Annotated in this window: 55 protein-coding genes (1 of these 55 running past the window's edge); 20 read left to right on the top strand and 35 right to left on the bottom strand. The window is 64.3% G+C overall.

Features of this window, described 5'->3' with window-relative positions; all coding sequences use genetic code 11:
• A protein-coding gene (gatA, locus tag QYQ98_RS00275) for an Asp-tRNA(Asn)/Glu-tRNA(Gln) amidotransferase subunit GatA (RefSeq protein WP_302006787.1) crosses the window boundary here: on the bottom strand, positions 1-509 show its 5' portion. Its footprint begins 973 nt before the window's first position; 509 of the gene's 1,482 nt are visible here — the first part of the coding sequence; its start codon is at positions 507-509; the stop codon falls past the left edge of the window.
• Positions 509-817 carry an Asp-tRNA(Asn)/Glu-tRNA(Gln) amidotransferase subunit GatC gene (gene gatC / locus QYQ98_RS00270; RefSeq protein WP_302006786.1) on the bottom strand — a complete coding sequence of 103 codons (309 nt, stop codon included), beginning with the start codon at positions 815-817 and terminating at the stop codon, positions 509-511. Before gatC ends, gatA begins: the two co-directional genes overlap by 1 nt.
• Positions 818-910: 93 nt before the next feature.
• Here gatC and QYQ98_RS00265 point away from each other — a divergent pair, with 93 nt between their 5' ends.
• Positions 911-1,585, top strand: coding sequence for an amino acid-binding ACT domain protein (locus QYQ98_RS00265; protein ID WP_302006785.1), 675 nt, complete (start codon positions 911-913; stop codon positions 1,583-1,585).
• A 9-nt stretch (positions 1,586-1,594) separates the two neighbouring features.
• Here QYQ98_RS00265 and ligA read toward each other — a convergent pair whose 3' ends face one another.
• Both ligA and QYQ98_RS00255 read right to left on the bottom strand, forming a co-directional pair.
• Positions 1,595-3,604, bottom strand: coding sequence for an NAD-dependent DNA ligase LigA (gene ligA, locus QYQ98_RS00260; RefSeq protein WP_302007773.1), 2,010 nt, complete (start codon positions 3,602-3,604; stop codon positions 1,595-1,597).
• A gap of 61 nt (positions 3,605-3,665) precedes the next feature.
• Complete coding sequence (locus QYQ98_RS00255) at positions 3,666-4,445, bottom strand: MerR family transcriptional regulator (protein WP_302006784.1); 780 nt, start codon at positions 4,443-4,445, stop codon at positions 3,666-3,668.
• An 82-nt stretch (positions 4,446-4,527) separates the two neighbouring features.
• On the opposite strand from QYQ98_RS00255, the gene QYQ98_RS00250 reads away from it, so the two are divergent.
• The gene (locus tag QYQ98_RS00250) at positions 4,528-5,205 is read left to right on the top strand and encodes a 3'-5' exonuclease (RefSeq protein ID WP_302006783.1); all 678 of its coding nucleotides are present in this window, start codon (positions 4,528-4,530) and stop codon (positions 5,203-5,205) included.
• On the opposite strand, the gene QYQ98_RS00245 is transcribed toward QYQ98_RS00250, so the two are convergent.
• From QYQ98_RS00245 to mnmA, 3 genes are all read right to left on the bottom strand, one after another.
• A complete protein-coding gene (locus QYQ98_RS00245) occupies positions 5,198-5,596 on the bottom strand; it encodes a hypothetical protein (RefSeq protein ID WP_302006782.1) in 399 nt (132 codons plus the stop codon). The genes QYQ98_RS00250 and QYQ98_RS00245 overlap by 8 nt on opposite strands.
• Before the next feature lie 70 nt (positions 5,597-5,666).
• Positions 5,667-6,545 (bottom strand): methionine synthase, encoded by an 879-nt coding sequence (locus QYQ98_RS00240; protein ID WP_302006781.1) that lies wholly within the window; start codon positions 6,543-6,545, stop codon positions 5,667-5,669.
• The gene (mnmA, locus tag QYQ98_RS00235; protein ID WP_302006780.1) at positions 6,542-7,702 is read right to left on the bottom strand and encodes a tRNA 2-thiouridine(34) synthase MnmA; all 1,161 of its coding nucleotides are present in this window, start codon (positions 7,700-7,702) and stop codon (positions 6,542-6,544) included. Before mnmA ends, QYQ98_RS00240 begins: the two co-directional genes overlap by 4 nt.
• A 38-nt stretch (positions 7,703-7,740) precedes the next feature.
• Between mnmA and QYQ98_RS00230 the strand changes: the two genes are divergently transcribed.
• Entirely contained in the window at positions 7,741-7,881 is a 141-nt protein-coding gene (locus QYQ98_RS00230) for a hypothetical protein (RefSeq protein WP_302006779.1), read from the top strand.
• Between the two features lie 56 nt (positions 7,882-7,937).
• Positions 7,938-8,735, top strand: coding sequence for a spermidine synthase (locus QYQ98_RS00225; protein ID WP_302006778.1), 798 nt, complete (start codon positions 7,938-7,940; stop codon positions 8,733-8,735).
• A gap of 22 nt (positions 8,736-8,757) precedes the next feature.
• Here the strand turns inward: QYQ98_RS00225 and QYQ98_RS00220 are convergent, their stop codons facing one another.
• The 7 genes from QYQ98_RS00220 to QYQ98_RS00190 form a co-directional block, all read right to left on the bottom strand.
• A complete protein-coding gene (locus QYQ98_RS00220; protein WP_302006777.1) occupies positions 8,758-9,843 on the bottom strand; it encodes a glycoside hydrolase family 25 protein in 1,086 nt (361 codons plus the stop codon).
• Between the two features lie 147 nt (positions 9,844-9,990).
• The gene (locus QYQ98_RS00215) at positions 9,991-11,223 is read right to left on the bottom strand and encodes a cysteine desulfurase family protein (protein ID WP_302006776.1); all 1,233 of its coding nucleotides are present in this window, start codon (positions 11,221-11,223) and stop codon (positions 9,991-9,993) included.
• A gap of 19 nt (positions 11,224-11,242) precedes the next feature.
• Entirely contained in the window at positions 11,243-12,205 is a 963-nt protein-coding gene (locus QYQ98_RS00210) for an electron transfer flavoprotein subunit alpha/FixB family protein (RefSeq protein WP_302006775.1), read from the bottom strand.
• Positions 12,206-12,223: 18 nt separating this feature from the next.
• Positions 12,224-13,015, bottom strand: coding sequence for an electron transfer flavoprotein subunit beta/FixA family protein (locus QYQ98_RS00205; RefSeq protein WP_302006774.1), 792 nt, complete (start codon positions 13,013-13,015; stop codon positions 12,224-12,226).
• Between the two features lie 41 nt (positions 13,016-13,056).
• The gene (locus QYQ98_RS00200) at positions 13,057-14,403 is read right to left on the bottom strand and encodes an SAM-dependent methyltransferase (RefSeq protein ID WP_302006773.1); all 1,347 of its coding nucleotides are present in this window, start codon (positions 14,401-14,403) and stop codon (positions 13,057-13,059) included.
• Positions 14,393-15,220 (bottom strand): NUDIX hydrolase, encoded by an 828-nt coding sequence (locus tag QYQ98_RS00195; RefSeq protein WP_302006772.1) that lies wholly within the window; start codon positions 15,218-15,220, stop codon positions 14,393-14,395. The genes QYQ98_RS00200 and QYQ98_RS00195 overlap by 11 nt, the downstream gene beginning before the upstream one ends.
• 37 nt (positions 15,221-15,257) lie before the next feature.
• Positions 15,258-16,109 carry an ABC transporter ATP-binding protein gene (locus tag QYQ98_RS00190; RefSeq protein ID WP_302006771.1) on the bottom strand — a complete coding sequence of 284 codons (852 nt, stop codon included), beginning with the start codon at positions 16,107-16,109 and terminating at the stop codon, positions 15,258-15,260.
• A 167-nt stretch (positions 16,110-16,276) separates the two neighbouring features.
• Between QYQ98_RS00190 and QYQ98_RS00185 the strand changes: the two genes are divergently transcribed.
• The 3 genes from QYQ98_RS00185 (at position 16,277) to QYQ98_RS00175 (ending at position 22,146) form a co-directional block, all read left to right on the top strand.
• Positions 16,277-18,304: a maltotransferase domain-containing protein gene (locus QYQ98_RS00185; RefSeq protein ID WP_302007772.1), complete on the top strand. Its 2,028-nt coding sequence runs from the start codon at positions 16,277-16,279 to the stop codon at positions 18,302-18,304.
• A gap of 166 nt (positions 18,305-18,470) precedes the next feature.
• On the top strand, positions 18,471-20,687 hold the full coding sequence (gene glgB, locus QYQ98_RS00180) for a 1,4-alpha-glucan branching protein GlgB (protein WP_302006770.1): 2,217 nt from the start codon (positions 18,471-18,473) through the stop codon (positions 20,685-20,687).
• 310 nt (positions 20,688-20,997) lie between these two features.
• Entirely contained in the window at positions 20,998-22,146 is a 1,149-nt protein-coding gene (locus tag QYQ98_RS00175; RefSeq protein WP_302006769.1) for an HNH endonuclease signature motif containing protein, read from the top strand.
• Here QYQ98_RS00175 and QYQ98_RS00170 read toward each other — a convergent pair.
• From QYQ98_RS00170 to rho, 17 genes are all read right to left on the bottom strand, one after another.
• Positions 22,143-22,418: a hypothetical protein gene (locus tag QYQ98_RS00170; protein ID WP_302006768.1), complete on the bottom strand. Its 276-nt coding sequence runs from the start codon at positions 22,416-22,418 to the stop codon at positions 22,143-22,145. The genes QYQ98_RS00175 and QYQ98_RS00170 overlap by 4 nt on opposite strands.
• Positions 22,419-22,436: 18 nt before the next feature.
• Complete coding sequence (nucS, locus tag QYQ98_RS00165; RefSeq protein ID WP_302006767.1) at positions 22,437-23,129, bottom strand: endonuclease NucS; 693 nt, start codon at positions 23,127-23,129, stop codon at positions 22,437-22,439.
• A gap of 185 nt (positions 23,130-23,314) precedes the next feature.
• On the bottom strand, positions 23,315-23,773 hold the full coding sequence (locus QYQ98_RS00160) for a DUF2550 domain-containing protein (protein WP_302006766.1): 459 nt from the start codon (positions 23,771-23,773) through the stop codon (positions 23,315-23,317).
• A gap of 190 nt (positions 23,774-23,963) precedes the next feature.
• Positions 23,964-24,326, bottom strand: coding sequence for a F0F1 ATP synthase subunit epsilon (locus QYQ98_RS00155; protein WP_302006765.1), 363 nt, complete (start codon positions 24,324-24,326; stop codon positions 23,964-23,966).
• A 9-nt stretch (positions 24,327-24,335) separates the two neighbouring features.
• Positions 24,336-25,886, bottom strand: a complete 1,551-nt coding sequence (gene atpD, locus QYQ98_RS00150; protein ID WP_302006764.1) for a F0F1 ATP synthase subunit beta — start codon at positions 25,884-25,886, stop codon at positions 24,336-24,338.
• Between the two features lie 3 nt (positions 25,887-25,889).
• Positions 25,890-26,864 carry a F0F1 ATP synthase subunit gamma gene (locus QYQ98_RS00145; RefSeq protein WP_302006763.1) on the bottom strand — a complete coding sequence of 325 codons (975 nt, stop codon included), beginning with the start codon at positions 26,862-26,864 and terminating at the stop codon, positions 25,890-25,892.
• A gap of 73 nt (positions 26,865-26,937) precedes the next feature.
• On the bottom strand, positions 26,938-28,617 hold the full coding sequence (gene atpA / locus QYQ98_RS00140; protein WP_302006762.1) for a F0F1 ATP synthase subunit alpha: 1,680 nt from the start codon (positions 28,615-28,617) through the stop codon (positions 26,938-26,940).
• 8 nt (positions 28,618-28,625) lie between these two features.
• Entirely contained in the window at positions 28,626-29,459 is an 834-nt protein-coding gene (locus QYQ98_RS00135; protein WP_302006761.1) for a F0F1 ATP synthase subunit delta, read from the bottom strand.
• 8 nt (positions 29,460-29,467) lie between these two features.
• Entirely contained in the window at positions 29,468-30,049 is a 582-nt protein-coding gene (locus tag QYQ98_RS00130; RefSeq protein WP_302006760.1) for a F0F1 ATP synthase subunit B, read from the bottom strand.
• Positions 30,050-30,096: 47 nt separating this feature from the next.
• On the bottom strand, positions 30,097-30,339 hold the full coding sequence (locus tag QYQ98_RS00125) for an ATP synthase F0 subunit C (RefSeq protein ID WP_302006758.1): 243 nt from the start codon (positions 30,337-30,339) through the stop codon (positions 30,097-30,099).
• A gap of 100 nt (positions 30,340-30,439) precedes the next feature.
• Positions 30,440-31,237: a F0F1 ATP synthase subunit A gene (atpB, locus tag QYQ98_RS00120; protein ID WP_302006757.1), complete on the bottom strand. Its 798-nt coding sequence runs from the start codon at positions 31,235-31,237 to the stop codon at positions 30,440-30,442.
• A 351-nt stretch (positions 31,238-31,588) separates the two neighbouring features.
• Positions 31,589-32,014, bottom strand: coding sequence for a hypothetical protein (locus QYQ98_RS00115; protein ID WP_302007770.1), 426 nt, complete (start codon positions 32,012-32,014; stop codon positions 31,589-31,591).
• Positions 32,015-32,103: 89 nt separating this feature from the next.
• Complete coding sequence (locus tag QYQ98_RS00110; RefSeq protein ID WP_302006756.1) at positions 32,104-33,243, bottom strand: MraY family glycosyltransferase; 1,140 nt, start codon at positions 33,241-33,243, stop codon at positions 32,104-32,106.
• Positions 33,244-33,246: 3 nt separating this feature from the next.
• On the bottom strand, positions 33,247-33,912 hold the full coding sequence (locus QYQ98_RS00105) for an L-threonylcarbamoyladenylate synthase (RefSeq protein ID WP_302006755.1): 666 nt from the start codon (positions 33,910-33,912) through the stop codon (positions 33,247-33,249).
• A gap of 37 nt (positions 33,913-33,949) precedes the next feature.
• A complete protein-coding gene (locus tag QYQ98_RS00100) occupies positions 33,950-34,849 on the bottom strand; it encodes a HemK/PrmC family methyltransferase (protein ID WP_302006754.1) in 900 nt (299 codons plus the stop codon).
• On the bottom strand, positions 34,836-35,915 hold the full coding sequence (prfA, locus tag QYQ98_RS00095; RefSeq protein ID WP_302006753.1) for a peptide chain release factor 1: 1,080 nt from the start codon (positions 35,913-35,915) through the stop codon (positions 34,836-34,838). Before prfA ends, QYQ98_RS00100 begins: the two co-directional genes overlap by 14 nt.
• Positions 35,915-37,930 carry a transcription termination factor Rho gene (rho, locus tag QYQ98_RS00090; RefSeq protein WP_302006752.1) on the bottom strand — a complete coding sequence of 672 codons (2,016 nt, stop codon included), beginning with the start codon at positions 37,928-37,930 and terminating at the stop codon, positions 35,915-35,917. The genes prfA and rho overlap by 1 nt, the downstream gene beginning before the upstream one ends.
• A gap of 275 nt (positions 37,931-38,205) precedes the next feature.
• Between rho and QYQ98_RS00085 the strand changes: the two genes are divergently transcribed.
• Together QYQ98_RS00085 and QYQ98_RS00080 are read left to right on the top strand one after the other, a co-directional pair.
• Positions 38,206-39,960 carry a long-chain fatty-acid--CoA ligase gene (locus QYQ98_RS00085; RefSeq protein ID WP_302006751.1) on the top strand — a complete coding sequence of 585 codons (1,755 nt, stop codon included), beginning with the start codon at positions 38,206-38,208 and terminating at the stop codon, positions 39,958-39,960.
• A gap of 48 nt (positions 39,961-40,008) precedes the next feature.
• Positions 40,009-41,151 carry a glycerol dehydrogenase gene (locus tag QYQ98_RS00080; RefSeq protein WP_302006750.1) on the top strand — a complete coding sequence of 381 codons (1,143 nt, stop codon included), beginning with the start codon at positions 40,009-40,011 and terminating at the stop codon, positions 41,149-41,151.
• Between the two features lie 105 nt (positions 41,152-41,256).
• Here QYQ98_RS00080 and thrB read toward each other — a convergent pair whose 3' ends face one another.
• From thrB to argS, 4 genes are all read right to left on the bottom strand, one after another.
• On the bottom strand, positions 41,257-42,186 hold the full coding sequence (thrB, locus tag QYQ98_RS00075) for a homoserine kinase (RefSeq protein WP_302006749.1): 930 nt from the start codon (positions 42,184-42,186) through the stop codon (positions 41,257-41,259).
• Positions 42,187-42,210: 24 nt separating this feature from the next.
• Positions 42,211-43,563, bottom strand: coding sequence for a homoserine dehydrogenase (locus tag QYQ98_RS00070; RefSeq protein ID WP_302006748.1), 1,353 nt, complete (start codon positions 43,561-43,563; stop codon positions 42,211-42,213).
• Positions 43,564-43,644: 81 nt separating this feature from the next.
• Positions 43,645-45,000 carry a diaminopimelate decarboxylase gene (gene lysA, locus QYQ98_RS00065; protein WP_302007768.1) on the bottom strand — a complete coding sequence of 452 codons (1,356 nt, stop codon included), beginning with the start codon at positions 44,998-45,000 and terminating at the stop codon, positions 43,645-43,647.
• A gap of 57 nt (positions 45,001-45,057) precedes the next feature.
• Entirely contained in the window at positions 45,058-46,725 is a 1,668-nt protein-coding gene (gene argS / locus QYQ98_RS00060) for an arginine--tRNA ligase (protein WP_302006747.1), read from the bottom strand.
• Positions 46,726-46,948: 223 nt separating this feature from the next.
• On the opposite strand from argS, the gene QYQ98_RS00055 reads away from it, so the two are divergent.
• From QYQ98_RS00055 to QYQ98_RS00005, 11 genes are all read left to right on the top strand, one after another.
• The gene (locus QYQ98_RS00055) at positions 46,949-48,625 is read left to right on the top strand and encodes an L-lactate permease (RefSeq protein WP_302006746.1); all 1,677 of its coding nucleotides are present in this window, start codon (positions 46,949-46,951) and stop codon (positions 48,623-48,625) included.
• A 109-nt stretch (positions 48,626-48,734) separates the two neighbouring features.
• A complete protein-coding gene (locus QYQ98_RS00050) occupies positions 48,735-49,520 on the top strand; it encodes a (Fe-S)-binding protein (RefSeq protein WP_302006745.1) in 786 nt (261 codons plus the stop codon).
• Positions 49,517-51,118 (top strand): LutB/LldF family L-lactate oxidation iron-sulfur protein, encoded by a 1,602-nt coding sequence (locus QYQ98_RS00045; RefSeq protein WP_302006744.1) that lies wholly within the window; start codon positions 49,517-49,519, stop codon positions 51,116-51,118. The genes QYQ98_RS00050 and QYQ98_RS00045 overlap by 4 nt, the downstream gene beginning before the upstream one ends.
• Positions 51,118-51,756, top strand: coding sequence for a lactate utilization protein C (locus tag QYQ98_RS00040; RefSeq protein WP_302006743.1), 639 nt, complete (start codon positions 51,118-51,120; stop codon positions 51,754-51,756). Before QYQ98_RS00045 ends, QYQ98_RS00040 begins: the two co-directional genes overlap by 1 nt.
• Before the next feature lie 210 nt (positions 51,757-51,966).
• Complete coding sequence (locus tag QYQ98_RS00035) at positions 51,967-53,583, top strand: alpha/beta fold hydrolase (RefSeq protein WP_302006742.1); 1,617 nt, start codon at positions 51,967-51,969, stop codon at positions 53,581-53,583.
• A 116-nt stretch (positions 53,584-53,699) separates the two neighbouring features.
• On the top strand, positions 53,700-54,380 hold the full coding sequence (locus QYQ98_RS00030) for a CPBP family intramembrane glutamic endopeptidase (protein WP_302006741.1): 681 nt from the start codon (positions 53,700-53,702) through the stop codon (positions 54,378-54,380).
• A gap of 117 nt (positions 54,381-54,497) precedes the next feature.
• Positions 54,498-55,388, top strand: a complete 891-nt coding sequence (locus QYQ98_RS00025) for a DMT family transporter (RefSeq protein WP_302006739.1) — start codon at positions 54,498-54,500, stop codon at positions 55,386-55,388.
• 79 nt (positions 55,389-55,467) lie between these two features.
• Complete coding sequence (locus QYQ98_RS00020) at positions 55,468-55,827, top strand: VOC family protein (protein WP_302006737.1); 360 nt, start codon at positions 55,468-55,470, stop codon at positions 55,825-55,827.
• 207 nt (positions 55,828-56,034) lie between these two features.
• Complete coding sequence (locus QYQ98_RS00015; RefSeq protein ID WP_302006736.1) at positions 56,035-56,241, top strand: hypothetical protein; 207 nt, start codon at positions 56,035-56,037, stop codon at positions 56,239-56,241.
• 240 nt (positions 56,242-56,481) lie between these two features.
• Positions 56,482-56,841 carry a helix-turn-helix transcriptional regulator gene (locus tag QYQ98_RS00010; protein WP_071345784.1) on the top strand — a complete coding sequence of 120 codons (360 nt, stop codon included), beginning with the start codon at positions 56,482-56,484 and terminating at the stop codon, positions 56,839-56,841.
• Positions 56,838-57,440: a cadmium resistance transporter gene (locus QYQ98_RS00005; protein WP_302006735.1), complete on the top strand. Its 603-nt coding sequence runs from the start codon at positions 56,838-56,840 to the stop codon at positions 57,438-57,440. The genes QYQ98_RS00010 and QYQ98_RS00005 overlap by 4 nt, the downstream gene beginning before the upstream one ends.
• Positions 57,441-57,671: the final 231 nt, after the last annotated feature.

Raw genomic sequence — 57,671 nt, 5'->3', positions numbered from 1 at the left:
GCTGCGGCCGTGCCACCGCCGGAACCGCCCGGGGTGCGGTCCACATCGTGCGGGTTGCGGGTGACCTTGTAGGCGGAGTTCTCGGTCGAGGAACCCATGGCGAACTCATCCAAGTTCGTCTTGCCCAAGATCGGGATGCCTGCCTCGCGGATCTTGGTCACGATCGTCGCGTCGTAGGGGCTCATGTAGCCCTCGAGCATCTTCGACGCAGCGGTCGTCGGTGCGTCGGTGGTGACAAAGAGATCTTTCAGCGCCAGCGGCACACCGGCCAGCGGCGACGCAGGCTCTCGGCCCTCCGCTACCTGCTTGTCCACCTCATCGGCGGTCTTCAACGCTTCTTCGGCGCCGACGTGCAGGAAAGCGCCGATGGTCTCGTCAGTCTCCGCTATGCGGTCCAGGAATGCCTGTGTGACCTCGCGGGAGGTCACCTCGCCGGCCTGGATCTTCTTCGCCAGCACGTGCGCCGGCAGGCTGGTCAGTCCTTCGGCGGGAATGGTGTAATCGGTCATTAGTCCTCCTCCCCCAGGATTTGCGGAACCATGAAGCGGTTCTCCTCGACCTCGGGCGCCTGGTCGAGTGCCTGCGCCTGGGTGAGGGTGGTGCGCTGGACATCCTCACGCATGGCCGCCTCTACACTGTGCGGGTGGCTCATGGGCTCGACGCCGTCGGTGTCCACTGCCTGCACCGCGGAGACGGCCTCCACAATGGTGTCCAGTTGACCTGCGAGCTGGTCCAGTTCCTCGTCGCTCACGGCTATGCGCGCCAACCGCGCAATGCGTGCGACCTCCTCGCGGGAGATTCCTGGGGCTTCAGCCACGTTGTCCCACCTTCTTAAAATCCTTGGGTTACAGTCTTCAACGCCCTTATACTACGGCAGCACACCGAACGACTTTCAACGAGATGAGACGAGATGTCCTACCTGATCCGTGTGGTCCTTCCCGACACCCCCGGCAGCCTCGGTGAGCTCGCCGAGGCGTTCGGGATGGTCGACGCGAATATTCAGTCCGTTGACATCGTGGAGACCACGTTCACCGACAGGGGCGCGATGGTCACCGACGACATCGTGGTGGAGTTGCCCACCGGCACGATGGTCGATTCGCTCATCACCGCCGCAGCGTCCGTCGACGGCGTGGAGGTCGATTCGATCCGCCCGTTCACCGGCCGGGTCGACCGCCGCGAGCAAGTCCAAATGCTCACCCACGTTGCCAATCAGGTCCGCGACCTCCCGGCCGCGATGCAGGAGCTCGTTTCTGTCATGCCGTTAGCCTTGACATCTTCCTGGGCGGTTGTCCTGCGCGACACTGGCGACGGCAGCGAGCGCGTCGCAGCGTCCCAGGCAGCTCCGGGAGACGACGGTTCCGCACCCAAGCTTATCGACGTCTCCGATGCCCGCATCCTCCGCGACGACACCGACACGTGGGTGCCCGAGGCGTGGTGGCTGCTCGATTCCACCTTGGCCGTCACTCCCCTGGGCACGACCGGGCTCTACATGGTTGTCGGCCGCACCGGCGGGCCCGACTTCCTCGCTTCCGAGGTCGCCCACATCGGCGATCTGGGTACCATCGTCGGCGCCCTGGTCCGCTAGCTCCGCGCGCTAGACCTCGCCGATTTCCAGCAGACGCTCGAACTGGGCTTCGTCCAAAATCGTGATACCCAGGTCGCGGGCCTTCTGCTCCTTTGAGCCCGCATTCTCACCGACGACGACATAGTCGGTCTTTTTCGACACCGAACCCGATGCCTTGCCACCGCGCGACAGGATCGCCTCTTTCGCGCTGTCGCGGGAGAAGTTCTCCAGGGTACCGGTGACCACGACAGTCAGGCCTTCGAGGGTCTGCGGGGCAGCATCCTCGGCAGAGTCCTCCATGGTCACACCGGCAGCCGCCCACCTATCGACGATCTCCCGATGCCAGTCCACCTCGAACCAGTCCTTGAAGGACTCCGCGATGATGGTGCCCACGCCGTCGGTCTCAGCGAGCTCTTCTGTCGATGCGGCCCGCAGCGCCTCCATCGACTTGTAGCGCGCGGCTAGGGCACGAGCCGCAGTCGGCCCGACATGCCGGATGGACAACGCGACGAGCACCCGCCACAGGTCCGTGGACTTTTTCTCCTGCAGGTTGTTCAGGAGCTTTGTGCCGGAGGCATTGATCTGCCCGTCTTTTCTCGTGTACGTAGACGACTTTTCTAAATCGTCGGAGGACAGCGAGAAAAGGGTGGACTCGTCGATAAGCACGCCCGAAGCGATGAGGTCGCGTGCGCCCTTCTCTCCGAGTGCCTCGATGTCGAACGCCCCGCGCGAGGCGATGTACTCCAAGCGCGCGCCGAGCTGCGCCGGGCACGAGCGGGTATTCGGGCAACGCCAGTCCGCGTCGCCCTCCTTCGCGGGCGCGAGCTTCGTGCCGCAGGCCGGGCAGTTCTCGGGGAAGACGAACTCGCGCTCCGTGCCGTCGCGCAGATCTGCGACTGGGCCGAGCACCTCCGGAATGATCTCGCCTGCTTTGCGCACCACCACGGTGTCGCCGATGAGCACGCCCTTGCGCTTGACCTCTGTCTGGTTGTGCAGCGTGGCCATAGACACCGTCGAACCGGAGACGAACACCGGCTCCATGACCGCGAACGGCGTGGCGCGGCCCGTGCGGCCGATGGAGACCTCGATGTCGAGCAGCTTCGTGGTCACTTCCTCCGGCGGGTATTTGTACGCGATCGCCCAGCGCGGCGCGCGGGAGGTGAAGCCGAGCTGGCGCTGCTGAGCCAAATCGTCAACCTTGACCACCACTCCGTCCATCTCGTGGATGGCATCGTGGCGGTGGTCCGCCCAGTAAGTTACGGCTTCTTGGACTTCCTCTGCTGTCTCTGCCCGCTTGGTGTACTCGCTGACGGGCAGCCCCCAGGACGCGAGCTTCTCGTAGGCGTCGTGCTGCGAAATGAACTCCACGCCCTCTCGCGCGCCGATGCCGTGGCAGATCATGTGCAGCTTGCGCTTGCGCACCGCCTCAGGGTCTTTCTGGCGGAGGCCACCTGCGGCCGTGTTACGCGGATTAGCGAACGGCTTGCCGCCCTCCTTCTGGCGCAGCTCGTTGAGCTCCGGGAAGTCCTCCGGGCGGATGAACACCTCGCCGCGGACCTCGAGCAATGCGGGGGTGTCGCCGGTCAGTTCGTGCGGGATGTCCTCGATCACCTTCGCGTTGGCGGTGATGTCTTCGCCCACGCGACCGTCGCCACGCGTCGCAGCGCGCACGAGCGCGCCGTTCTCGTAGACCAAATCGATCGACAGCCCGTCGATCTTCAGCTCCGTCAAGTACGGTCCCGGTGTTTTGGCCAGCCAGTCCGCCAGCTCCTCGGCCGAGAACACGTTGTCCAGACTGGTCATCGGCTGGAGGTGCTCCACATCCGCGAACGCCGTATCCGTCGTCGGCGCGCCGACCTCCTTGGTCGGCGAATCCGGCACCGCGAGCTCCGGATGCTCCTCCTCGAGCTTCTGCAGCCGGCGGAACATCTCGTCGAACTCCGCGTCCGTGATCACCGGGTCGCCGTTGTAGTACAGGTCCCGGTGGTGGCGGACCTCCTTGGCCAGATCCGTCCACTCGCGAAGCAGATCCTTGTCCACTGTTCCTTCAGTGCCGCCCGGTGCGTTGTTCTCAGTCACGGGCACCAAGTCTAGAGATCTCTCACCACTGCGGGTTATCCAGATCCACGCCCTCAGCCGCGGCCTGAGCCTCGACGAGTTCAACCAAGTAGTCCTGCGTGCCCTCGTACATCTCGTGAAAGCGCTCGTCGCAGACGTACATACGCGCGAGAATCAGCTGACGCGGCGGTGTGACCTCGTACCACTGCTCGATCATTTCGCGGTGCTTATCCACGAGGCCCTTCGCCTCATCTGACCCCGCCTCGACCCCGTCCTTCTGGGCCTGCTTCAGCTTGGCGACGAACTCTTCGTGATCCCGCTGCAGTGCGATGAAATCATTCTCGCCCATCTGGCCCAGCTTCTCCTGGGACTGCGCCCATTCGGCGGTGTCTCCCCAGCGCTGCTCGGCTTCCACCTGGTATTCGGGCATCTTCTCTCCGAGGTATTTCTTCATTGCGTCCATGTCGATATCTCCTTCTTTCGCGTTTTCAGATTCTTCAATGAGCGCGTCTACTGCCTCCAGCTGGCTGGAAACAGCAGCCAGCTGGTCGGACAACAATGCGCGGTGACGGGTGAGGGCGGTGCGGAGGGTGTGGGATGGGGCGTCGATAAGCTCTGCAATGGAGTCGAGCGACATGCCCACGCCGCGGTAGAGCGCGATCGCCGCGCCCCGCTCGACGTCATCGTCCGTGTAGACGCGGTAGTCTGCCGCGGTCCGCCACGGATCGAGCAGGCCGCGCGCCTCCCAGTGCCGAAGAGTCTTCGTTGTCACGCCGAGCATCCCGGCGACTTCTCCGATCGTGTACTCCGTGTACTCACCCATGACAACAGTGTGAACATTGACGTTGGGGCAAGGTCAAGAGCTGCGGCCGAAACGTGCCGCGGTGCTCATTAGAATGAGGTGCATGCCAACTTTCGATGCCTCGCGGATGCTCTCCTTCGACCTGGAGACGACGTCGGCGAACCCGCGGGAGGCGCGGATCGTGACCTCGGCGCTCGTGCGTATCGACGGCTCGTCCGTCTCCGCCGCCGAGCACCTCGCCGACCCGGGCGTGGAGATCCCGGCGCAGGCAGCAGCGATCCACGGCATCTCCACTGAAAAGGCGCGCGCTGAGGGCCGCCCGCACGACGACGTTCTGCGCGAGACCGTCGACACCATCAAGCAAGCGTGGGACGAGGGCTTCACCCTGATCGTGTTCAACGCCCCCTACGATCTGACAGTGCTGCGCACGCTGACCGGCGATTTCACCGTGACCGGGCCGGTGTATGACCCTTTGCTGATCGACCGTGCCATGGATCGCTACCGCAAAGGCGGCAAGCGGAACTTGGGCGCGCTGTCTGATTTCTATGGCGTCCAGCTAGACAATGCCCACGAGGCCACCGCCGACGCGATGGCAGCCGCGCGCATCGCCTGGAAGCAGGTCAAGCAGAGGTGGCCCGAGCTCGCTGCCAAAGAGCTCGACGAGCTCATGGAGTTCCAGGCTGTGAAGCATTTCGAGATTCAGACGGACTTCCGCGCGTACTGCGAGTCCCGCGGGCGCGACACCTCCGGCATCGCCACCGGCTGGCCGATGATCAGCTGATGTGACTGAGCTCGGGCGTGTCGTGCACCCGCTCAATGAATTCGGCGACACCGGCGTCGTCGCCGCAGGTGTCGATCGCTATCTTCTTCCCGTCGGCGAAGTCGAGCACGAGCACATCGCCCTTGGGCTCCTGGCGGAGCGCGGCGAGCTCGGAAACGGGAACGCTGTCTTCTCCGTCCCCGTTGTCGAAGGTCACCTTACCGTCACTGATGGCAACGGAGTGCTTACCGGAGAAGGGAATCACCACGATGCCCAGGGCGAGACCGAAGGCCAAGGCGAGGAAGAGATCGTCGAAAAGCAACGAAGACGCGATCATGAATCCGACGGCGGTCCCGATGCTTAGGACCCAGTTGCTTTCTTTCCTCTCCCATTTCAACCCGTTGATTGCCATGCCTCCATTCTAAGACTCATCGCTGAATCTAGCTCGGTTTATAGGCGCTGTATGGCCAATCTCATAGCTATTATCGGGGAGGTGTGATCGCGTCCGCCATCTCGGCTGCCGCGCGGTAGTTCTCCGCGGTCTTCACCAGCGTCGGCCCGGGTTGGGCGTACACGTCGATGGCCGTTTCCGCCGGGTCGATCTGGAGCCGGTCGAAGATATTGAAGACCTCGCGCGGCTCCATCACAGGCACGGCGATCCGCGCGCCGCGGTCGAGCGCGCCCGCCAACGCATCCAGGTCGACCCTGCCTGCGAGATCGACGGTGAACCAGTCCGCTCCGTACAGCGGGCGCTGGCTGTTGATCAGGTGCTCGCCAAACGCTCCCAGCACATCGAGCACACGCTCCTCCGGCACCGCGGGAATCTCCTCGTAGTCGGTCGCGCCCTTCACCGTCCCCGCCAGCACGGCCCCCAGGTACGGTTCATCGAGCTGCAGCAGCGTGCGTGCGCCGAACCGTTTTGCGACGTCCCCCCGATGCTCCCCCACCGCGTGCGCGAGCGCATCGGCGATGTCCCGGGTCGCGCCCCGATCAGTGATGACCCGGTGGCCGTTCGCCATCTCGATCTGGGCGGCGAGGGTCCAGGGACCGGCAAGCTGCACCTTTATCACGGAATCCGCCGCCAGCCTGCCGGCCCAGAGCTGCTCGAGCAGGTCGAGGTCGCGTTCGAACTGATCACGCGCACGAATGGTGGCCAACTGCGGGCGGCGGGTCACCCGCCAGGAACGCGGCCCGATGTCGAGGTTGAGAGGCATCAACGCCGCTGTCCGGCCGATCAGATCCGATCCGACACCGCGGGCGGGCAGCTGCGGTAGGTGCGGTGTCGGGGTCTCCGACAGCACCACGTCCGCCGCCTGCACGAGGTCGGTGCCGGGCATCGGCCCGAGCCCGAATGCCGTCACGCCGCCCCCGAACCAGCCGACTCAGTGCTGGCAGACTCGGTGCTGGCAGACTCGGTGCCGCAGATGGTGCCCGAGCCGAGCACGATATCGCCCTGCCCGTCCGGGTCCGGCAGGTAGAGCACGGCGGCTTGGCCGCGCGCGACACCGGACAGTGGCTCGGAAAGCTCCAGCCGCATCGTGCCGCCGTTGCCGGCCTCGGAGTCGACATACGCGCGACACGCCACGACACCGCCGTGGGCGCGGATCTGCACATTCGCCTCGAAGCCCTCGACGCTTCCGGCCTCAGTCATGGCTGGGTGCAGGACTTTGAGGCGATCGGCGTGAATCGTCGTCACGTCCAGTGCTGCGCGGGGGCCGACGGTCACTGTGCCCGTGGCGGCATCGATGTCCGTGACGTACCGGGGCTTGCCGTCGGCGGCCGGCACGCGGATATTCAGTCCCTTGCGCTGCCCGATCGTGTACTGGAACGCACCGTCGTGCTCCTTGAGCTCAGCGCCGTCCTGGTCGACGATCATGCCGGGGCGCATCCCGATCGATGCCCCCAGGAACGCCTGGGTATTGCCGTCCGGAATAAAGCAGATGTCGTAGGAGTCCGGCTTCGATGCGGTGGAGAAACCGCATTCGGCGGCCTCCTCCCGGATCTGGGGCTTCTCGGTGTCGCCGACCGGGAAAATGCAGCGGTCCAGCTCGTCGCGGGTCATCACACCGAGGACATACGACTGGTCCTTATTTGCGTCGGTGGAGCGGCGGAGGTTGCCGGCATCGTCGATAAGCGCGTAATGCCCTGTCGCGATGGCGTCGAAACCGAGCGTGACCGCGCGCTCGAGCAGCGCCGCGAACTTGATCTTCTCGTTGCAGCGCAGGCACGGGTTCGGGGTCTCCCCGCGCGCGTAGCTGTCCACGAAATCGTCGATGACTTCTTCTTTGAAGCGGTCCGAGAAATCCCACACGTAGAACGGAATGCCCAGCTTGTCGCACACGCGGCGCGCGTCGGCGGAATCCTCCAGCGAGCAGCAGCCGCGCGCGGATTCGCGGGTCTGCTGCGCGTCTTTGCTCAGGGCGAGGTGGACGCCAACGACGTCGTGGCCGGCACGCACAAGCCGCGCCGCCGCCACAGAGGAATCGACGCCGCCACTCATTGCTGCCAGAACTCGCACGTGGCTGGAGTGTACTCGCGGTCAACCGCGGACGGAAAATGAGCAGCAGCGCGGTGGCCGTCGCGAACTCCCTCGATCCCGCCGCCCTCGCGCAAGTAGTTCTCGCCTCAGTGGTACTCACCGGTCTCGAGTGGATCGCCACTTCCGCATACGTCCAGAGAACAGACATTGCTCTGTAGCCGCGGAACTCAACAGGCTGAGTCGATGCGGAAAGCTTCGGTAGGCTAAGGCTCCTATGGCCAATGAGAGCGAAATTCATGAGATCGACACCGGGATCGCCGAGATTATTCACGAACCCGACGGGTCGATGCTCCTCATGGTGAACGGGGTGCCCAGCTCGCATATCGTGCCGGGTGACCCGGGGCGGCTCGACTTCGAGTACATGCGCTGGATCGCGGCGGCGGTTGAGGAGACCCGCGCGTGGGAGAAGCCGCGGCTGACGCACCTCGGCGGCGCGGGGTGTTCGCTGCCGCGCTATTTCGCGCACGTGTGGCCGCATTCACGCAACACGGTCGTCGAATGGGACATGGAGTTGGCGCATCTTGCCCGCGGGAAATTCGACATTCCGCGCAAGCCGACGGTGAAGGTCCGCGTGGGTGACGCGCGCGAGGTCACCGACAGCTTCGTCGACGCGTCGCGCGACGTGATCATCCGCGACGTCTTCGAATCAGCGACAACACCGCGCAGCTTGACGACTCTCCCCTTCTACCACTCCTGCCTCCGCTCCCTCTCGTCGGACGGCCTCTACGTCGCCAACTGCGGTTCCCGGGGCGATCTGCAGGAAGCGCGCGAGGAGCTCGCGGGCATGGCCGAGGTCTTCCCTCACATCGCCGCCATCGCCGACCCGCCGATGCTCAAGGGCCGACGCTACGGCAACATCATCCTCCTCGGGTCTGCCGCCGAAATCCACGAAACCCCCGAGCTAACCAGACGGTTGTTCGGGGGCGGGGTGCCCGCGCACTTCAAGGGGGACGCGTGGGCCCGGGAGATGGCGGCCTCAGCCGCGCCGAGGCACGATGACTCGACTGATTAGGCGGCGTCCATAGCGGCGGGAATTACTGGCTGGAACCGGCGCCTGCACCGCCGCCGGCTTTATTCGCATTGTCGAGCAGAATGAGCAGGTCGCCGACGGAGTAGTTGTCGCCGAGCATCATGTTGTTGAGGTCGTCGATAGGCAGCGTGCCGTTTTCGATCTGGATGCGTGCGGTGTCTGCGATATTGTGCGCGTCGCCGGCATCGAAGCCGAATGTCTGCGCGGCAGCTTCCACCTGCTGCGGTGCCAGAACGCCGGATGCGAGACCCAGGATCGCGGCGGCCAGCGCGCTGTTGTTCTTCTCCAAGACAGCGAGCGAGTCGGCGATGCCGCTTTCAATCTCGTTGTCCTGGAACTGTTCGAGCAAGCCGCCGGGTGCGTTGTGATCGCCGGCGACGAAGCTCGCCCACTGGCCCTGGTTGCCGTTGAAGAGGTTCAGGTCCACGGGTGTGTTGATGCCGGCCACGCGCCCCGATTCAGACCGCTGCCAGATATCCACCGTGTCCCATCCGCCGACGGGGGCCGGAGCCTTGTTCTGGTAAGCGGCGAGCCACAGCGGGTAGTCGGAGAACTCGTCGGTGTCGCCCATCTGCTCGAGCCAGAAGTAGCGGTAGGTGTACACCATCGGGCGGCGGCCGGTCTGCTTCTCCAGCTCGGTGAGGAATGTGCGCGTCCAGTCCCGCAGCTCCTGCGGGCTCAGGCCTTCGTCCACCTCGAGGTCGAGCACGGGCGGCAGTGTGGTTGCCGGGCCGGTCTTGAGCACGTTAGCGAAGTTGGTCGCCTGCGCCACCGGGTCGTTCGCGGGGCGCGCGTAGTGGTAGGCGCCGACGGTCAGGCCCGAATCGAGAGCTCCCTGCGCGAATTTCGCGTAGGCGTCATCGGTGTAGTCCGCGCCTTCCGTGGCCTTGATGATGGCGAAGCGGTTGTTGTCGTCACGCACCGAATTCCAGGCGATGGCGTCACCGCCGGTGTCTTGGTGGTGGGAGACGTCGACGCCGTTGACCCAGTCGGCACGGCTGTCGGCGCCTACGGTGCCAGCTGCCATGATGCCGGAGAATGCAATGGCCGCGGATGCGATGAGGGCTGCGGGGCGCAAAGAACGAGTCATGGTACGCACCGTAACTCACATCAGTCACACAAACCACAATCGACACGCGCGCAACATGACCGGCAGTGTCGCAGGCCGTAACTTCCCGGAGCTACAGTTCACGGCCTCCCGGCGCCGCAACTCTGAGCTTTACAACTTTGCTGAGCATCACAGCTTTGCGACGTCCCGCGCCTTCCCAATCACCTCTGGCAGCCTTTCGAGGAGAAACTGCACGTCCTCATCCATAGTCGTGCGCCCGAGAGTGAACCGGAGCGCGCCGTCAACCTGGTCGTCCGGCAATCCCATCGCCTCGAGCACGTGGCTGCGTTGGTTCACACCGTTGTTGCACGCCGAACCCGTCGACGCCTCAATCCCCATGCTGTCCAGCAGCATGATCATCGCGTCCCCGTTCGCCCCGGGGAAAGTCAGGTGCGCGTGCCCCGGCAGAACGCGGCTCCCTTCTGGCAGCACCGTCGCGCGAGCGCCCGGAATGGTGCGCAGAGCCTCGGCGACGAGCGCGTCGCGAAGCGCCTCGAGGCGGGCGCACTCCCGATCCATTTCTTCGACGGTTTCCTTCAGAGCTGCCGCTGTCGCCACAGCTGCAGCGACATCGACGGTTCCGGGGCGGATGCCCCGCTGTTGTCCCCCACCGGTCAAAACGGGGGCAGGCACCGGGGAACGTTTCGCCAGCAGGATTCCAGCACCGCGCGGGCCACCGAATTTGTGGGCGGAGGCAGCTAGCGTCGTCGCCCCGAGAGCGTGGAAATCCACAGGCAGGTGGCCAACCACTTGCACCGCGTCAACGTGGACGGGCGTGCCGGCCGCATTCGCCCGCTGCACGATTTCCTCGACAGGCTGGATCGCTCCAGTCTCGTTGTTCGCCCACATACACGTGGCTACGGCGGCGGGTGAGTCCAGAACTGACGTAAACGCCGCTTTTGAAGCCGCAGCGTCGGTTCTCGCAGCGTCGGCTGCCGCAGCTGCCGAATCCAAAGCGCGACCCCGGACGACACCGTCCGTGCCGACGGGGAGTATCTCGACGTCCGCCCCCAGCTTCGCCAGATCCGCTACCGTCTCGCGCACCGCCGGGTGCTCAATCGAAGTGGAAATGATCCGGTTTGAGCCAGACGCGCCGGCATCCCGCGCCGCGCGGAACAGCCCACGGATGGCCAAGTTGTCGGCCTCGGTACCGGAGGCGGTGAAGATCACCTCGACAGGGTCGGCACCGAGGATCTCCGCGACGGTTTCGCGGGCCTGCGCAAGGGCGGCGTTCGCGGCGCGGCCCGATGCGTACTGTCCTCCGGGGTTGAGCAGGTGGGCGTGTTCGGCCCACGCGTCGATAGCCACCCGCCGCATCGGTGTGGTGGCGGCGTGGTCGAAGTACCGCACAGAGTCCGTCATGCGAACCTCTCCGCGCTCGTTATTGCGCGTTGTTACTCTGCGCTTCGAGCGCCTTGATCAGCTCGGGTACGAACTCCTCGATGTCGGCGACAACACCAATGTCGGCGATGGAGAAGATCGGCTCGTCGCGGTCCTGGTTGACCGCGACGATGGTGCCGGAGGTCTGCATACCTGAGGTGTGCTGGATTGCGCCGGAAATACCGAGCGCGATGTACAGGTCCGGCGCCACGGTCGCGCCGGTCTGGCCCACCTGAGTTTCGGGGTCGGCGTAGCCCAGGTCGACGATGTCGCGGGTGGAGCCTGTGGCGGCGCCGAGGACATCGGCAAGCTGCTCGACGTACTCCTTGTAGCCCTCGGCCGACCCGACCCCACGTCCGCCGGAAACGACGGTGGATGCCTGGGTGAGCTCGGGGCGGTCGGCGCGCACCTTCGGGGTGAAGGAGATGACGCGCACGTCGCGCTCCGTGGCGGCAGGCAGCGGCATCGGCGCGACTTCCCCGGCCGCCTCCTGCGGCTCGGCCTTCACGGAGCCCGGGCGGAGGGTGTAGATCGGGCACTCGCCGCCGGCGACAGCGGTCGTCGTGTAGCTGCCGCCGAAGATCTCGTGGTGGGCAGTCCGGTTGTCCTCGATGCCCACCACATTCGCGAGCACACCGGAACCGAGGCGCGCGGCGAGGCGGCCGGCGATCTCGTTGCCGGTCACCGTTGCGGCGATGACGATCGGGGCCGGGTTCGCGGCGCCAAGCGCCTGCAGCGCATCGACCTCAGGGAGAATCAGACGCTCGGCGTAATCCTCTGCGGACGCGTCGATCACCTGGGCGGCGCCGAGAGCAGCCAGCTCGGGTGCGAGAGCATCGGCATCGCCAGGCTTGCCGACGACAACCGCCGACACCACCCCCAGCCCCCGCGCCGCCGTGATCAGCTCGCCGGTGATCGGGCTCAACTGAGAGCCTGCGTGTTCTGCCAGTACATAGACGTGCATTGGGTTTCGGCTCCTTTATTAACGGGACAGAAGATTACGGGCTGCCAGCTTTTCGACGACCTGCGCAGCGACATCATCCGCCGGGCCTTCCAGCAGTTCACCGCCGGCGCGCGGTGGCACCTCGGACGCGCTGGTCACGTTCGTCGCGGCGTTGGTCAGACCGACCTGGCCGGCCTCGACGCCGATCTGGTCGATGGTCAGGCGCGTGATCTCGTGCTTCTTCGCGGCCTTCATGCCCTTGAAGTTGGGGAAGCGCGGTTTGTCGGACTGCTCCGTCACGGTCACCACGGCCGGCAGCGGCGCAGCGATCTCCCACGTGCCGCGCTCGTCTTCGCGGGTGGCCAGAACCTCGCCGCCTTCGATCCGTAGGTTGTGCGCCTGCGTCACCGCGGGGACCTGACGGTACTCCCCCAACAGCCCCGCCAGCGTGCCGGTGCCGCCGTCGGAGGACTGGTTACCGGCAATCACTAGAGCTAGGTCGTCGATGGTGTTCAGGGCGTTATGCAGCGCCCATGCGGTGGAGATGGCGTCGGAGCCGGCGAGGGCGTCGTCGATAAGCGAAATTGCGTCGTCCGCACCCATTGCCAGGGCTTTGCGGAGCGCTTCCTCGCTGCCTTCCGGCCCCATGGTCACGGCGACAACGCGGTAATCGCCCGCGTCGCGCAGACGCAGGGCCGCTTCGACGGCGTACTCGTTGATCTCGTCGATGACGTTGTCGGCGCCTGCGCGGTCGAGCGTGTTGTCCGCCTCGAGCGACTTCGTCGACCACGTGTCCGGCACGTTTTTCACCAAAACAGCAATGGTGGGCATAAAAGTTTCACCTTCCATCTGTCAGATTCGCTCACACGAGCCTAGCGCACGCGGGCACCGCAAATGAACGCCGTGGCGCTGTCCCCGACCCGCGCTATGGCGACGCCCATCGGCCGGTCGCCTTTCAGTTTCAGCTTGCGGCGCAGCTGGTCAGGGTCCACATTCACGCCGCGCACGAGAATCTCCACCGCACCCGCGCCGTGCGCCTGCAGCGCAGGCCGCAGCTTCTTCAGCGGCACCGCTTCGATGAATGGAAATCCCGAGTAGCCGGGCGGCACTGCGTCGCCGGTGAGGAACGCGATGTGCGGGTCCAGCATGGACAGGTCGTGCCGCGCCGCCCATTGCTGCACGAGCCCGGCGCGGATCACAGCGCCGTCCGGCTCGACGATGAAGCTTTTCGGCTTATCGACGCCCACCTCACCCCCACCATCCCTCACCCTCTCCGTGAACTGTTCCCGGATGATCACTGCTTCCCGGGTGTGCCCCGGCTCCGCCAGATCCGGGGTGTACAGGCACGCTTCTTTGACTCCCCCGTTGACACTGACGACGCTGACGAGACCCTGCCAGTCCGAGTAGTCGATTCCCGGAGCGCACTTCACAGCCATCGCCGCACCCGGGTATGCGGCGAGTAGGTCTGGCAACGGCGGGATGAGTTTCGCCGGGTCCGTGATACGTCGCCCGTCCGCCCGGCGCGCCGGGTCCGCCACGATGACACGCCCCGGCCGCGAGCCCGTTCCCGAGCACGCCCGGATCCGGGGCCCCGGGCTGCTGGCAGCCGTGGTCACGGGAGCGAGCGCGTCGGCTTGCGCAACCCACGCCCGCGCCCGACCCCGCACCTTGCCAGTTCCGACGTTGCCGACGTTGCCGACGTTGCCGACGTTTTCGCGCGCCATGAGCAGGCGCGCGTAGTCCACGTCGGTGCCCAACCAGTCCATCCCGGCGTCAATCATCGCGGGGCCCTCCGTGCCGATCGAGCAGGTGACATCGTGCACCAGCGCTGCCCCCGCAGCAGCGATCCTCTCCGCACGCACCTGGGAAACGGCGAGCGGGGTCGCCTGCTGCGCGGAATCACTGTCGGCGAGCCACGCCGCGGCCACGTCGCCGCCGCTGGCAGCCTGGGCAGCCCGGTCAGCTTGTGTATCCGCTCCGGGCGGTTCAGGAGCGCCGGGGACAAGGTGGGCGGGCGAAACGAGTTTCGGTGCAAGCGTCCGCCGCGCGCGGAGGAGCTCCATGACTGCGCGGGCTTTATCCCCGAAGAGCGCGGAGAGTTTGTCGCGGTCCGAAATCGCGGACGCAGCGGTGAGCTGGATGCCGGCATCGGTAGCGGTGTGTGCGATCTCGTCGGTGTGGTCGGCGAGGAAGCGGACCTCCTCAAGGCTAAAGCTCAAACTTCTTCCCCATCCGGTTTACGGGTTGGCGGTCAAAAAGCTCCGCGTATCGGGGAATGTCGACGGGATCACCCACAACGGCTTCGATCGGCATTCCTTTCACGTGCTCCATAACCTCGGCGACGGACGAGAATTCGGAGATGTCGTACAGCTGCGCCCACGTGGAGGGGGCGAAGCGGACGAGGCCTTGACGCCAGCCGTCGATAAGCAAGCTCGGCGGGAACCAGTTGGCGTCGCTCGCCTCGCCGGTGGCCACGTCGGGCTCCTGGCCGGCGGGCAATTCTGCAACGAACGTGAAGGTGTCGAACCAGGTGCCTTTTTCGGATTTACCCACCCAGCGGCCGGACGGTCGCAGCAGAGTCGCATCGACATCGAGGCCTGTCTCCTCGAGCAGCTCTGTGAACGAGAGCTCGTGGCTTTCCAGCCGTTTGCGCTCGACGTGGAAGGGGCGGGCGTCGCTGAGGAGGGCGCCGGTGTCGTCGACAAGCAGGAGCGTGCCTGTCTCCTCGAAGAGCTCGCGCACGGCCGCGAACACGAGCGCGTGCGCCTGGCGCGGCTTGACGTCCAGCTGTTTCGCCAGGTCCGTCGCCGAACGCCCCGACCACAATTCTTTCGCCTCGTCCTTGTTCGACGGGAAATCGCGGATGTCCACGCCACCGCCCGGGAACACCGTCATGCCCGGGTAATTGCGCATCGTGAGCACGCGCTCCTGCATCCACACCTCAAGGCCCGCCACACCGTCGCGCACGAGAATAACGGTCGCCGCGAGACGGCCGTAATTGATTCCCAGCATGTCCTCTTCGTTGCGCGTGGGCATGAGCTACCTCCGCAAGTTCCGCTTACCGCACTTTCGCTTATCGACGGTGCGTACCACCCCTCCGCTCCCTCCGCGCGAAGAAACGCCCGTCTTCCTTGGACAACTTGATCGGCTGGTGGTACGCCTTAGTCAGGTTCTCGCTGGTGAGCACGTCATCGATGAGGCCTTGGCCGACGACCTCGCCTTCGTCGAGAAGCAGCGCATGCGTGAAACCGTGCGGGATCTCCTCCACGTGGTGGGTGATCATCACGATCGCCGGGGCATCCGGATCGAGCGCTAGATCCCCGAGGTACGCCACGAGGTCCTCCCGACCGCCGAGGTCCAGACCCGCGCCGGGTTCGTCCATGATGAGCAGCTCCGGGTTGACCATGATCGCACGCGCGATGAGCACACGCTTCTTCTCGCCGTCCGACAGCGTGCCCCAGCGGCGCCCGAGCAAGTGGTACGCGCCGACCTGGTCGAGCGCGTCGTGCACCTGCTCGTAATCCTGTTCCTCGTACTCCTCGCGCCACCGGCCGATGACCGCGTAGCCGCCGGAGAGCACTAGGTCCTCGACCCGCTCATCCACCGGAACCCGGTCCGCCAGCGCCGAGGTGGTCATGCCGATCACGGCGCGCAAATCGCGCATGTCTGTCTTGCCGATCTGCTCCCCGAGCACGAACGCGGTGCCCGTCGACGGGAATTCCTGCGCCGCTGCCATCCGGATCAGAGAGGTCTTGCCGGCGCCGTTTGGGCCGATGACCACCCAGCGCTCGTCCAGCTCCACCTGCCAGTCAACGGGCCCCACCAGCGTTTTACCGCCGCGGCGGAATTCCACGCCACGGAAGTCGAGCAGCAAGTCGGGGTCGGTCGGTTCAATTTCGGGAGTTCGGTCAGTCACGCCTCCCATTGTGGCGCATTTTGCTTGCCGACGGCTCACTGACGCGACCATTCCCTCCCCCTTTCCTCCGCTACTCTGGGTTTGGTGGGGCGTTCTCGCAGCCCCGGACCGACTTCTAACCGACGAGGTGAATTGACGTGAACCCAGTGATCGGCAACCCAGCAACCGGTAAGCCAGTGTTCGGCCGTCTTGGAATCGACGACGTCCGCCCCCGCACCACCGACGGCGCACTGCCGACGAAGGCGGTCGTAGGAGAGGTCGTTCCGATCTCCGCCCTGGTGTGGCGCGAAGGCCACGACGCGATCGCAGCGACCGTCGTGGTGACCGACCCGGAGGGCCACGAGTACACGGTGCCCATGACGCCGGAAACGGACCGGCCTGACTACTGCAACGCTGTCATCACCCCCGACGTCACTGGGCTCTGGCACTTCCGTGTGGAAGCGTGGTCCGACCCGGTGTCGACGTGGCGCAACGCCGTGACCAAGAAATCCGCGGCCGGCCAGTCGAGCTCGGAAATGGCCAACGACTTGGCACACGGTGCGGAACTGCTGCGCCGCGCCGCGACCGAAGCCGGAGCACACGCCGCGGGCACCGCTGCGCTGAAACAGGCCGCCGACGCACTCGAATCCGACGCGCCCCTGCGCGAGCGCCTCGAACCGGCACTATCGCCCGAGATCGCCGAGATTCTCGCCGTGCACCCCGTGCGCGACCTCGTCACCGCCGGACCCGACTGTCAGATCCTCGTCGATCGCAGGAAAGCTCTGTTTAGTTCCTGGTACGAGCTGTTCCCCCGCTCCACCGGTGGATGGGACGAAGAGGGCCGACCCGTGCACGGCACCTTCAAGACCACCGCCGAGGCGCTGCCCCGAATCGCCGCCATGGGCTTCGACACCGTCTACTTCCCGCCCATCCACCCGATCGGCGAAAAGAACCGCAAGGGGCCGAACAACACCCTCGTCGCCGAAGACGGCGATGTGGGCTCCCCCTGGGCCATCGGCTCAGCCGACGGCGGCCACGACTCCATCCACCCCGAGCTGGGCACCGAAGAAGACCTGCGCGCGCTTCTCGGCCGCGCACAGGAACTCGACCTGGAAGTCGCCCTCGACTTTGCTCTCCAAGCGGCCCCCGACCACCCGTGGGCGAAAGAGCACCCCGAGTTCTTCACCGTCCTCGCCGACGGCACCATCGCCTACGCCGAGAACCCGCCGAAGAAGTACCAGGACATCTACCCCATCAACTTCGATAACAACGCTGACGGGATCTACCAGGAGATCTACCGCGCGCTCATGGTGTGGGTCGAGCTGGGCATCACTACCTTCCGCGTGGATAACCCCCACACCAAGCCGGTGGATTTCTGGCACTGGCTCATCGCCAAAGTCCACGAGACGCACCCCGACATCATCTTCCTCGCCGAGGCCTTCACCCGCCCGCCCCGCCTGCTGGGCCTGGCCAAGGCCGGCTTCACGCAGTCCTACACCTATTTCCCGTGGAAGACCACCAAGAAGGAGCTCACCGGATTCACCGAGCAGACAGTCCGGTTCGCTGATATCTCCCGCCCGTCGTTCTGGGTGAACACCCCGGACATCCTCCAGGCGTTCATCCAGACCGGGAACCGGGCGGCATTCGCGATCCGCGCAACACTCGCCGCGACACTTAGCCCGCTGTGGGGCATGTACTCCGGCTTCGAGCTCTACGAGCACGAGCCTGTCGCCCCCGGCAGCGAGGAGTACATGAACTCCGAGAAGTACGAACTGCGCCCACGCGATTTTCAGGGCGCGCTCGAGCGTGGGGATTCGCTGGAGCCGTACATCACGCTTCTCAACAGCATCCGCAAGGAGCACCCCGCGTTCCAGCAGCTGCGCAACCTGCACTTCCACGACGCGGACAATGACAGCATCCTCGTCTACTCCAAATTCGACGCGGCCACCGGCGACAGCGTTCTCATCGTGGTCAACCTCGATCCGACGTACACACAAGAAGCCACCGTCACGCTCAACATGGAAGCGCTCGGCCTCGCACCCGGCGCGACATTCCCCGTCCACGACGAGGTCTCAGGCGCGGATTACGACTGGACGATGCGCAATTACGTCCGTCTAAGCCCCATGGACAACGTCGCGCACATCTTCCGCCTTCCGCTTATCGACGAACCCGCCCGCACCCACCTCGCCTTCCGACACATCCCAGACGAGGATTATCGCCCGTAAGATGGCCCCACAAGCGGGGTGTGCCGGCGGCCACGTCACTGTGACACCGTGACACCGTGCAGCCACCAGAGTGCATCGACCGCCGTGCGCCACCCCAGCCGACATACACAGCGCAAATAGACCCAACTCAGACAGACACACCACACCGATCAGGCAAAGGAACATCATGACCTCCGGCTTCGACGACACCCCCGCACAGCTGGAACCGGCGCACTTTATTCCCGACGAGGACCGGCGCCGACTCCTCGAGTGCAAGCACCATGCCCCGCACGACTTTTACGGATGGCACGCGACGTCGACAGGCTCTGTGATCCGCACACGCCTCCTCGGTGCAACCCACGTGGAAGTGCTCATCCACAACGAAGGCGTGCCCATGACCCCGATCGGCGACGACATCTGGGTGCTGCCGCTTAGCGACGACCTAGCGCCCGACTACCGCCTCCAGGTCACCTACCCGGAGGGCGACCCCGTCATCATCGCCGATCCGTACCACTTTCTGCCGACTCTGACCTCCTTCGACCTCCACCTCATCGGCGAAGGCCGCCATGAGCGTCTCTGGGAAGTGCTCGGCGCCAACCAGCACACGTACAACACCTCGATGGGCGAGGTGAAAGGCACCTCCTTCGCGGTGTGGGCCCCCAACGCCCAGGGTGTCGCCGTCATCGGAGAGTTCTGCAACTGGAACCCCAACCAGTACCCGATGCGCACCCTCGGCTCCACCGGCATCTGGGAGATCTTCATCCCCGGCATTGAACCCGGCGCCGAATACAAGTTCACGGTGCAGGGGGCGGACGGACGTGCCGTCGATAAAGCGGATCCGTTGGCGAAGCAGACAAAGACCCCGCCGGAGACCGTCTCCGTGGTCGCGGACGTCGACAAATACGCGTGGACCGACCACGAATGGATGGCCGCACGCCCCGGCACCGACGCAGCCAACGCCCCGATGAGCGTCTACGAGGTTCACATCGGCTCATGGCGCGTCGGCTACGGCTACCGCGAACTCGCCAACGAGCTCGTCCCCTACCTGCAGGAGAACGGCTTCACGCACGTCGAATTCCTCCCCGTCGCCGAGCACCCCTTCGGCGGGTCATGGGGCTACCAGGTCACCGGCTACTACGCCCCCACCGCGCGCTGGGGAACGCCGGATGATTTCCGGTACCTCGTCAACAAGCTGCACAATGCGGGCATCGGCGTCATCGTCGACTGGGTTCCCGCGCACTTCCCCAAAGATGAATGGGCGCTCGCGCGTTTCGACGGCACCCCCCTCTACGAACACCCCGACTGGCGCCGCGGCGAACAGAAAGACTGGGGCACCTACGTCTTCGACTTCGGCCGCAACGAAGTACGCAACTTCCTCGTCGCCAACGCCCTGTACTGGTTCGAGGAATTCCACCTCGACGGCATCCGCGTCGACGCCGTCGCCTCAATGCTCTACCTCGACTACTCCCGCAACCCGGGCGAATGGCTGCCGAACCAGTTCGGCGGCCGCGAAAACCTTGACGCCGTCCAATTCCTGCAGGAAGTCAACGCCACCGTCCAACGCACCCACCCCGGCGTTCTCACCATCGCCGAGGAATCCACCGCGTGGCCCGGCGTGACCGCCCAGACCTCCGCCGACGGCCTCGGCTTTTCGCTGAAATGGAACATGGGCTGGATGAACGACACCCTCGAGTACTTCTCCCTCGACCCCGTTCACCGCTCTTACCACCACCACGAGATCACCTTCTCCCTCGTCTACGCATTCTCCGAGCGCTACGTCCTGCCGTTCAGCCACGACGAAGTCGTCCACGGCAAGGGATCCCTGTGGGAGCGCATGCCCGGCGATTCCTGGAACAAGGCCGCTGGCGTGCGCAACCTCTTCGCGTACATGTACTCCCACCCCGGCAAGCAGCTGATGTTCATGGGCTGCGAGTTCGGTCAGACCACCGAATGGGCCGAAGCCGGGTCCGTCAACTGGGACGACCTCGAGGGCTGGGACAGCGAATACCACGACGGCATCCGCACCCTCGTCCGCGACCTGAACCACCTGTACCGCGACACCCCCGCCCTGTACAGCCAGGACAACACCCCCATGGGCTTCCAGTGGATCAAGGGTGACGACTCCGAGCACAACATCCTGGCCTACATCCGCTGGGGTGTGGATGCCACACCGGTGCTTGCCGTCATCAACCTCTCTGGCGCATCCCAGCCCAACTACCGCCTGGGTCTGCCCCGCGCCGGCGAATGGGAGCTCATCCTCAACACCGACGAAGCCCGCTACCACGGTGCAGGCAACGCGCTGGAGGCCGCCGTCCCCACCGAGCCCCAGCCGTGGGACAGCTTCGAGCAGTCGGCGTCCTTCCACGTCCCGGCGATGAGCACGCAGTTCTACCGGTTGCGGTAGCAGTTGCAGCGCGGGCTCAGCGCCGGCACCGCGGGCTCATCACCCGCACTGCCCTCCGGCGCGCCCGAAATGCGCGCACTCCCGGTGCACGCCCTAGTGACAGCGCGCCAGACCCTCGGCCTCGACATGCCCACACCCCGCGCCGATGCGATGTGGGGCCGGATTCGCGCATCACGAGTCTTCCTCTAGCGCGGGTGATTACCCAGTGCACTCCGTTCACATTCGGCACGTGGCGGTTCCGTGAAAATGTCCATTATGGTGGACTTCTAGGCCTTTACACCTGGTTTGACCGAGCGCTAGCGTTCCACGTATGACAGCATTCGAGAACCTGATCAAGACGATGACGGCCTCGGCGATGGAGGTGCTGGAGGGCTTCGACAAGCAGGCCGCACTCGACGCGGGCCTCGACCCCAATCGGGCGAATGCGTGGGGCAAACTCCACGGGACGTATTTCGGCCCCACGACATCGCCGCAGAAGCAGCGCCTCGCACGCGAGAAGGCGCACCGAAGCTCACTTTCCTTAGACCAGCTTGCCCTCATCGAGCGGAAAATCAGGAAGATCGCTTCGAACCGCGCGAAAGCGAAACTGCGCCTTTCGCTTCTCGACGCCGACGGCGACTACAAAGCCCTCGCACGCCTAGCCAAACGCCTCGTGCCCGGTGAGGACTCTCCTCCCCCGCCCCGCAAGCAGGTCACATTCTCTCGGTCGAGGGCAAGACGCCGCACCATGACAGTCACCGCCGACGAGCGCGACATGGCCGACCTTGAGCGCGCACTGACCATAGGTGCCGACACCTCCAAGCCAGTCGCACCACAAATGCTCGAGAGTTTCCTGCGGCTCATGCGCGGTTACAACCCGCCAGGCAGCCAGAGCGACGGGAACAGCGGCGAGGACGGCGGCAGCGAGCCACCCAGCACCGCCACCGCAGGCGTTCCTTACGCGGTGCCGCGTCCTCTTCTGCTCATTCCGCTCCACGAATGGGTGAAGATCCACAAAGGTGAAGGCGACGAAACGATACTGCAACTCACCGACGGCACCACCATGACCGGCGCAGAATTTCTCAACCAGTACTACGCCACAGCGGAGAATTACCTCGAAGCCGCCACATTCCACCCGGAGGAAGGGGCTGTGAACCTGTACCGCGGACGTCGATTAGCGAATGCGAAGCAGCGCACCCTCGCCCGCGCAACAAGCCCCACGTGCCCAGTGCCCGGCTGCCGGCACGGCGCCGACGCTTGCGAAATCCACCACATCACGGCGTGGAAGCGCGGTGGGGAGACGAATCTTGCCAACCTCGCGCCGTTGTGCCGTTACCACAACCGCGTCAACGACGACGACCCGCAGCGCGCGCGACGCGGACGGATCGTCAATGTCGCGGGCACGCCCGTATGGCGCTCCCCGCGCGGCTACCTCGTGCGCAACACGACACGGGGAGCGATGAACACCCTTTTCGCCTAACGACGCTCCCAGCAGTGCCGATGCCAATGCCTCCTGTCATCCCCGCGCCCGCCAGTGTCCCGCGGCCACGCCACAATGTGCGCAACCCCCGGCGGAATGTTTTGGTTGCAGCGGGGGCACACGTAGAACTTCGTCGCTGACGCCGATCCGATCTGCCGGACCAGGTAGATATCGCCGTGCGGACCTTCCTCCTCGCGCGTGCCCCAGTACGTGCCCCCGTCACGGGGAAGAGGACGCAATTGCTGCGCGTATCGACGATTCCTCCGCGGCACCCTAACCCCCTCCCCTCCCTAAAACAGACGCAACTCGTTGGATTCGATGCCGCGCAACTCGTCGTAATCGAGGGTGACGCACGTGATCCCGCGGTCCTCGGCGAGCGTGCGCGCCTGCGGCTTGATCTCCTGCGCTGCAAAGACACCTTTCACCGGACCAATCAGCGCATCCCGGCTCAGCATCTCGACGTATCGGGTCAGCTGCTCGACACCGTCGATATTGCCCCGGCGCTTAACCTCCACGGCCACGGCCCCACCATCGGCGTCTTTAGCCATGATGTCGACGGGGCCCAATGGCGTCGGATATTCGCGGCGCACGAGGGTGAAGCCTTCGCCGAGCGTCGTGATGTGCTCCGCGAGCAACTCCTGCAAGTGCGCCTCAACACCGTCCTTGATCAACCCGGGATCCACACCAAGGTCGTACGTCACGTCCGAATGAATCTCCTCAATGGTCACGCGCAACTGTTCACCCCTCGGGTTCTCCACCACCCAGAGCTGTGCACCGGTCTCGTCACCGTCCAGGTCCAGAATCGGTTCCTCGACAATCGTGCACGGCGGTGTCATCCAGTTCAACGGTTTGTAGGCGCGGTCATCAGCGTGGACCGACAGGGAGCCATCCGCCTTCACCATGATCAACCTGTCCGCGAGTGGCAAATGCGCATCCAAGCGGCCGACGTAATCCACCGAGCAGTGGGCGATAACTAGACGCATAGCTTCCTACCCTAGCGTCGCCGTCGTGTGTAACTCCCGGCGACCCTGCCCGTGATGGCCACTCAGGGTCCGAACGACCGCCAGGCCCGCTACCGCCGGCCTATCACCGGCCGGGCCCAAGAACCGCTGCCGCTATTGACTCAGGCAGCGAGGAAAGATCAGAGAGGACAGACAGTTCAAACAAGTTAGACGCCGCCGCGGAAGGCCCGCTGGTGCAAACAATTCATGTCCGTGCGCACCTGCCTGCTGTCCGGAGCGGACTCGACCCATGAGATCAGAGCCATGGCAGCGCGGTGGTTAGCCGCAAATTCATACTCCTCAGCCTGCGAGGAAAACAGAACAACCACCTCAACCCCGGGCATGAAATCCCGTTCGGTCTCGGTGGCTTGACGGTTACCGGTGATAGCGAGCGTCGAGCGATCAAGCTCCAGATCAGCGGAAAAAGACAACGAACGCAGCTTGAAGAACCGCATCGTTTCTCCGGTGTACACAGCAATGCCGTGGCGCCAACCATGGCTACCCGACGCTGGAAGCTGCCGAAGCAGCGCAGGAGTGCCGTTATTCCGCACTGTCAGGAACCTCCACAACGCACCGGCCAGCAGCACGATCGCTACTGCAACGCAGAGGAACCCCATAAGCTTCATAAAGGATCAGTCTAATAACTCAAGTTGCGAGAATTTAACCGCCAAAAGTTGGACTCCCCCCATCGAAGCACGGTATCGCTGCAATGGATTGCGCAGCGCGGGCGGGATGGATTAAGCGGCGAGTAACAATACGGCGCAAAAGAAACCGCCCGGACCAGCCAGTGGCAGGGTTCGGGCGGGGAGGGAGAGCTTAGGCGTTGCCGCTACGTCGCAAAGCTGCTTGCTCCGCTTCGTGGCGTGCCTTCGACATGGGGTCGTCCTCGTCGAAAGCCTCGTTGGAGTCGACCTCGTCGGCGAAGATCGCGTAGTCCGCCAGGATGGTGACCTTGTCTCCAGTCACCGAGACGAACCCACCCTGGACGGCCGCGACGATCTTGTCGCCGTCGACCGGGGTGATGGTCACAACGCCATTCTCCTTGAGCTGACCCAAGAAGGGTTGGTGGCCAGGCAACACGCCGATCTCACCTTCAGTGGTCTGAGCGGTAACAACCGTCGCCTCTCCGGACCACAGCTTGCGCTCAACCGAAACGAGGTGCGCGGTGATTTCAGCCATGAGCTACTCCTACTTCTCTTGCAGCTTCTTGTACGCAGCCTCAACGTCGTCCAGACCGCCGAGGTTGTTGAAGGCCTGCTCCGGGTAGTGGTCGAACTCGCCGGACGCGAGACGGTCGAACGCGTCGATCGTCTCTTCGAGCGGCACGTAGGAACCCTCGTCACCCGTGAACTTCTTAGCGACAAAGAAGTTCTGGCCCAAGAAGCGCTGGATCTTGCGGGCGCGCATAACGGTGATCTTGTCCTCTTCGGACAGCTCGTCCATACCGAGGATGGCGATGATGTCCTGCAGTTCCTTGTTCTTCTGCAGGATGTTGATCACCTTCTGGGCGACCTCGTAGTGGCGCTCGCCGACAATGCCCGGCTCCAGGATGCGGGACGTCGAGGTCAGCGGGTCCACAGCCGGGTAAATACCCTTCGAGGCGATGGAACGGGAGAGCTCGGTGGTCGCATCCAGGTGGGCGAAGGTCGTCGCCGGGGCCGGGTCGGTGTAGTCGTCCGCCGGCACGTACACGGCCTGCAGCGACGTAATCGAACGGCCCTTGGTGGAGGTAATGCGCTCCTGCAGAACACCCATCTCGTCAGCCAGGGTCGGCTGGTAACCCACAGCAGACGGCATACGGCCGAGCAACGTGGACACCTCAGAACCTGCCTGGGTGAAACGGAAGATGTTGTCGATGAACAGAAGCACGTCCTGGTTCTGCACATCGCGGAAGTACTCCGCCATGGTCAGGCCGGACAGGGCCACGCGCATACGGACCCCGGGCGGCTCATCCATCTGACCGAAGACAAGGGCGGTGTCGGGAAGGACGCCCATGTCGTCCATCTCGAGGAAGAGGTCCGTACCCTCACGGGTGCGCTCGCCGACGCCGGCGAAGACCGACGTACCGGAGAACTCGCGGGCAATACGGGTAATCATCTCCTGGATGAGAACGGTCTTACCCACACCAGCACCGCCGAACAGGCCGATCTTCCCGCCCTTGACGTACGGGGTGAGCAGGTCGATGACCTTAATACCGGTCTCGAGGATCTCGGTCTTGCCCTCGAGGTCCTTGAATGCCGGGGGCTCGCGGTGGATACCCCAGCGCTCGCCGTCCTGGCCGACCGACGGATCGTCGAGGCAGTCGCCGAGTGCGTTGAAGACGTGGCCCTTGACCTGGTCGCCGACCGGCACCGAAATCGGGTTGCCGGTGTCGACGACCTTGGCGCCGCGGACGAGGCCGTCGGTCGGGGCCATGGCGATGGTACGGACGAGACCGTCGCTCAGGAACTGGGCGACCTCGAGGGTAATGGTCTTTGCCACTGCCTCGAGCTCGATGTCGGTGTGCAGAGCGTTGTAGAGCTCCGGCAGCTCGCCGCGCGGGAACTCCACGTCGACGACCGCACCGATGACGCGCACGACGCGGCCGTTTTCGGAACCCTGCGGGTTCTGGGTGCTCTCAGCGCTACGAGCCTGGGTGGCATTATCAGCGGCGTTCTCGACGGCACCGGAGGCTGCGACGTTGTCATCGGCCCCGGTCGGCTCGTCGTTACGCCCATCAAAAGATTGAGCTGTAGTCATGTTCTAGTCACTTTCTCCGCTACCGGACAACGCGCCAGCGCCGCCGATAATCTCGGTGATTTCCTGGGTGATCTTCGCCTGGCGAAGCTGGTTCGCTTCACGCGAGAGCTCGCCGGCAAGTTCGGTTGCGTTGTCCGTCGCGTTCTTCATCGCGGTGCGTCGCGACGCGGACTCGGCTGCCGACGCTTCCAGGAAGATCGAGTAGAGCGACCTGGAAACGTAAGCGGGAAGCAGCTGCTCCATGAGCGAATCTGCGTCCGGCTCGAAATCCATGTCCGGCAAGACATTGCCGGACGTGTGCAACAGGTCTTCCTGCTCGAACTCCACGTCCTGGAACACGGGCTCGATGGGAAGCAGCTGGTGGACAGTGGCTTCCTGCGACAGCATGGACACGAACTTCGTGTACACAACGTGCACTTGGTCGAAACCGCGCACAGCCTGCCCCTCGGCGCCGCGAATGCCTTCACGCCACTTCGCTTCACCTTCGGAGCTTGCCTCGAAGCCTTGGATCATGTGCTGCCGCACATCGTGGGTGGCGTCCCACGACGGGTCCTGGGACCAGCCGGTCCACTCTCCCGCGATCTCCTGATCGCGGAAGTCGTAGTGGCTGACGCCCTTGCCGCCGGTCACGTAACGGACCACCTCGTAGCCGTTGTCCTGGAGCATGCGCTCCAGCTCGCCGGCTTTCTTGAGCACGTTGTGGTTGTAGCCACCGGCCATGCCGCGGTCGGATGTGACCACGAGCATTGCCGCCACCTTGCCGTTTTCGCGTTCACGAAGCATCGGGTGGTCCAGGGATGTCGCCGACACGAGGCGCTCCATCATGTCCTGCATCTCGTTGGCGTACGGCTGGGCCGCTTCAACGCGCTGCTGGGCTTTGGTGATCCGCGATGTCGCGATCAGCTCCTGGGCCTTGGTGATCTTCTTCGTGGAATTGACTGACCGGATTCGGTCACGCAGTTCGCGAAGTGTAGCCATGGTGTGTGCTCCTCCTTTCTCTTAAGTCGTAGTGAGTCGTATTCGCTTACCTAGTTCGGATTTAGTGGACGAACTAGCCGCGCTTCTGCGACTTACGAGAAACGTTGAGCTGGTTCTTCGACACATCCGCCTCGTCGAGGGGCTTTGCCTCCGGCTCGCGGACGACGTGCTCCTCGTTGGTGGGCTGGAAGTTGCGTGCGAAGCGCTCGTTGACGGACTTCAGAGTCGACTTGGACTCGTCGGACAGTGCGACACCACCGTCGATCTGGTCGTACACCTCAGGGGCCTCGGCACGGATCGTCTCGTGCAGCTCTGCCTCGTAACGACGGACATCTTCGACGGGAACGGAGTCGAATGCGCCCTCGTTGGCGAGGTAGATGGAGATGATCTGGAACTCGACCGGCTGCGGCGAGTTCTCGGCCTGCTTCAGCAGCTCGACGAGGCGCTGCCCGCGCTCGAGCTGACGCTTGGAGGCGTCGTCCAGGTCGGAGGCGAAGGCTGCGAAGGACTCCAGGTCGCGGTAGGCGGCCAAGTCAAGACGCAGGTTACCGGCGACCTTCTTCATGCCCTTGGTCTGTGCGGCACCACCGACACGGGAGACGGAGATACCGACGTCGATAGCCGGGCGCACACCCTGGTTGAAGAGGTCGGACTGCAGGAAGCACTGACCGTCCGTGATCGAGATGACGTTGGTCGGAATGAAGGCACCGACGTCGTTCGCCTTGGTCTCGATGATCGGGAGGGCGGTCAGGGAGCCGGCACCGAGCTCGTCGTTAAGCTTGGCGGCGCGCTCGAGCAGACGGGAGTGCAGGTAGAACACGTCGCCCGGGTATGCCTCGCGGCCCGGAGGGCGGCGGAGCAGCAGCGAAATCGCACGGTAGGCCTCAGCCTGCTTGGTCAAGTCATCGTAGATGACCAGGACGTGGTTGCCCTGGTACATCCAGTGCTGACCCAGCGCTGCACCGGCGAACGGTGCGAGCCACTTGAAACCTGCGGAGTCGGATGCCGGAGCTGCCACGATGGTGGTGTACTCCAGTGCACCATTCTCCTCGAGGGTGCGGCGCACACCAGCGATGGTCGAGCCCTTCTGGCCGATGGCGACGTAGATGCAACGGACCTGCTTGGTCTTGTCGCCCGTCTCCCAGTAGGCCTTCTGGTTGAGGATGGTGTCGATGCAGACCGCGGTCTTACCGGTCTTGCGGTCGCCGATGATCAGCTGACGCTGTCCACGGCCGATCGGGGTCATGGCGTCGATCGCCTTGATGCCCGTCTGCATCGGCTCCTCGACCGGCTGGCGGTCGAGAACGCCTGCGGCCTGAAGTTCAAGCGCGCGCTCTTCTTCGGCCTCGATCGGGCCGAGGCCGTCGATCGGCTGGCCCAGGGGGTTGATCACGCGGCCAAGGAAGTTCTCCCCGACCGGGATGGACAGGACTTCACCTGTCCGCACAACTTTGTCGCCCTCAGTGAGGGTCTCGAAATTACCCAGGACCACAACACCGATGGAGTCGGTGTCGAGGTTCTGTGCGACGCCGATGACGCCGTTCGGGAACTCAAGCAGCTCGTTGGTCATGCAGCCCGGCAGCCCGGAAACCTGGGCAATACCATCTGCAGCCGACGTCACCACGCCGACCTCCTCACGGGAGGCCTCCGCGGAGTAGCTCGAGGTGTAGTTCGCTATCGCGCTACGGATCTCATCGGAGGAGATCGTCAGCTCCGCCATGTTCTTCCTGCTCTCGGTAGATTGTTCCAGCATTTTCGTCATTAGAAAGCCGTGTTGGCGGCCATGTCGGCACGCAGGCGCGACAGTTTGCCGCGCGTGGAGCCGTCGATAAGCTCGTCGCCAACGCGGATGGTCACACCGCCGAGGAGGCTGGGGTCAACCTCGGAGTGGATGGCCATCTCGCGGCCGTATATTTTGCCTAGCTTGTCTGCCAGCGCGTCGCGCTGCGCATCCGTCAGCTCTGTCGCCGACGTGACCTCCGCAACGGTCTTTCCTGTCAACTCGGCGGACTCGCGCGAGATCGCTGCGATGTCGTCGACCGGGTTGTGCTCGGGGCGGCCGATCACCTGGAGCGCAAGCGCTTCGGTGTACATGCTCACCTTGCCGTACAGGACGCTCGCCAGAAGCTGGCGCTTCTGGTCCGCGGTTGCGCGGCGGTCGGACAGCAGCTGGGTCAGCTCGCCTTCGCGCTCGAGGAGGCGGGACAGTGCAAAGAGCTCATTTTCAACGTGCTCGAGCTTGCCCTCGCTCTCGGCTCCGCGCAGGAGGGCGCGGCGGCCCAGGTGCACGAGGCCCTCGCGGAATTCGCGCGGGGTTGACCATTCCTGCTCAGCGGCTTGCTTCAGCACGGCGAGGGTGGCATCAGCCACCTTGCTGCCGAACACGTCGCTGATCATGCCGGAGCGTTGCTCAGGCGCAAGGGATGCGTCTGCGACTGCCACACGCAGCGGGCGGTGCTGCTCGAGCTGGTCCACGACGAGGAAGAGCTCGGTTCCCACCTGTGCTGCGATGGAGACGGAATCGCCGGAGTTGCGCAGAAATGCGTCCAGTTTCTCGGCGACCCGAGTCTGTGCTTCGCGGCTAGCTGCTCTCATGGACTACCTCACTTCCGCGTCGCCGAGCGGGCGGAGACGGTGTCCAGCTGGCTCAGGAAGGAATCGATGGTGTTGGAGCGGCGGGTGGAATCCGACAGCTCCTCACCGAGGAGTTCCTCAGCCAACGTGATGGAGTTCTGGCCCAGTTCGTTGCGCAGCTCGGCGACAACCTGCTCGCGGGAAGCCTGAAGCTGCTTCTCGCCGTTCTCGACGATGCGGCGGGACTCTGCTTCTGCGTTGGCGCGTGCTTCGGCTTCGATCTCCTTGCCCTTCTGGCGGGCGGCTTCGCGGATCTCGGCGGCTTCGGCGCGTGCCTCAGCGAGCTGTGCGTTGTTCTTCTCCAGAGCAGCCTTGGCCTGTGCCTGAGCGGACTCAGCGCGCTCAATGCCACCCTTGATCCTGTCTTCGCGCTCAGCGAGAACTTCTTGGAACCGCGGAAGCACGTACTTCCAGAAGAGCAGGAAGATGACGAGGAAGACAACGAGGGACCAGACGAGGTCGTAGTTCTTGGGCAGGAGGATGGAGTTTCCGCCCTCAAGCGGCAACGTCTCGGCCTCCTCAGCCGCAAGTAGGTAGATGACGTTCGTCATTGGTTGCTCCTGATCTAAAAGGTTTACGAGTTAGCGTGAGAGTTCTTTTAGAACAGGAAGCCGGCGACGAAGCCGATCAGGGCAAGAGCCTCGACGAAGGCGATACCCAGGAACATCGTGGTGCGCAGCTGGCCGGCCATCTCCGGCTGACGTGCCATGCCCTCGACGGTCTTGCCGACGAGGATGCCGATGCCCAGGCCCGGGCCGATGGTGGCGATGCCGTAGCCGATGGCACCGAGACCGCTGATGGTGCTCTCTTCTGCTGCCTGGGCGAGGATGATGTCGTTCATGGAAAGTCGTTCCCTTTCTTGGTGCCCGGTCCAGTTGAGGGCCGGGCTGTGACGTTGTGAGTGGGGTTATTCAGTTGACCGTGTGTCAGTTCGCGCCTGACTAGTGCGAATCTGCGTGCAGCGCCAGTTCGATGTACACCGCGACCAGAAGGGCGAAGATGTACGCCTGCAGGAAGATGACAATCAACTCGAACAGGGTGAACAGAACCGCTGCGACCAGTGTGAGGCCACCCATTGCCGTCCAGCCGTTGAGCTGCCAGAAGAAGAAGTTCGTGGCAGAGTACAGCATGACAAGAATGATGTGGCCGGCCAGAAAGTTCGCCATGAGACGAAGAGCCAGGGTGACCGGACGCAGAATGAACGTCGAGAAAAACTCGATCGGCACCACCAGAAGGTGGAGCACGGGAGGCAAGTTAGGAATCACGAGCGAGTGCTTCACGTATTTGCCGAATCCGTAGCGCGATGCGCCTGCGTAGATCATGGTGAAGTAGCCCACCAGCGCGAGCACGATCGGCAGACCGATTCGTGAGCTCGGCGAGATGTTCAACCCCGGAATGATCGTGGCAACATTCATGAAGAGGACCGTGAAGAAGATGGTCGCGATCACCGGAAGGAATCGGCGGCCTTCTTTCTTGCCCAAGATGTCTTCGGCGATCTGCACGCGGACGAAGTCCACTGCGAGCTCACCGAAGTTCTGCAGACCTTTGGGAACCAACTGGGGTTTCCGGAAAGCCAGCAAGAACAGGATGATCAGCACGGCCGCCATGAAGAGGCGGACAAGCATGATGCGATCCAGCGCGAACCAACCACCGAGGAAATCTTCCCCGATGATTTGGCCGTAGTATTGCCCCGGGAAAAATTCTGGGTCCAATTCGGGCGCGTGGAAGCTGCCCCTCATGGCCAAAGTTGTAACGCTCAGCGTTCTCTCCCGTTCTCGGGCCGCATCCCCGGTGTGGGGTGCGGTGCGATGGACGTCTTCATTTCTGCCTTCCGCGGCGGACTCCGTCGCACATCAGCTACCGCGGTGCAGGGGACTTCTAGAGGCGGTTACCCCATTAAGGCGTAGCTCTCCTCTTCTAACCCGCGCTTAGCCTATCAGCAGAACGTGCGAATCGGGCATGTTGGGGGGAGGTTGTCGCGGGTATTTATGGAGCGATTTCTCAGGGTCCACGTATGAGCAGGTGCGCGTTTTATTCAGTGGCCCGTTAGGGGTGGCACAGGGGGCACCCGCTTATCGACGTCTCCCCCGCTACCCCACGTACAGCGTCCGAGTCGTCATAATTCCCCACACTTCGGTGGCGAGAACCACGACGAGCGCCGCGATGACCGTGACTGCGAAGGCAGTCGTGTCGTAGAAGGTCATCGTGCGCAGCCACGCGAGGATACCCATCAAGACTAAGAGCTTGACTAGCCAGCTTCCGAGCACGACTGTCATGGTCGTTGCGGGCGTGGTGTTGGAGGTGAGCAGCACCGAGACGACCGTGAGGAGGACGAACCCACCGCCGATGGCCGCGCCGAGAAGCACGCCCCAGATTCCTGGCAGGTCTCGCATTCCGCCCCAGACAGCCAGAGACACAATGGTGAGCGCGACCAGCGCCCAACCCCCCAATTTGAGGGCGCGCTTCAGCGGAGCTTGGGGGTCCTCGTATTCCCGGTACTGTGCATCCGCTGCGATGGTGGAGCCAGCGGCGGACCCGGCGGTGGAGCCGGCGACGGACTCTGTGGCGTGTGGTTCGGTGGCTTCAGGTTTCACAATCGCACATGCTACCGCGCGGGCCCGATCTTCCCTTTCATGGCGGGCACGGCAGTGGCGGCCGCTGCAATGACGACGGCGCTGACAAGCAGAACGGCCGCGTAGCGGGACGGGATGACGGAGAAGCTCACAGCTCCGAATGCGATGGCAGAGACCCACATGTACAGCACGAGCACGGTGCGGCGGTGGGTATGCCCGAGTGCAAGAAGGCGGTGGTGAATGTGCTGCCGATCCGCAGCGAACGGGCTCTTTCCCTGGGAGACGCGCCGGATCACCGCCATAATCAGGTCGATCACGGGAAGGGCAACTGCCGCAACAACGACGAGGAAGGGGCTGACGAGCGCCACAAAGTCCGCCGTGCCGTAGAGCGACATGTTGATCTTCCCCGAGGCGGAGATCGACGCCGCAGCGAGAAGAAGACCGATCAGCATGGCACCGGAGTCGCCCATGAAGATCCGGGCGGGCTCGTAATTATGCGGCAAGAATCCCGCGCACATGCCGACGAGAGCGGCGCAGATGATCGCGGGCGGGTACGCCGAGACTGCCCCACCCTGATCATGCAGAACGGTCAGCGAGAAAACCAGAATGGCGGCACTGGCGATCATCCCGAGCCCGGCAGCGAGACCGTCGATGCCGTCGACAAAGTTGAAGGCGTTGATGAGCATAACGATCAGCAGAGAGGACACGATTACTCCCTGCGTCTGGTCGAAGATGACGGTGGTGCCGCCGCCGAAGGGCAGGTAGAAAACATTGAACGACAAGCCCATCACAGACATCGTCACTGCAGCCACTACTTGTCCGAAGAATTTGGATAAGGCGCCCAGTTCGTACAGGTCGTCAATAATGCCGACCACCACGATGAGGAACGAGCCGACAACCACGGCCGTCATTTCAGGCGTGACAGGCGCGAAACCGCGGGTCAGGGCCGGCAATTGCATCGCCAGGTACACGGCCGAAAGAAACCCGGTGAACATGGCCACCCCGCCGAGACTCGGTGTGGGTTGAGTGTGCACGTCCCGCTCACGGATCTCCGAAATGCGCCCGGTGCGGACGAGCAGGGAGCGGACAGGCCCCGTCGCCAAATAGCTGATCACCGCCGCGACGAGAATGACCAGCCCGAGCTCCCGAAGTGGGACACCAGATCCGGTCATGACCTACCTGTCTTTCCGCCTCAGCTCCTCAGGGTCAAGGCCCAAGACCTCACCGATCCGCTGGGGGCTCACAGCGCCCTCACGGAGAATCACTGGCGCGGGACCGGAGATGTCGAGAATCGTCGATGGCGTACCCACCTGGGCGGTGCCGCCGTCGAGGTAGGTCTGCACCGCCTCGCCGAACTGGTCGCGTGCGCCGGCGGCAGACACCGGCGGAGCCTGCCCGGAGATGTTCGCGCTTGACACAGCCATCGGGCCGACTTCACGGAGCAGCTCGATCGCGACGGACTGGAGCGGCATACGCAACAGCACAGTGCCGCGAGTGTCGCCCAGGTTCCACGGAAGAGACGGAGCCTCGGGCACGACCAAGGAGAGGCCACCAGGCCAAAAAGCTTCCACGAGAGTCTTCGCTGTCTCGGTGAACTCGCGCACGAGCCCTTGTATCGTCGTCCACGAACCCACGAGAACAGGAACGGGCATGTTCGGGCCGCGCCGTTTCGTGGCAAGCAGCTTTGCGACGGCATCCGGATTGAACGCGTCCGCCCCAATCCCGTAGACCGTATCCGTCGGCAGCACCACACACTGCCCGGAGCGAACGGCCCTCGCAGCGGCTGCGATGCCGTCTTTGCGCCCTTGCGGATCAAGGCAGTCGTAGATTCTGCTCGGCATCGAGGTGGAGCTCCTTAGGTCGTGGACGGTATAGCGGTCAGTTGGTCCGTAGCTTACTCGCCGTGACAAACCGCGCGCGTCCCGCAAGGTCGGGTACGTTGCGGATGTCCTCGAATGAACCTGAGGATTCGACAACGGTACGGGTGATTTCCGCGGTGGAGTCATCGTGCTCGATACCGAACTTTCCGCCCGGGGCGAGCAGACGCGCGGCGACTGGGATGAGGCCGCGGATCGCGTCCATTCCGTCTGCGCCGGAAAAAACGGCGTCGACCGGATCGTGGTAGACCTCCGGCTCCAACTCCCCCGTTTCAGGCGGAACGTACGGGACGTAGGGCGGATTCGCCACAATGAGATCGACAGTGCCGGACAACTCCGCGAGGAGATCCGGGTCCGTCATGTCGCCCGCGATAATCCCAACATTGGGGAACGGCGCAGAGTTGGCTGCGGCGGTTTCCCGCGCCACCGGGGACTTCTCCACACCGATAACGCGTTCCGGCTTCGCTCCCTGCGCGATGTAGATGGCCAGCGCCCCTGAACCTGTGCCGAGGTCGACGACGGTTCCCGTAGGCTTCTGGCTCACTGCCCACTCGGCGAGCACCTCGGTTTCGGGCCGGGGAATGAACACCCCTGGCCCCACCTTCAGGTCATGTACCCCGAAGGGAGCAGTGCCGACAATGTGCTGCAGGGGTTCACGGTTCGCACGGCGGGCAATGAGAGCCGCGTATGTCTTATCGAAACCACCCCAGCTATCCGAACCGTCGACACCATCGGCACCATCGGCACCGTCAGGGACCTCGGCCAAAACGAGCTGAGTGGGAGGCACGTCCAAAAGGTGAGCGGCGATGAGGCGAGCGTCGACGTGGGGGGAGGCCACGCCAGCGTCGATAAGCGATTGCGTGGCGCGGGCAATGGCCTCGCGGAGCTTATTCTGCCTCAAGTCGCTCCTGGCGCTCGTGGGTCTGGAGCGCCGTGATCAGGTCGTCCATGTTTCCGTCGAGCACGGAATCGAGGTTGTTCGCCTTGAAACCGATGCGGTGATCCGAGATGCGGTTCTCCGGCCAGTTGTAGGTGCGGATGCGCTCCGAGCGGTCCATCGTGCGGACCTGGGACGCGCGGCCCTCTGCCGCCTCTGCCTCGGCCTTCTCGCGCTCGGCCTGCTCGAGGCGGGCCTGAAGGACCTGCATCGCGCGGGCACGGTTCTGGATCTGGGAACGCTCCTTCTGGCAGGTGACCACGATGCCGGTGGGCAGGTGCGTGATGCGCACGGCAGAGTCCGTCGTGTTCACGCCCTGGCCGCCCTTACCGGACGAGCGGTACACATCGACGCGGATGTCCTTCTCGTCGATCTCGATATCTGCGACATCCTCGGTCTCCGGGAAGACGTAGACGCCGGCTGCCGACGTCTGAATACGCCCCTGCGATTCCGTCACCGGGATGCGCTGAACGCGGTGGACACCGCCCTCGAACTTGAGCTTCGACCACGCACCGTCGCGCGACGGGTTCTTCATGGTCACGGACACCGTCATGTCTTTCACGCCTCCCAGATCAGATTCGGCGACATCCAGGACGTCCCAGGTCAGACCGGCCTTCTCTGCGTACTTCTGGTACATGCGGGCGAGGTCGCCGGCGAACAGCGCGGCCTCCTCGCCGCCGGCACCGGCCTTGATCTCCATGATCACGTCGTCGGCATCGTGCTCGTCGCGCGGGGCAAGTAGGTCGGCGAGCTCCTCCTCAAGACGGACGATCTCGCCCTCGAGCCGGGTGGCTTCCTCAGCGAATTCCTTGTCCTCGGCAGCCATTTCAGCGGCGGCCTCATGGTCCTCGCGGGCCTGGTTGAGCTCGTTGTTGACGTTAATGATCGGCTGCAGCTGCGCATAGCGCTTCGACAGCTTCCGGAAGAGATCTTGGTCGCCCACCACCTCCGGGTCGCTCATCTGGGCCTGGATGCCCTGGTACTCGGACACGTAGTCGTCGACAAGCGAGACCTGCGATGTGTCTGCCATTATTGGTAATCCTCCGACTCCTGGTCAGCCGCCATCGGCGCGGATTGTGCCACGCCGACGAGGAACTCGCCGTTGTTCTTCGTCTTCTTCAACTGCTTGATCAGCATGTCGATGGACTGCTGCGGGTCCAGCGCGGAGAGGATACGGCGCAGCTTGTGCATGACGCGCGCCTCTTCCGGGCTCATGAGCAGCTCGTCCTTGCGGGTGCCGGACGGGTTGACGTCCACAGCCGGGAACACTCGGCGCTCAGCGATCTTACGGTCGAGCTTGAGCTCGGCGTTGCCGGTGCCCTTGAACTCCTCGAAGATGACCGTGTCGCCGGCCGAGCCGGTCTCCACCATGGCGGTAGCGATGATGGTCAGCGACCCGCCCTCTTCGATGTTGCGGGCGGCGCCCAGGAAGCGCTTCGGCGGGTAGAGCGCGTTAGAGTCCACACCACCGGACAGGATGCGGCCCGACGCCGGCGAGGAGTTGTTGTAGGCGCGGCCGAGACGGGTGATGGAGTCGAGCAGAACAACGACGTCCTGGCCCATCTCCACGAGGCGTTTCGCGCGCTCGATGGCCAGCTCCGCCACGGCGGTGTGCTCTGCCGGCGGGCGGTCGAAGGTGGAAGCGATGACCTCGCCCTTGACGGAGCGCTGCATGTCGGTGACTTCCTCGGGGCGTTCGTCGACAAGCACGACCATGAGGTAGCACTCCGGGTTGTTGTGCGCGATCGCGTTGGCTATGTTCTGCAGGATCGTCGTCTTACCTGCCTTCGGCGGGGAGACGATGAGCGCGCGCTGGCCCTTACCGATCGGCATGACCAAATCGATCACGCGCGTGGTCAGAATATTCGGTTCCGTCTCCAGGCGCAGGCGCTGGTTCGGGTACAGCGGGGTGAGCTTGTGGAACTCCGCGCGCTGCTTTGCCTCGTCCACCGTCATTCCGTTGACCGTGTCCACGCGCACCAGCTGGTTGTAGCGCTGGCGGTTGCGCCCGTTGCCGTGGGTGTGGCCCTGGCCGTTCGCGCGGACCTGGCCGATCACCGCGTCGCCGGAACGCAGGCCGCAGCGGCGCACGAGGTTGTTGTTGATGAACACGTCCGCCTGGTTCGCCCGGTACCCGGTCGTGCGCACGAACGCCGCATTGTTGTCGACGATGTCGACAATGCCCGCGACCTCCTGCAGCTCCTCCGGGTCCAGGTCCTGGCCGTTGTTGTTGTGGTTGTTCTGATTGTTTCCGCCACCGTTGTTGTGGTTGTCCCGGTTCCGACGGTTCCGACGGTTCCGGCGCCCGCGACGGCCCCCGCCGCCGTTGCCGCCCCCGTCGTTGTTGTTGTCACGGTTGTCCCGGTTATTACCGCCACCGCGGTTGTTTTCACCGTTGCCGTTGCCGTTGCCGTGGTCATTGTCGTTGCCGTTGCGGTCATCGCGGCCATCACGCTGACCCCGGTCGTCGTTTCCGCGACCGTTCTCGCCGCCGCGGTGGTTGTTGTTCCGGTTGCCGCCCCGGCCGTTGTTGCCACCGCGGTCATTCCGCTCATTTCGTCCGTCGCGATCGTCCTGGTTGTCGCGGGATTCGCGCTGGTCATCGCCTTGGTCGCCACGGTCCTCGGGTGTCGCACCGTCGTCAAGCTTGTGCTCGTTCTGGTCCCCGTGCTTGGCGCGGTTGCGGCGGGCGCGGCGTGCGGCGGAGCGGGACTCGTAGCGCTGCTCGTCGCCCTTGCCTTCATTGTTGCCGTTGTTGCCGTTGTTGTCGCGGTTGTCTTTGTTGTCGCGGGGCTTGCTGCCCTCGCTGCCCTCACGCGACGTGGCGCTCGGCGTCGAATCCGAGCCGGCGTTGTCGGCGACTGCCTGTTCGCTGGCGCGTTGACGTGCGCGCTGCGGGACGGTGCCCGTGGTGATGGCCTGGATCAACTCGCCCTTGCGCAGGGCCGACGTGCCGCGCAGGCCTTTTTCGGCGGCGATTTTGCGCAGCTCCGGAAGCTTGAGCGATGCGAGGTCCTGGCTCGCGGCGTTATCCGTATCGGTCACGGAGGTCCTTTCGTCATATTCGTGCGACGCTGTGTTCACGCGGTTATCCCCACACTCGGCCGGCGGGTGTGAACGCCCGTTCATGTCGGGGGCGGAGGTGGTGCACGCTAGATCGGACTCGCGCTGCATGCTCGAACGCGAATGGCATGCAAAGGCGGTGGAAAATCTGCGAGGCGAAAGCGCCTCAGGTCACGATCTTGTCCGACAGTGTAGCTGACACCCGCCGTAGGCGGTTCACCAACCCGCGCCAAAGAGCCCACGGTAGAGTGAACCGCATGCTTTCCACCATGCAGGAAGTGCCGTTTTCGGTCGGCCGCATCCTCGAATACGGGGCTTCGGTCCACGGTTCCACGAAGGTGACCACATGGCGCTCGGGTGAGGCCGAGGAGACGACGTTCGCTGCGGTGGGGGCGCGGGCGGCAGCTTTCGCGCATGCGTTGGAAGAACGCCTCGGCATCGACGGGGACCAGCGCGTCGGCACGTTGATGTATAACTGCGCGGAGCACCTGGAGGTGATGTTCGCGGCATCGGCGAAAGGTTCGGTGTTCGTGCCGCTGAACTTGCAGTTGCTCGAAGACCAGATCGCGTACATCGTCAACCATGCGGAGATCGAGGTCATCGTCTCGGACCCGCGTCTCGCAACGAAGCTCGGACGTCTGCTGGGGTCGTGCCCGACGGTGCGCGCCGTGTGTTTCACCGGCCTCGGCGACATCGACGAGCTGCGCGGCAAGGTCCCCGAGAACATTGCGGTTTTCTCGTACGAATCGCTTCTCGACGGCTCGTCCACCCTCTACCCTTGGCCCGAACTCCCCGAGAACACTGCGGCGGCGATCTGCTACTCCACTGCCACGAGCGGTCCGCCGAAGGGCATTGCATACTCGCACCGGTCGATCTGGCTGACGGCGATGAGCCTGCGTGCGACCGATTCGCTAGCTATCACCCACGGCGAGTCTTTCCTGTGCTGCATCCCGATCTACCACGTACTCAGCTGGAGCGTCCCCTTCAGCGCGTTTCTGGCCGGCACTCCCCTGGTGCTTCCGGATTCGGATGTGTCAGCGCCGACCCTGGCGAAGCTGATCGCTGGCACCCACCCGCGCGTGGCGCACGGAGTGCCCACCTTGTGGATCCAGCTCATGGTCTACTACCTGCACAACCCGCCGGAGCGCATGTCCCTGACGGAGATCTACGTCGGTGGCTCCCCCGCCCCGCCTGCACTGATCAAGGTGTGGGAGGAACGCTACGGTGTGGACATCATTCACGTCTGGGGCATGACGGAGACATCGACGGTGGGCACGGTGGCGCGTCCGCCGTCAGGCGCGTCCGGTGAACGGCGCTGGGCGTACCGCATCTCGCAGGGCCGTTTCGCCCCGTGGCTGGAGTACCGGGTGGTCAACGACGGCGGAATCGTTTCCCGCACCGACCGCAACGACGGAGAGATCCACGTCCGCGGCAACATGGTGACCGGCTCCTACTACTGGCCGGCCAATCCTGATGCAGCCGAGCGCGTGTCCACGTTCCGCGGCGAACCTGTCCCAGTATCCGAGGACTCGTTCACCGATGCCGGCTGGTTGCGTACCGGTGACGTGGGGACGGTGACCTCCGACGGGTTCATGACGCTCTACGACCGCTCCCGCGACGTCATCCGCTCCGGCGGCGAGTGGATCTACTCGGCCCAGCTGGAGAACCTCATCATGGAGTCCGACGAGGTCGTTGAATGCGCCGTCATCGGCTACCCCGACAAGAAATGGGGTGAGCGTCCTCTTGCGGTCACGGTGCTGCACGCCGATGTCACCCCGACGATCGACCTGGCCAAGAAGCTGCGCAAGGACCTCGCCAGCGAGCTACCCACCTGGATGGCGCCGGAGTACTGGACATTCGTCAGCTCCATCGACAAGACGTCGGTGGGCAAATTCGACAAGGTCGACTTGCGCTCGCACTTAGCCAAAGACGAGTTCGACATCATCACCCTCCCAGGGCCCGGCACCCGCGCTGCCGGCGAGGGGAACCCCGCCGCCCCCGCCGCGGAGTAGTTCGTCCGCCGAAAACACGATCCGCGAGATTCGCGTACAGTTGAAGGCATGGCACAACACGACATTTTCTCTAGTCCGTCCCGTTACATCCAAGGAAAGGGTGCGATCGCCGATCTCGGCGAGCACCTGAAGAAGCTCGGTGAGAACCCGTTGCTCGTGTCGGACGACACGGTGTGGGGAATCGTCGAGAAGCAGCTTACCGAGGGCTTTGAAGCCGAAGGCCTTCCCGTAAACCGCGTCAGCTTCGAGAAGTTCGCCACCGCCAAGGCCGTTAACGATCTAGTGGAAAAGATCAACGAAAACGGCCACGACATCATCGTCGGCATCGGCGGCGGCTCCGCAATCGACGCCGCCAAGGCAGCTGGATTCAAGGCCGACATCGTCTGGGCCAGCGTGCCCACCGCGGCTTCCTCTGACGCACCGACCTCCACGCTTGCCGTGATCTACACCGAGGAAGGCGCTTTCGACGAGTACCGCTTCTTCCCGAAGAACCCGGATGTCGTCCTCATCGACACCCAGCTCGTCGCCGGTGCGCCGGAGCAGTTCCTCGTGGCTGGCATTGGCGATGCCCTGGCAACGTGGGTCGAGGCCCGCGCAGCAGCCAAGGGCAACGGCACCACCATGAACGGCGGCCACCCGACACGCGCCGGCGCCGCACTGGCCAAGCTGAGCTGGGACATCCTGTGGGAGAACGCCCTGGCGGCCCTCGACGCAGTCCGTTCCGGCGTAGTCACCCCGGCACTCGAGGCAGTCGTCGAGGCGAACACCCTCCTGTCCGGCCTAGGCTTCGAGTCCGGCGGTCTCGCCGCGGCCCACGCCATTCACGACGGCCTGACCGCCGCCGAGCAGACTCACGGTCTGTCCCACGGCCAGAAGGTCAACATCGGCACCTGCGCCCAGCTGATCATGGAGGGCGCCGACGCACAGGAGCTGGAGGACTTCATTGAGTTCACCACCAAGGTCGGTCTGCCCAACACCCTGACCGAGGTCGGTCTCTCCCCGGAGGACACCGAGGAGCTCGAGGCCGTGGCCAAGGCAGCCACCGCCGAGGAGGAGACCATCCACAACATGCCGTTCCCGGTCACCCCGGAAATGGTCGTGGAGTCCCTCGTCGCGCTTGAGCGCATCTCCCGCCGCGTCCGCGAGGAGCGCGGCCTGCCCAAGCCCGTCAAGTACGTCGCCGAGCACTAAGCCTTCGCTTATCCACGGCGCATCGCCCCGCCCCAGCTCAGCGCTGGGTGCGGGGCGATGTCGTGTTTTGAGAAAGATTCTCGGGTCTTCTATCCTCTTGCGTTCCTAGACCCGCAACAGCTCCGCCGTGACGGGCCCGGCGACATCGAGTTCGAGGACTCGGAGGCCGTCATCGCGGGCGGAGTCAAGAATCTTTGCGTCGACGGGCTCAGTGGACAGCACCATCGCGGTGGGGCCGGCACCGGATAGGTAGGCGGCGTAGCCGCGATTGCGCAGACGGTTCACCCACTCGGCCGTGACCGGCAGGACGTCTGCGCGGTACGGCTGGTGCAGGCGGTCGCGCGTTCCCTCCCACAGGTACTCCGGGTGCGTCTGAATCGCCACCGTCATGACCGCGGTGCGGGAGACGTTGAAGCGCGCGTCGGTGTGCGTGACGTGCGACGGCAAGACCTTGCGCACAGCATTCGTCGAGGCGTGGAAGTCGGGCACGAGCGCGGTGGCGATGATGTCTTTGTGCACTGTCAGCGGCACGGCCCGGTACTCGGGCTGGGAGACACCGTCGACGGGAATGTCCGTCCACGACACCACCGCCCCGCCGACCACACTGGCGGCGGCATTGTCCGGATGCCCCTCGAAGGCGGAACTGAGCTGAATGACCTCATCAGTGCTCAACGGACTGCCGGAGAGCGTGTTGGCGGCGACAACCCCCGCAACCGCCGCGGACGCGGACGAACCCAGGCCGCGGGACTGCGGGATGTTGTTGTGGCAGGTCACCTTCAATCCCGGGGCGTGGACATCGGCGGCATGCAAGCCGGAGTTGATCGCCTTGACCACCAAGTGGGAACTATCGCGGGGCAGGTCCTCGGCGCCCTCGCCGAAGATCTCCACCTCGAGGCCGGAGCCGGTGACTTCGACCTCCACGGTGTCGTAGATGCCCACGGCTAGGCCGAGGGTGTCAAAGCCCGGGCCCAGGTTCGCGGAGCTGCCGGGAACAGTCACGCGGGCGCGCAGGCCCACTTCCAGATCAATGCTCACAAGACGTCCTTCTCTACTCCCCCGCTACGCGCCTAGGCGGATAACGGAGTTGATGGCCTTGACCTCGTCTATCTCCCGGAGTTCCTCAACGATGCCGGAAAGCTTCCGCTCGAGGGATTCGTGAGTGACCACGATCAGACGGGAATCCTCGCCGGACTCCTCCTGGCGCACCGCGGAGATAGAGATGTCCTGCGCGGCGAAGCGGCGGGAGATCTCGGCCAGCACACCGACGCGGTCCACGACGGACATGTCGATGTGGTAGCGGGTGGGCACGTCGCCGAAGTCGGCCACTGGGTAGTGCGCGTACGGGTTCTCCGCTGGGGCGCGGCCGCCGTGAATCTTGTTGCGGGCGGCGCCGACAAGGTCGCCGAGCACAGCGGATGCGGTGGGGGCACCGCCGGCACCGTTGCCGTAGAACATCAATCGGCCGGCTGCCTCAGCCTCGACGAACACAGCGTTGAAGGACTTGTCCACGGTGGCGAGCGGGTGATCGTTCGGCACAAGCGTCGGGTGGACGCGGGCGGAGACGGAGGTCTGCCCGGCGTCGTCGATAAGCCTCTCGCAAATGGCGAGCAGTTTGATGGTGAAGCCAGCCTCTGCCGCGGCCACGATGTCCTCGGCGGTGATATTTGTGATGCCCTCGGCGTGCACGTCGTCGTATGTGACGCGGGAGTGAAAACCCATCGATGCCATGATCGCGGCCTTGGAGGCGGCGTCGTGGCCCTCTACGTCGGCGGTCGGGTCGGCTTCCGCGTAACCCAGGCGGGTGGCCTCGGCGAGAGCTTCGTCGTAGGTCATGCCGCTCGTTGCCATGGCATCCAGCACGTAGTTCGTCGTGCCGTTCACAATGCCGGAAATGCGCTGAACCTGGTCGCCAGCCAGCGAGCGGCGGAGCATGCCCACGACCGGGATCGCGGCGGCGACGGCGGCCTCATAGTAGAGGTCCACGCCGGCGGCATTGGCAGCGTCCGAAAGCTCGTCGGCGTGTGCGGCGATGAGCGCCTTGTTGGCGGTGACCACTGATTTGCCCGCGGTCAGAGCGGCGAGCACCAGCTCGCGCGGATAGTCGATGCCGCCGATGACCTCGACGACGACGTCGATGTCGTCCCGGTCGATGAGCTCACGCGCGTTGTCGGTCAGCGTAATGTCCGGGAAGGAGTCGAGTACCTCGCGCTTCTTGCTCAGGTCGGACACGGCCACGCCGCGGACGTCGATCGGGCCGCCGATGCGGTTTTCGAGGTTGCTGGAGAACTCGTTGATCAGGCGCAGCACCTCGGTTCCGACGGTGCCCATCCCCAGGACGGCGACCCCCACGGGTTGCCCGATGCCCTTACCGGGGTAGTTTCCGTTCCTTCCTTCGGCGCTCAACGCAGTCATGGTTCTCCTGTGTCGTAGGTTGCGGCCGTTCACCCAGCCGGGGTGTCGGCGGGGAAGGCGGCCGCGGTGGGACGCAATGCCCTAAGAGTCTACAAAAACCTCTCGCGCAAGTAGGTCCTCCACTGTCTCCCGGCGGACCATCGGGGTGATCTTGCCGTCCCTAACGCTCACCACGGCGGGGCGGCCAAAGCAGTTGTAGTTGGAGGCCATGGAGAAGCAGTAGGCACCTGTGGCGGCTAGAGCGATGAGGTCGCCGGGGGCAATATCATCAGGCCAGAGGGCATTATTGATGAGGATGTCGCCGGATTCACAATGTGACCCGACCAAGCGCGTCGCGTGCGGCGCGCCTGCGGTGTGGCGGTTGACCACGCGCGCGTCGTATTCGGCGCCGTAGAGCGCGGTGCGAATATTATCGCTCATTCCCCCGTCGACGGCGATGTAGCGGCGGGTGGCTTCGTCGGTCACGTGGACGTCTTTCACGGTGCCCACGGAGTAGATCGTGACGGCCGCGGGGCCAGCGATGGCGCGCCCCGGCTCCACGATCACCGTCGGCGGAGCAACACCCAAATCCCCCGCCGCGTCGCGGACGGCGCGGAGCAGGTCGCGGGCGACCGCGTCGACGTCGAGAGGCTCCTCTTCGACGGTGTAAGCGATGCCGTAGCCGCCGCCTAGGTCCAGGTAGTCGAGCTGGAGGTCCAGATCCCGGTAGATCTTCGCGTACAGGCTCAGCACGCGCGAGGCGGCGAGCTTGAAGCCCTCGGCGTCGAAGACCTGCGATCCGACGTGGCAATGCAGGCCGGTCAGGCGCACATTCGCGGCAGCGCGGGCGGTCTCGGCGGCGCGGAACGCGGAACCGGACGCGAGGGAGAGCCCAAATTTCTGGTCCTCGTGGCTGGTGGCGATGAACTCGTGAGTGTGCGCCTCCACACCGGGCTTGACGCGGATGAACACGTCCTGGATCACGTCTTCTTCCCCGGCGATGCGCTCCAGCGCGTCGAGCTCCTGGTGGGAGTCGATGACCACGTGGCCGACGCCGCTGGTCACGCAGCGACGCAAGAAGGAATCGGACTTGCTGTTGCCGTGGGCGGTGATGCGCTCCGCCGGGAAATCTGCGGCCAGAGCGATGAGCAGCTCGTTCTCGCTGGCCACGTCGAGGGCGAGGCCTTCTTCAGCCACCCACTTAGCTATACGGGAGGTCAGAAACGCCTTCGCGGCGTAGTGCACGTGGGCGGGGTCGCCGTAAGCGCGGGCCATATCGCGGCAGCGGGAGCGGAAGTCGTCTTCGTCGACGACCATCACGGGTGTGCCGTACTGCGCGGCTACCTCCGTCAAGGGGACACCGGCAATGGAGACGGTGCCGTCCTCGTGCCGCTGCGCGTTGCGCGGCCACACGTGGGCGGGCAGGTCGTTGAAGCAGCCCTCTTCGTTGTGCCGCATGCGCAGCAAGTCATCGCGCGACAGGTTCGCGGTGTTCAGAACCGGATCGAGCATGCCTTACATCCTTTCCGGCGCAGTGATGCCCAGCAGGCGCAGGGCGTTCGCGAGCACCTGGCGGGATGCGGACGCCAGAGCCAGACGTGCGGAGTGAATCGGCTCCGGAGCATCCCCGGCCTTCGGCAGGATCTGGCACGCGTCGTAGAACTTGTGGAAGACACTGGCCAGCTCCTCGGCGTAGCGCGCAATGCGGTGCGGCTCGCGCAGCTCGGCGGCGGCTTTCACCACTGCCGGGAACTCGCCGAGGGTGCGGATCAAGTCGCCTTCCTTCTCGTGAGTGAGCAGGGAGAGATCAGCACCGCCGGAGGTGGCACCCGCCTCAGCCGCCTTGCGCTCAATCGACGCGAGCCGTGTGTGCCCGTACTGCACGTAGTAGACGGGGTTGTCGTTGGACTGCTTCTCCCACAGGTCGAGGTCGATGTCCAACGTCGAGTCGACCGACGAGCGCACCAGCGAGTAGCGGGCTGCGTCACGGCCGATCAGGTCCACAAGATCGTCGAGGGTGATCACGGTTCCGGCGCGCTTGGACATCTTCACCGGCACGCCGTCGCGCACCAGGTTGACCATCTGGCCGATGAGCACTTCCACCGCCCCCGGGTCGTAACCGAGAGCCTGTGCCGCGGCGCGCAGACGGGCGATGTAGCCGTGGTGGTCCGCGCCGAGCATGTAGATGGCCAGGGTGTGGCCGCGGTCGAATTTGTCGGCCACGTACGCGATATCGCCGGCGATGTAGGCGGCGTCGCCGTCCGACTTGAGCACGACGCGGTCCTTGTCGTCGCCGAAATCGGTGGAGCGCAGCCACCAAGCGCCGTCAGCCTCGTACAGGTTGCCGTTGTCCTTAAGCGTTTGAATGGCGCGGTCCACGGCACCGGACTCGAACAGCGAATTCTCGTGGAAGAACACGTCGAAGTCGGTGCCGAAATCGTGCAGCGACTGCTTGATCTGCTCGAACATCATGTCCACGCCCTCAGCGCGGAAGGTTTCCTGGACAGTCGCGGCATCGCCGTCAAGAGCATCGGGATGCTTATCGACGACCGCGCGCGCGATCTCCCCGATGTATTCCCCGCCGTACCCGTCCTCCGGAGTCGGCTCGCCCTTCGCCGCCGCGACAAGCGAGCGGGCGAAGCGGTCGATCTGCCCGCCGTGGTCGTTGAAGTAGTATTCGCGGGTCACCTCGGCGCCGGAGAATTCCAGCGCGCGGCCCAGAGAGTCACCGACAGCTGCCCAGCGGGTCCCGCCCAGGTGAATCGGGCCGGTCGGGTTCGCGGAGACGAACTCGAGGTTGATCTTCGCGCCGTTGTAGAGGGAGGACGATCCGTAACGCTCCCCCTGCTCGAGAATCCCGGAGACGATGCCGCCGGTGGCGGCGGCGCCCAAGCGGAGATTGATGAAGCCGGGGCCGGCGATCTCGGCGGAGTCGATCTCGGGGCGGGACGACAAACCGTCGGCAAGCAACTGCGCGAGTTCACGCGGATTCATCCCGGCTTTCTTGGCTACCTGGAGTGCGACATTCGTCGCGTAATCGCCGTGCTCCGGATTCCGGGGGCGCTCGACAGTGACCGTTTCAGGGACGATGGATTCGGCAGTCGCTCCGTCCGGTAGGTCGCGGCCCGCGAGCGCGTCCAATGCGGCGGTTCTGACAGTGGCGGCAAGATCAGCTGGGGTCATGTGGTGAAGTGTAGAGCAGCGCCTGAGCACAGTCAGAAACTCAGTCAGAATGCGCCGAGCCCGCGCCGCAGCTCCCGCCGCCCGGGGGGCACCCGCCGAGATGAATTTCGGCCCGGTTTTGCACCGCGGAGCGGTGATAATGCCATAATTTCCCGGAACAAATGGGAAGGGTCCGCCACCCATGGGCTCCCCCATCCCCCGAAAGAGAAAGAACCGTCTTCTCATGACCTACCAAATTCAGCCGGATGCAGTGGCAGGCAGCCTTGCCCTCTCTGCCATCTTGTCCACGCTTCCGCTGGTGACATTCTTCGTGATGCTCCTCGGAGTGAAATCTCGCGCCCACACATCCGGTGCTGTGGCACTCCTCGTGGCGTTGCTCGTGGGCATTCTCGGCTTCAAGATGCCGGTGGTCATGGCCATCTCGTCGGTGTTCCGCGGCGGCGTCTACGGGCTGGTCCCGATTGTCTTTGTGATTCTCACGGCGATTTGGTTCTACCAGATCACCGTCGCCTCCGGCCGTTTCGAAGACCTGCGCCTCGTGTTCGACAAAATGGGCAACGGCGATGTGCGCATCCAGGCGATGCTCATCGCGTTCTGCTTCGGCGGCCTGCTTGAATCCCTCGCCGGTTTCGGCGCTCCGGTGGCGATCACCGCGACGATGATTCTCGCGCTCGGCGTCCCGCCGCTGCGCGCGGCGTCGGTCGTGCTCATCGCTAACACCGCGCCGGTCGCGTTCGGTGCTGTGGCTATCCCGATCACCACCGCCGGCGACGTGGGCGACCGGACCGCCGAACAGACCGCGAACATCGCCGCCATCGTCGGCCACCAGACACCGTTCTTGGCATTCTTCGTTCCATTCATCATCGCCTTCCTCATCGACGGCTGGCGCGGCATCCGCGAGACTGCGCCGGCGTCGATCACCATCGGCCTGTCCTTCGGCATCGCGCAGTGGGCGACGTCCAACTTCTTCGCGTACCAGCTCACCGACGTCGTCGCCTGCATCGTCGCCCTCGGAGCGGCTTTTGTCCTGCTCCAGTTCTGGAAGCCGGTCGGGGTGCCCGCGCTGCGCGAACGGCTCGGCCTCGAGGAGGTTCACGGTCACGATGGCGACGAGCTGACCGGCAGCCGCGTGTGGTGGGCACTGTTCCCCTACGCCGTGGTCGTGTCCATCTTCGGCTTAGCCAACCTGGGCACCACGATTCCGAACTGGCTGAAGTCGACCGACATCGCCATTCCGTGGCCGTACATCACCGGCCATATGTTCACCTCCACCGGCGAGGAAATGCAGCGGACCGAATACAAGCTGCAGCTGCTAAACAACCCGGGTAGCCTCCTGGTCATCTCCGGTCTCATCGTGGCGGCGGCGTACATGATCTTCAACGAGAATGGCCGCTACCCGCTGACATGGAAACAGGTCGGCCGGGAATTCGTGGGCACCGCCATGCGCATGCGCTGGTCCGCGCTCACCATCGCCACGGTCCTCGCGCTGGCGTACGTGATGAACTACTCCAGCCAGACCGTGTCCATCGGCTCCTTCTTTGCCAACCTCGGGCCAGCATTCGCGTTCTTCGCCCCGGTCCTCGGCTGGGTGGGCGTGGCCGTCACGGGTTCCGACACGTCCGCGAACGCGCTATTTGCCAAACTCCAGGTCACCGCAGCCGACTCCTTGGACCTCAACCCCGACCTCATGCTCGCCGCCAACACCACCGGTGGTGTGGTGGGCAAGATGATCTCTCCGCAGTCCCTCGCCATCGCCGCCACCGCGGTGGACATGGAAGGCCGGGAATCCGAACTGTTCAAGAAGGTCGTCGGCTGGTCTTTCGGCTTCCTGCTCGCGGTGTGCACGCTGATTTTCCTGCAGACGAACCTGCTCAGCGGTCTTGCCCCCATGGTCCCCTAGCCACATCGGCGTTCCGGGCGATTTAAGAGTAGCGTCACCGGTATGAGGCAGTACTCTGACTACTGTCTTACATGCAGCTGGCAAAAACCTACCCAGAAAGGAACCAGCAGTGCGCGTAGCCCTGTTCACTACGTGTATCGGTGACGCTCTTTTCCCCGATGCACACAAGGCGGCAGCTCTCGTTCTGTCCAGACTCGGATGCGAGGTCGTCTTCCCCCCGGAGCAAACCTGCTGCGGGCAAATGCACATCAACACCGGGTACCAAAAGGAAACGGTGCCCATGATCGAGAATTACGTCGACGCTTTCGCCGATGATTCCATCGATTACGTGGTCACCCCGTCCGGTTCCTGCACCGGTGCCGTGCGCGAGCAACACACGCGGATCGCCGAGCGCTACGGCTCCAAGGAGCTCGTCGCCGGCACTGAGAAAACCACCAAGAAGACTCTGGACCTCTCCGAGTTCATCGTCGACGTGATGGGCACCACCGACGTGGGCGCGTTCTTCCCGCACCGCGTCACCTACCACTCCACGTGCCACTCCCGCCGCTTCATCAAGGTCGGCGACCGCCCGACGGACCTGCTCAAGGCTGTCGACGGCCTGGAGCTCGTGGAGCTGGAGAACATCGAGGAATGCTGCGGTTTCGGCGGCACCTTCGCGGTGAAAAACGCCGACACCTCGGCCGCGATGGTCTCCGACAAGGTGCGCCACATCAAGGACACAAAGGCCGAATACGTCACCGCCGGTGACTCGTCCTGCCTGATGAACATCGGCGGCGCCATGTCCCGCCAGCACACGGGCATCCGCGCCATCCACATCGCCGAAATTCTCGCCTCCACCCGAGAGAATCCGTGGACGCCGGAATCCGCGGCCTACACGAAGGAGAAGATGCTGTGAAGGTCGGACTGGGTAACCCCACGATGCCGCCCCACGCCCCGCGCGATCTGGGGCACTTCCGCGAACACGACAAGTTCCAGAAGAACGCCAAGACTGAGCTGAACAACTCCACTCAGCGCCGCAACCTGAACTACGCCACCACGCAGATCCGCCTGAAGCGCCAGGGCGTCGTCGACGAGCTCGACGATTGGGAAGCACTGCGTGAAGCTGGTTCCACCATCAAGCGCGACACCCTCGCCCGCCTCCCGGAGCTGCTGGAGCAGTTCGAGGAGAACGTGACCAAGCGCGGCGGCCATGTCCACTGGGCTCGTGACTCCAAGGAAGCGTCGCAGATCGTCACCGACCTGATCAAGAAGACCGGTGAGACCGATGTAGTGAAGATCAAGTCGATGGCCACCCAGGAGATCGCGCTGAACGATGTCTTGACGGAAAACGGCATCAACGCACGCGAGACGGACCTCGCCGAGCTCATCGTCCAGCTTGGCGACGACTTCCCGTCCCACATCGTCGTCCCCGCCATCCACCGCAACCGTGCGGAGATCCGCGACATCTTCACCCAGAACATGCCGGGTGCCCGCCAGGACCTCACCGCGGAGCCGGCTGAGCTTGCAGAGGCATCCCGTAAATTCCTGCGCGAGCAGTTCATGAAGGCCAAGGTGGCCATTTCCGGCTGCAACTTCGGCATCGCGGAGACCGGCTCGGTCTCCATCGTCGAGTCCGAGGGTAACGGCCGCATGTGCCTGACCCTGCCGGAGACCCTGATCACCGTCATGGGCATCGAGAAGATCCTGCCCTCCTACGAGGATCTGGGTGTGTTCATGCAGCTACTGCCGCGGTCGTCGACAGGCGAGCGCATGAACCCGTACACCTCGATCTGGTCGGGCGTGACGGAGAACGACGGCCCGCAGGACTTCCACATTGTCTTGGTGGACAACGGCCGCACCGCCGCCCTGTCCAACGAGATCGGCCGCGAGGCACTGAAGTGCATCCGCTGCTCCGCCTGCCTGAACGTCTGCCCGGTCTACGAGCGCGCGGGCGGCCACGCCTACGGCTCGGTCTACCCGGGCCCGATCGGCGCGATCCTCACCCCGCAGCTCGCCGGCATGGACTCCGCCGACGACGTCACCGCGTCCTTGCCGTACGCGTCCTCCCTGTGCGGGCGTTGCGACGAAGTCTGTCCGGTGAAGATCCCCATCACCGACGTCCTGCTGGAGATGCGCCACCAGAAGGTGGAGAACCACCGTCCGGCGATCGAGGGCGCCATGTTCTCCGCCATCGGCCAGGTGTGGGGTCACTCCAAGCTGTGGGACAAGTCGGTGCGCATGGTCGCTGCCGGCCGCATCCTCGGCGGTTTCAACGGCGTGATCAACAAGATGCCGCCGCCGATCTCGGGCTGGACGGACTACCGCGATGTCGCAGTGCCGCCGAAGAAGTCCTTCCGTCAGTGGTTCGAGACGGATGAGGCAAAGTCCCTGCTCTCCGAGGCCCGCGCGAAGGGCGTGGAAACCCACACTGCTCCGGACCACCTGGGCACCGCTGCTGCCGAGTCCGACCCTGAGGAGTCCTGGACCCGCTACAACCGCAAGGAGGACCAGTAATGGGTACCGCTAAGGAAGACATCCTCGCCCGGATCCGTAACGCGCACAAGCTGGCCGACTCTCCTGCCAGCGTCGAGCACGCCCACGATTACCGCACCGAGTCCCCGCTGAACCGCGACGAGCTCCGCGAGATGCTCATCGACCGTCTCGTGGACTACAAGGCAGACGTCAAGACTGTCTCCGCGGACGAGCTGGGCGGCGCGATCGTGGACATCCTGCGCGAGCGCAACGCCAAGGAGATCCGCTACCCACAGGGCCTCGATGCCGCACTGTTCGACGCGTTCGACGGTAACGCTGTGCCGGACGATGTCACGACGAACCCGCGTGAGCTTAACGACGTCGACGCCGTGGTCACCGGATCCGTCGTCTCCTCCGCTCAGACCGGCACCATCTGCCTCCAGTCTGAAGGCGGCACGGGTGAATGCGGCCGCCGCGCGCTGAGCCTGGTTCCCGACTGTCACGTGTGCATCGTGCGCATGGATTCGGTGGTCTACGGAGTTCCAGAGATGTTTGCCAAGCTCAACCCGGAGCTGCCTACCACGCTGATTTCCGGCCCGTCGGCCACCTCGGACATCGAGCTCGTCCGCGTCGAGGGCGTGCACGGTCCCCGCGACCTGATCGTCATCGTCGTCGACTAGCGCCGGCTGGCGTCGATAAGCTGCGCCGCGCGCTTCACGCGCACACAGATCGGCCCGCACCTTCCGTCTGGAGGGGTGCGGGCCGATCTGCTGTCATTTTCCCGTGCCGCGCTTGTCGCGCGCAGCAGTTATTATGCAAAACAGACCTATATAGAACGTTCCGCTTTCCTGGGAGGCCGCACATTGTTCCGCCGTAAAACGCCTAAAGTTTTGGCCCACAAACACACAAGCGGTTCACTTCTTGCAGCTGCCGTTGCGGCTGCGGCCCTCTCAGTAGCTCCGTCGGCGTCCACCGTCGCGCAGGCACAGCCCGCGGCTCCCGCCGTGAAGTGGGAACCGTGCCCGGCCACCGTCGATGCTCCCGGTGCCCAGTGCGGCCGCGTTCCGGTGCCGATGCGTTACGGCGACCCGAACAGCCCGGAGATCTCCGTCGGATTTGTCCGCGTCCCCGCCGCCCAGCCGTCGGCAAAGCGCGGCGTCCTCTTCGGTAACCCCGGAGGACCTGGCGGGGACGGCTACACCTACGTCGGTTCGAACGCCGTTGGGTTCCAGTGGCCGAAAGAGATCCGCAACGAGTGGGACATGGTTGCCGTGCAGCCCCGCGGTCTGCGCCACTCCACCCCGCTGAACTGCGAGCCGGAAGCGCCCGCTAACCAGCTTGAAGCCGTGCGCAGCGAAATCGACAACGTTGTCAACGCCGGTGCCGCCTCCCGGAAGATGTGCCAGAAGGGCAACCCGGGACTGCCCGAAAGCTTGACTACCGAGAACAACGCCCGCGACTGGGAGACCGTCCGCCGAGCACTCGGCTACGACAAAATCTCCATCATGGGGTTGTCCTACGGCACCTACCTCGGCTCCGCCTACGCCACGATGTACCCGCAGCACACCGAAAAGGTCGTGCTCGACTCCGCGATGAACCCCGACCAGCAGTGGAACGACCTGGTCAACGAGCAGCAGGGCGGCTACGAGCGCGCGCTGCACGACTACTTTGACTTCATCGCCCGCAATGACGCCACCTACCACATGGGCGACACCCCGCTGAAGGCGTACCAGTACTGGTCCGCCAAGGTCGTGGAGCAGTCTGGGACCAACCCGACGGTGGTGCCGCCGCCGGCACGTGTCGGCGACCTCCCGCCTGGACTGGAGTTCGCCGGCCAAGCTGGTGCGGACGCAATCACTGCGACGGGCAAGGTCCGCGTCGAGGCCGAGGGCATTGTCAGCCGGATGCTCAAGCCGGGCGCGACCCAGTTGAAATCCCCGCTCGTCGGCGCGGCGAAGCAGATCATTCCCTCCCCGGGGGACTGGGACACGCTCGCCCGCATGACCAACGGCACCCTCGGTGAACAGGAGGGCGGCTTCTCCGAGGCCATGACCAAGGAAATCGTCGAGTCAGAGCGCGCACGCACCAACCTGCTATTCGTGCAGATCTGCAACGAGAACGTCACTCCGCCGAACTACGCGCTGATCCCGCGCACACTCTGGTCGAACCAGATGTCGCAGGATGTGTTCACCGCCCCGAATGCGCTGATCTCCAGCGGCATGGCCTGCAACGGCGCTGCCCCGGTCACCGGTCGTCTGCCGTTGAACGGTGCTGCTCTGACTACGCGCCCGCTGCAGATCAACTCCACCGGCGACCCACAGACCACCTACTCCGGCCGCGGTGTCATCCACCACGAGATGGGCACGCAGCTGGTCACGGTTCACGGCCCCGGCCACGGACACGTCGCCCGCGGTAACGCCACCGTGGACAAGATCGTCGTCGACTACCTGCGCACCGGCAAGATCACCCAGTTCGACGCGCCCGGCTACTTCAACCAGCAGCGGTAGACCTGCTCTTCACACACAGATCGGCCCGTCCCTTCCGGCTGGAGGGGTGTGGGCCGATCTGCTGTCATTTGTTGACTGTCGACCGGAGGCGACTGCCACGCGTAAGCTGTGCCCTCATGAATAACAGAGAGCTGGATCCGCTGAGCGTCCGCCCGCAACTGAAGGACATGCTCGTCGGCGTCGTCGCGATGGTGGCGGTCTACGCGCTGCTGATCGGTTCTGCATTCGGCTTGAAGGGCCTCGACCTCGGCGGCATGGTCAGGTCGCTCCTGCCGGTGCTGGTCATCCTTGCTCTGGCGATTCCTACCGTTGCGCTGGTCGTGTACATGAAGCGCCGCGGGCTCCCGCTCGGGCTCCGGCCGCTGGGTAGGCGCGGATGGCATCTTGTGTGGCAGGTTCCGCTCGCGATCGTCGCGTCTGCGGCCTGCACGTCGATTGTCGCCCCGCTGCTCAGTGTCGAATCATCCGACCCGTCGAGTCCGGTCGGTGCAGGCAGCGCGTTCGTCCTGTTCACACTGGGTGCGTATCTGCTGATCGGCCCGTTTCTGGAGGAGCTCGTGTTCCGCCGCCTCCTCATGGGGTACCTGGACACCGTGATGCCGGCGGCCGCCAGCGTGCTGTTGACTTCGCTGGTGTTCGGACTAATGCACATCGCACCGGCCGCCATCGTCTACACGTTCTTCGCTGGTCTCGCGTTCGCGCTGGTGACCCGCTGGCACCGTTCGCTGTGGGCGGGCTTCATCCTGCACATGTGCAACAACATCCTGGTGCAGCTGATCGTCCTCGCCGGCGTGTAAGCCACCCTGCTCTGCCCCGCCTATACGCCGGGAATACGATGTGTTTCGTTTCCCTGTGCCCTCTCTGCAGCGCGCGGGGCCATTTTCTTCCAGTGACCCCGAACGAGGAGGCGGCGCGTGGCGCACACGAACAATACGGTGGATCTGCGGCCTGTCGCGCTCGTGCTTGTCGGCTCGCTGGGCATCCAGGCTTCGGCGATGGTCTCGTCCACGCTCTTTGCGGAGCTGGGCACCGTGACTGTGTCCACGTTCCGTCTGGTCGTCGCCGCGGTGATCATGCTCGTGGCGTTCCGTCCGGCGGTGCGCACCTTCACGCGGCAGCGCTGGATCAACGCGGGGATCTACGGGATCGCCATGGCCGCGATGAACCAGTTCTACTTCGCGGCGGTCGACCGTCTTCCGCTGGGCGTGGTAGTCACGCTCGATTTCCTCGGCCCGTGCGTCGTCTCCTTTCTGGGCCTCAAGCATTGGGCTGAGCGCGGTTGGGCAATGATCGCCTTCATCGGGGTCGTGCTCATCGCGGGGCCATCGTCCGGCATTGACCCGGTCGGTCTCATCTACGGTTTCCTCGCCGGCGCATTCTTCGCCGCCTACACCGTCTTCGCGGAACGCGTGGGCAAGGCAGAGGGCGGCGGGCTCGCCGACCTCGCCATTTCGGTCGCGGTCGCAGGGCTTGTCACTCTCCCCATTGCGGCGCCAAGGCTTATCGACGTCTCCCCCAACTCCTGGCTCATCCTCACCCTCGCCGCACTCATCGGTGTGGTGATCCCCTACGTCGCCGACACTTTGGCGGCGCGGCTCACATCGGCTCAGGTCGTCGGCACGCTCTTTGCTCTTGATCCCGTGCTCGGGTCGCTCCTCGGCTGGCTGTTCATGGGCGACGAGCTGACTGCCCGCATGCTCATAGGCATCCCCATGGTCTCGCTCGCCGGCGCCGTGATCACGTGGCGCTCCACGCCCCGCGACGAGGCCGGCGGTTCCGCTGTCAGGGCGCAGGTGCAGGAATGAACGTGAAGAATGAGCGCCACTCCGTTGGGTCCCTTGTCTTATATGCTGGCAATACCGTCCCCGACTCCAGGAGCAACCCGTGAACCGCCAGATCGTCTTCATCGTCTACGTCTCCGACATCGACGTATCCGTCGACTTCTACCGCGATCTCCTCGACCTGGAATCCGCCTTCACCTCACCCCGTTACGTCACGTTTGCGCTGGCGGATGGCGTGTCCCTGGCTCTGTGGACCGGAAACTCCGACGCCCTTGAAGCCGCGGGCACCCGCACCACCGAGGTGTGCCTCAATGTTCCCGCCGACGATGTCATTCCGACTTTTGAAAAATGGGAAGGAAAAGGTGTGACCGTCCTCCGCGAACCGTACGAAGAAGTCTTCGGCACCACCTTCATCGTCGCCGACCCCGACGGCAACTTCATCCGCGTCGCCCCGATTGACTAGTTGCGGCCAGCTACCCGGTTCAAGCAAACGACTGGAACGGGACAGTCAGGAACCCCCACTGACCTAAAACCAAAACCGGCGCCTTGGAAAAATAAACACCAAGACACCGGTTTGTCCACCATGTCGCGACTCCTATGTCAACAATGTCGCGACTGATGACACCTCGTGGTCGTCAAGCCACGATTGCATAGTGTTAACGACGTCGCGATGGTTCTTCAGTTCCTTGATCTCAGCGGCCGAGTTCTCTGTTTCTACGAGTACCTGGATCGCCTCGGGGTCTCGCTTGTGCAGGCGTTGAAGCTCGCTCTGGTCGTCGATAATTCGTGCAAGAACGTCATCGTCAACCCCGGAGGCTTTCTCGCTGGTAACGGGAATCGAGGCGAGGCTACGGGTGAGGTCGATAAGTTTGTTTGAGCCTTCCCGGTTCAAGACGACGACGTCATCGAGTTTCGGTCTTTCGGGTCTTTTATTCGCGCTTGAATTCGGATTTCCCGAACAACGCCCGGTTCACGAACGGCACGAACCTTGATTTGGCGACGCTGTTTCGGAACTTTGCCGGAATCTCTTCCACTTCCACTGTCTCATGAGCAGCGCACACTGCTACGCCGCTACATCGGACTTGACATGTTCAGCGCTCACTGTATAGTTCAGTGCATGCTGACTATTGCTTCACGTCTCGACGTGATGAACCGCCTGGGTCGTGCACTAGCCGACCCCACTCGATCGCGGATCATCTTGACCCTGCTCGACCATCCCGCTTACCCGGCGGAACTGGCTCGAGCTTTGGACCTGACACGCCCGAATGTGTCCAACCACCTGGCATGCCTGCGCGATTGCGGGATCGTCGTCTCCGAGCCCGAGGGGCGTCGGACACGATACGAGATCGCCGATCCGCACCTGGCGCAAGCGCTGACGACGCTGGTCGATGCCACCCTGGCAGTAGACGAAGACGCCCCGTGCATAGATCCCGCCTGCTCGCTTCCCGGATGCGACGTAGCTGGGGAGGGCGCATGATCCTCACCACGGTCTTGCAGGCGATAGGCCTGTTCGCAGCTACCAACATCGACGACATCATCGTGCTCTCCCTCTTCTTCGCGCGAGGGGCAGGCCAGAGCGGCACCACCGCCCGCATTCTGGCCGGCCAGTACCTTGGATTTGCCGGCATCCTCGGCGCCGCGATCCTTGTGACCATCGGTGCCGGAGCATTTCTGCCCCCGGCAGCCATCCCATACTTTGGTCTCATCCCTCTGGGCATCGGCCTCTGGGCCGCATGGGAGGCCTGGCGCGGAGACGATGATGACGATGACGACGAGGCCAAGGTTGCCGGCAAGAAGGTCGGCGTGGGGACAGTCGCAGGCGTCACCTTTGCCAACGGTGGCGACAACATCGGTGTCTACACCCCTGTATTCCTTAGCGTGGAACCTCTCGCAGTGGTCGCCTACTGCGTTATCTTCCTCGCGCTCGTTGCGGTCCTGGTGGCCCTGGCAAAGTTCGTCGCCACCCGCCCCCCGATCGCGGAAGTGCTCGAACGCTGGGAGCACATCCTCTTTCCCATCGTTCTCATCGGCCTCGGCATCGTGATCCTCGTCAGCGGCGGAGCCTTCGGGCTCTGACGTAGCGGCAGTGTTCCAAACGGCCCCGACCGGAAGCAGCGCGCCATCGAACTGGTGCCGCACGGGCAAGCTGACCCTCACACGTCTGGCGGTGCGATATCCTGCATCGCCGGCGAGCTCGGGATGAGTACGGAAACTCTTCCGCGGCTGGGTCCGCGCTCGTAAACAATCAGGCGCGACAACCCGAGCAGGAACGGCGTTTTAGAAGAGAAAAATGACCCCTCCGAACGA

This window comes from Corynebacterium sp. P3-F1 (genome assembly GCF_030503635.1).
Taxonomy (GTDB): Bacteria; Actinomycetota; Actinomycetes; order Mycobacteriales; family Mycobacteriaceae; genus Corynebacterium.
The sequence above is the reverse complement of the archived record's forward strand: the minus strand, read 5'-3'. Positions and strand labels throughout refer to the sequence as shown.

Bases quoted from the DNA above. Each gene is read 5' to 3' on its own strand.
- QYQ98_RS00265 (WP_302006785.1), top strand. From the start codon at position 911: ATGTCCTACCTGATCCGTGTGGTCCTTCCCGACACCCCCGGCAGCCTC.
- QYQ98_RS00255 (WP_302006784.1), bottom strand. From the start codon at position 4,445: ATGGGTGAGTACACGGAGTACACGATCGGAGAAGTCGCCGGGATGCTC.
- QYQ98_RS00250 (WP_302006783.1), top strand. From the start codon at position 4,528: ATGCCAACTTTCGATGCCTCGCGGATGCTCTCCTTCGACCTGGAGACG.
- QYQ98_RS00245 (WP_302006782.1), bottom strand. From the start codon at position 5,596: ATGGCAATCAACGGGTTGAAATGGGAGAGGAAAGAAAGCAACTGGGTC.
- QYQ98_RS00230 (WP_302006779.1), top strand. From the start codon at position 7,741: ATGAGCAGCAGCGCGGTGGCCGTCGCGAACTCCCTCGATCCCGCCGCC.
- QYQ98_RS00225 (WP_302006778.1), top strand. From the start codon at position 7,938: ATGGCCAATGAGAGCGAAATTCATGAGATCGACACCGGGATCGCCGAG.
- QYQ98_RS00220 (WP_302006777.1), bottom strand. From the start codon at position 9,843: ATGACTCGTTCTTTGCGCCCCGCAGCCCTCATCGCATCCGCGGCCATT.
- QYQ98_RS00215 (WP_302006776.1), bottom strand. From the start codon at position 11,223: ATGACGGACTCTGTGCGGTACTTCGACCACGCCGCCACCACACCGATG.
- QYQ98_RS00210 (WP_302006775.1), bottom strand. From the start codon at position 12,205: ATGCACGTCTATGTACTGGCAGAACACGCAGGCTCTCAGTTGAGCCCG.
- QYQ98_RS00205 (WP_302006774.1), bottom strand. From the start codon at position 13,015: ATGCCCACCATTGCTGTTTTGGTGAAAAACGTGCCGGACACGTGGTCG.
- QYQ98_RS00195 (WP_302006772.1), bottom strand. From the start codon at position 15,220: ATGCCCACGCGCAACGAAGAGGACATGCTGGGAATCAATTACGGCCGT.
- QYQ98_RS00190 (WP_302006771.1), bottom strand. From the start codon at position 16,109: ATGGGAGGCGTGACTGACCGAACTCCCGAAATTGAACCGACCGACCCC.
- glgB (WP_302006770.1), top strand. From the start codon at position 18,471: ATGACCTCCGGCTTCGACGACACCCCCGCACAGCTGGAACCGGCGCAC.
- QYQ98_RS00175 (WP_302006769.1), top strand. From the start codon at position 20,998: ATGACAGCATTCGAGAACCTGATCAAGACGATGACGGCCTCGGCGATG.
- nucS (WP_302006767.1), bottom strand. From the start codon at position 23,129: ATGCGTCTAGTTATCGCCCACTGCTCGGTGGATTACGTCGGCCGCTTG.
- QYQ98_RS00160 (WP_302006766.1), bottom strand. From the start codon at position 23,773: ATGAAGCTTATGGGGTTCCTCTGCGTTGCAGTAGCGATCGTGCTGCTG.
- QYQ98_RS00155 (WP_302006765.1), bottom strand. From the start codon at position 24,326: ATGGCTGAAATCACCGCGCACCTCGTTTCGGTTGAGCGCAAGCTGTGG.
- atpD (WP_302006764.1), bottom strand. From the start codon at position 25,886: ATGACTACAGCTCAATCTTTTGATGGGCGTAACGACGAGCCGACCGGG.
- QYQ98_RS00145 (WP_302006763.1), bottom strand. From the start codon at position 26,864: ATGGCTACACTTCGCGAACTGCGTGACCGAATCCGGTCAGTCAATTCC.
- atpA (WP_302006762.1), bottom strand. From the start codon at position 28,617: ATGCTGGAACAATCTACCGAGAGCAGGAAGAACATGGCGGAGCTGACG.
- QYQ98_RS00135 (WP_302006761.1), bottom strand. From the start codon at position 29,459: ATGAGAGCAGCTAGCCGCGAAGCACAGACTCGGGTCGCCGAGAAACTG.
- QYQ98_RS00130 (WP_302006760.1), bottom strand. From the start codon at position 30,049: ATGACGAACGTCATCTACCTACTTGCGGCTGAGGAGGCCGAGACGTTG.
- QYQ98_RS00125 (WP_302006758.1), bottom strand. From the start codon at position 30,339: ATGAACGACATCATCCTCGCCCAGGCAGCAGAAGAGAGCACCATCAGC.
- atpB (WP_302006757.1), bottom strand. From the start codon at position 31,237: ATGAGGGGCAGCTTCCACGCGCCCGAATTGGACCCAGAATTTTTCCCG.
- QYQ98_RS00110 (WP_302006756.1), bottom strand. From the start codon at position 33,243: ATGACCGGATCTGGTGTCCCACTTCGGGAGCTCGGGCTGGTCATTCTC.
- QYQ98_RS00105 (WP_302006755.1), bottom strand. From the start codon at position 33,912: ATGCCGAGCAGAATCTACGACTGCCTTGATCCGCAAGGGCGCAAAGAC.
- prfA (WP_302006753.1), bottom strand. From the start codon at position 35,915: ATGGCAGACACATCGCAGGTCTCGCTTGTCGACGACTACGTGTCCGAG.
- QYQ98_RS00085 (WP_302006751.1), top strand. From the start codon at position 38,206: ATGCTTTCCACCATGCAGGAAGTGCCGTTTTCGGTCGGCCGCATCCTC.
- QYQ98_RS00080 (WP_302006750.1), top strand. From the start codon at position 40,009: ATGGCACAACACGACATTTTCTCTAGTCCGTCCCGTTACATCCAAGGA.
- QYQ98_RS00070 (WP_302006748.1), bottom strand. From the start codon at position 43,563: ATGACTGCGTTGAGCGCCGAAGGAAGGAACGGAAACTACCCCGGTAAG.
- lysA (WP_302007768.1), bottom strand. From the start codon at position 45,000: ATGCGGCACAACGAAGAGGGCTGCTTCAACGACCTGCCCGCCCACGTG.
- argS (WP_302006747.1), bottom strand. From the start codon at position 46,725: ATGACCCCAGCTGATCTTGCCGCCACTGTCAGAACCGCCGCATTGGAC.
- QYQ98_RS00055 (WP_302006746.1), top strand. From the start codon at position 46,949: ATGACCTACCAAATTCAGCCGGATGCAGTGGCAGGCAGCCTTGCCCTC.
- QYQ98_RS00040 (WP_302006743.1), top strand. From the start codon at position 51,118: ATGGGTACCGCTAAGGAAGACATCCTCGCCCGGATCCGTAACGCGCAC.
- QYQ98_RS00030 (WP_302006741.1), top strand. From the start codon at position 53,700: ATGAATAACAGAGAGCTGGATCCGCTGAGCGTCCGCCCGCAACTGAAG.
- QYQ98_RS00015 (WP_302006736.1), top strand. From the start codon at position 56,035: ATGGTTCTTCAGTTCCTTGATCTCAGCGGCCGAGTTCTCTGTTTCTAC.
- QYQ98_RS00010 (WP_071345784.1), top strand. From the start codon at position 56,482: ATGCTGACTATTGCTTCACGTCTCGACGTGATGAACCGCCTGGGTCGT.
- QYQ98_RS00005 (WP_302006735.1), top strand. From the start codon at position 56,838: ATGATCCTCACCACGGTCTTGCAGGCGATAGGCCTGTTCGCAGCTACC.